The 55248-nt window shown below is 69.5% G+C and carries 51 protein-coding genes and 12 pseudogenes; 38 read left to right on the forward strand and 25 right to left on the reverse strand.

Annotated features, from left to right (window positions below; translation table 11 throughout):
• Positions 1 to 161 precede the first annotated feature (161 nt).
• Together CP980_RS36175 and CP980_RS33870 are read left to right on the forward strand one after the other, a co-directional pair.
• Positions 162 to 476 (forward strand): annotated as a pseudogene (locus tag CP980_RS36175) (IS110 family transposase); the annotation flags it as partial.
• A 171-nt stretch (positions 477 to 647) separates the two neighbouring features.
• Positions 648 to 1379: a DUF2625 family protein gene (locus CP980_RS33870; RefSeq protein WP_150529941.1), complete on the forward strand. Its 732-nt coding sequence runs from the start codon at positions 648 to 650 to the stop codon at positions 1377 to 1379.
• Between the two features lie 262 nt (positions 1380 to 1641).
• Here the strand turns inward: CP980_RS33870 and CP980_RS33875 are convergent, their stop codons facing one another.
• From CP980_RS33875 to CP980_RS33885, 3 genes are all read right to left on the reverse strand, one after another.
• Positions 1642 to 2166, reverse strand: a complete 525-nt coding sequence (locus CP980_RS33875; protein WP_229907122.1) for a peptidylprolyl isomerase — start codon at positions 2164 to 2166, stop codon at positions 1642 to 1644.
• Between the two features lie 1379 nt (positions 2167 to 3545).
• A complete protein-coding gene (locus CP980_RS33880) occupies positions 3546 to 5048 on the reverse strand; it encodes an NlpC/P60 family protein (RefSeq protein WP_229907123.1) in 1503 nt (500 codons plus the stop codon).
• Between the two features lie 464 nt (positions 5049 to 5512).
• Positions 5513 to 5839, reverse strand: coding sequence for a rhodanese-like domain-containing protein (locus CP980_RS33885; RefSeq protein ID WP_132760838.1), 327 nt, complete (start codon positions 5837 to 5839; stop codon positions 5513 to 5515).
• Positions 5840 to 5875: 36 nt separating this feature from the next.
• Between CP980_RS33885 and CP980_RS33890 the strand changes: the two genes are divergently transcribed.
• A complete protein-coding gene (locus CP980_RS33890) occupies positions 5876 to 6490 on the forward strand; it encodes a TetR/AcrR family transcriptional regulator (protein ID WP_189998864.1) in 615 nt (204 codons plus the stop codon).
• A gap of 340 nt (positions 6491 to 6830) precedes the next feature.
• Here the strand turns inward: CP980_RS33890 and CP980_RS33895 are convergent.
• A pseudogene (locus CP980_RS33895) lies at positions 6831 to 7689 on the reverse strand (alpha/beta hydrolase).
• A 101-nt stretch (positions 7690 to 7790) separates the two neighbouring features.
• Here CP980_RS33895 and CP980_RS33900 point away from each other — a divergent pair.
• The gene (locus CP980_RS33900; protein WP_132760840.1) at positions 7791 to 8201 is read left to right on the forward strand and encodes a winged helix-turn-helix transcriptional regulator; all 411 of its coding nucleotides are present in this window, start codon (positions 7791 to 7793) and stop codon (positions 8199 to 8201) included.
• A 547-nt stretch (positions 8202 to 8748) separates the two neighbouring features.
• Here CP980_RS33900 and CP980_RS33910 read toward each other — a convergent pair.
• A complete protein-coding gene (locus CP980_RS33910; RefSeq protein WP_123517868.1) occupies positions 8749 to 9156 on the reverse strand; it encodes a hypothetical protein in 408 nt (135 codons plus the stop codon).
• 504 nt (positions 9157 to 9660) lie between these two features.
• Here CP980_RS33910 and CP980_RS33915 point away from each other — a divergent pair.
• Entirely contained in the window at positions 9661 to 10068 is a 408-nt protein-coding gene (locus CP980_RS33915; protein ID WP_099896355.1) for a hypothetical protein, read from the forward strand.
• Positions 10069 to 10545: 477 nt separating this feature from the next.
• On the opposite strand, the pseudogene CP980_RS33920 reads toward CP980_RS33915, so the two are convergent.
• Positions 10546 to 10808, reverse strand: a pseudogene (locus tag CP980_RS33920) (transposase); the annotation flags it as partial.
• 627 nt (positions 10809 to 11435) lie between these two features.
• Here CP980_RS33920 and CP980_RS33925 point away from each other — a divergent pair.
• Entirely contained in the window at positions 11436 to 11876 is a 441-nt protein-coding gene (locus CP980_RS33925) for a helix-turn-helix domain-containing protein (protein WP_132760841.1), read from the forward strand.
• A gap of 85 nt (positions 11877 to 11961) precedes the next feature.
• On the opposite strand, the gene CP980_RS33930 is transcribed toward CP980_RS33925, so the two are convergent.
• Entirely contained in the window at positions 11962 to 12564 is a 603-nt protein-coding gene (locus CP980_RS33930; RefSeq protein WP_099894994.1) for a ClpP family protease, read from the reverse strand.
• A gap of 1 nt (position 12565) precedes the next feature.
• Positions 12566 to 13204, reverse strand: coding sequence for a ClpP family protease (locus tag CP980_RS33935; RefSeq protein ID WP_132760842.1), 639 nt, complete (start codon positions 13202 to 13204; stop codon positions 12566 to 12568).
• 355 nt (positions 13205 to 13559) lie between these two features.
• On the opposite strand from CP980_RS33935, the gene CP980_RS33940 reads away from it, so the two are divergent.
• On the forward strand, positions 13560 to 14810 hold the full coding sequence (locus CP980_RS33940) for an MFS transporter (protein WP_150529944.1): 1251 nt from the start codon (positions 13560 to 13562) through the stop codon (positions 14808 to 14810).
• A gap of 75 nt (positions 14811 to 14885) precedes the next feature.
• On the opposite strand, the gene CP980_RS33945 is transcribed toward CP980_RS33940, so the two are convergent.
• The gene (locus CP980_RS33945) at positions 14886 to 15152 is read right to left on the reverse strand and encodes an MFS transporter (RefSeq protein ID WP_150529945.1); all 267 of its coding nucleotides are present in this window, start codon (positions 15150 to 15152) and stop codon (positions 14886 to 14888) included.
• Between the two features lie 736 nt (positions 15153 to 15888).
• On the opposite strand from CP980_RS33945, the gene CP980_RS33950 reads away from it, so the two are divergent.
• The gene (locus CP980_RS33950; RefSeq protein WP_150529946.1) at positions 15889 to 17532 is read left to right on the forward strand and encodes an ABC-F family ATP-binding cassette domain-containing protein; all 1644 of its coding nucleotides are present in this window, start codon (positions 15889 to 15891) and stop codon (positions 17530 to 17532) included.
• A gap of 1016 nt (positions 17533 to 18548) precedes the next feature.
• Here the strand turns inward: CP980_RS33950 and CP980_RS33955 are convergent.
• Entirely contained in the window at positions 18549 to 18956 is a 408-nt protein-coding gene (locus CP980_RS33955) for a TipAS antibiotic-recognition domain-containing protein (protein WP_208834803.1), read from the reverse strand.
• A 1073-nt stretch (positions 18957 to 20029) separates the two neighbouring features.
• On the opposite strand from CP980_RS33955, the pseudogene CP980_RS33960 reads away from it, so the two are divergent.
• The 6 genes and pseudogenes from CP980_RS33960 to CP980_RS33985 form a co-directional block, all read left to right on the forward strand.
• Positions 20030 to 20242 (forward strand): annotated as a pseudogene (locus CP980_RS33960) (metallophosphoesterase family protein); the annotation flags it as partial.
• A gap of 1 nt (position 20243) precedes the next feature.
• Positions 20244 to 20795 (forward strand): annotated as a pseudogene (locus CP980_RS33965) (TipAS antibiotic-recognition domain-containing protein); the annotation flags it as partial.
• Complete coding sequence (locus CP980_RS33970; protein ID WP_150529948.1) at positions 20792 to 22006, forward strand: glycosyltransferase; 1215 nt, start codon at positions 20792 to 20794, stop codon at positions 22004 to 22006. The pseudogene CP980_RS33965 and the gene CP980_RS33970, both read left to right, overlap by 4 nt.
• 26 nt (positions 22007 to 22032) lie before the next feature.
• Positions 22033 to 22363, forward strand: a pseudogene (locus CP980_RS33975) (transposase family protein); the annotation flags it as partial.
• Between the two features lie 212 nt (positions 22364 to 22575).
• Positions 22576 to 23250: a helix-turn-helix domain-containing protein gene (locus CP980_RS36800; RefSeq protein WP_425281780.1), complete on the forward strand. Its 675-nt coding sequence runs from the start codon at positions 22576 to 22578 to the stop codon at positions 23248 to 23250.
• Between the two features lie 71 nt (positions 23251 to 23321).
• Positions 23322 to 24437: pseudogene (locus tag CP980_RS33985) on the forward strand (IS630 family transposase).
• 37 nt (positions 24438 to 24474) lie between these two features.
• On the opposite strand, the gene CP980_RS33990 reads toward CP980_RS33985, so the two are convergent.
• Both CP980_RS33990 and CP980_RS33995 read right to left on the reverse strand, forming a co-directional pair.
• Positions 24475 to 24825 carry a type II toxin-antitoxin system PemK/MazF family toxin gene (locus CP980_RS33990; RefSeq protein ID WP_150529949.1) on the reverse strand — a complete coding sequence of 117 codons (351 nt, stop codon included), beginning with the start codon at positions 24823 to 24825 and terminating at the stop codon, positions 24475 to 24477.
• A gap of 136 nt (positions 24826 to 24961) precedes the next feature.
• A complete protein-coding gene (locus tag CP980_RS33995; protein WP_150529950.1) occupies positions 24962 to 26089 on the reverse strand; it encodes an alkene reductase in 1128 nt (375 codons plus the stop codon).
• A 111-nt stretch (positions 26090 to 26200) separates the two neighbouring features.
• On the opposite strand from CP980_RS33995, the gene CP980_RS34000 reads away from it, so the two are divergent.
• The 4 genes and pseudogenes from CP980_RS34000 to CP980_RS36805 all read left to right on the forward strand — a co-directional run.
• Positions 26201 to 26572, forward strand: a complete 372-nt coding sequence (locus tag CP980_RS34000; protein WP_150529951.1) for a MerR family transcriptional regulator — start codon at positions 26201 to 26203, stop codon at positions 26570 to 26572.
• A 541-nt stretch (positions 26573 to 27113) separates the two neighbouring features.
• Positions 27114 to 27359 carry a hypothetical protein gene (locus CP980_RS36615; RefSeq protein ID WP_308439380.1) on the forward strand — a complete coding sequence of 82 codons (246 nt, stop codon included), beginning with the start codon at positions 27114 to 27116 and terminating at the stop codon, positions 27357 to 27359.
• A gap of 162 nt (positions 27360 to 27521) precedes the next feature.
• A complete protein-coding gene (locus tag CP980_RS34005) occupies positions 27522 to 28421 on the forward strand; it encodes a serpin family protein (protein ID WP_308439381.1) in 900 nt (299 codons plus the stop codon).
• 1133 nt (positions 28422 to 29554) lie between these two features.
• A pseudogene (locus CP980_RS36805) lies at positions 29555 to 29745 on the forward strand (HNH endonuclease); the annotation flags it as partial.
• 222 nt (positions 29746 to 29967) lie between these two features.
• Here CP980_RS36805 and CP980_RS34015 read toward each other — a convergent pair.
• Positions 29968 to 30294 (reverse strand): hypothetical protein, encoded by a 327-nt coding sequence (locus tag CP980_RS34015; RefSeq protein ID WP_132760848.1) that lies wholly within the window; start codon positions 30292 to 30294, stop codon positions 29968 to 29970.
• 314 nt (positions 30295 to 30608) lie between these two features.
• On the opposite strand from CP980_RS34015, the gene CP980_RS35370 reads away from it, so the two are divergent.
• The 3 genes from CP980_RS35370 (at position 30609) to CP980_RS34025 (ending at position 33241) form a co-directional block, all read left to right on the forward strand.
• On the forward strand, positions 30609 to 30779 hold the full coding sequence (locus tag CP980_RS35370; RefSeq protein ID WP_167535924.1) for a hypothetical protein: 171 nt from the start codon (positions 30609 to 30611) through the stop codon (positions 30777 to 30779).
• Between the two features lie 800 nt (positions 30780 to 31579).
• Positions 31580 to 32050 carry a hypothetical protein gene (locus CP980_RS34020; RefSeq protein ID WP_150529952.1) on the forward strand — a complete coding sequence of 157 codons (471 nt, stop codon included), beginning with the start codon at positions 31580 to 31582 and terminating at the stop codon, positions 32048 to 32050.
• A 774-nt stretch (positions 32051 to 32824) separates the two neighbouring features.
• On the forward strand, positions 32825 to 33241 hold the full coding sequence (locus tag CP980_RS34025) for a YybH family protein (protein ID WP_150529953.1): 417 nt from the start codon (positions 32825 to 32827) through the stop codon (positions 33239 to 33241).
• Between the two features lie 911 nt (positions 33242 to 34152).
• On the opposite strand, the gene CP980_RS34030 is transcribed toward CP980_RS34025, so the two are convergent.
• Positions 34153 to 35148, reverse strand: coding sequence for a nitronate monooxygenase (locus tag CP980_RS34030; protein WP_208834804.1), 996 nt, complete (start codon positions 35146 to 35148; stop codon positions 34153 to 34155).
• A gap of 697 nt (positions 35149 to 35845) precedes the next feature.
• Between CP980_RS34030 and CP980_RS34035 the strand changes: the two genes are divergently transcribed.
• Entirely contained in the window at positions 35846 to 37036 is a 1191-nt protein-coding gene (locus tag CP980_RS34035) for a hypothetical protein (RefSeq protein ID WP_150529954.1), read from the forward strand.
• A gap of 58 nt (positions 37037 to 37094) precedes the next feature.
• Here the strand turns inward: CP980_RS34035 and CP980_RS34040 are convergent.
• Positions 37095 to 37178 (reverse strand): annotated as a pseudogene (locus CP980_RS34040) (IS5/IS1182 family transposase); the annotation flags it as partial.
• Positions 37179 to 37336: 158 nt separating this feature from the next.
• Between CP980_RS34040 and CP980_RS34045 the strand changes: the two are divergent.
• The 3 genes from CP980_RS34045 to CP980_RS34050 all read left to right on the forward strand — a co-directional run bounded on the left by CP980_RS34045 (position 37337) and on the right by CP980_RS34050 (position 39160).
• On the forward strand, positions 37337 to 38074 hold the full coding sequence (locus CP980_RS34045) for a hypothetical protein (protein WP_150529955.1): 738 nt from the start codon (positions 37337 to 37339) through the stop codon (positions 38072 to 38074).
• Complete coding sequence (locus CP980_RS35375; RefSeq protein WP_167535925.1) at positions 38075 to 38245, forward strand: hypothetical protein; 171 nt, start codon at positions 38075 to 38077, stop codon at positions 38243 to 38245.
• A gap of 93 nt (positions 38246 to 38338) precedes the next feature.
• Positions 38339 to 39160 (forward strand): hypothetical protein, encoded by an 822-nt coding sequence (locus CP980_RS34050; RefSeq protein WP_150529956.1) that lies wholly within the window; start codon positions 38339 to 38341, stop codon positions 39158 to 39160.
• A 113-nt stretch (positions 39161 to 39273) separates the two neighbouring features.
• Here CP980_RS34050 and CP980_RS34055 read toward each other — a convergent pair whose 3' ends face one another.
• A complete protein-coding gene (locus tag CP980_RS34055; protein ID WP_132760855.1) occupies positions 39274 to 39546 on the reverse strand; it encodes a GlsB/YeaQ/YmgE family stress response membrane protein in 273 nt (90 codons plus the stop codon).
• A gap of 25 nt (positions 39547 to 39571) precedes the next feature.
• A complete protein-coding gene (locus CP980_RS34060) occupies positions 39572 to 40351 on the reverse strand; it encodes a VOC family protein (RefSeq protein ID WP_165937454.1) in 780 nt (259 codons plus the stop codon).
• A 271-nt stretch (positions 40352 to 40622) separates the two neighbouring features.
• Between CP980_RS34060 and CP980_RS34065 the strand changes: the two genes are divergently transcribed.
• Positions 40623 to 40796, forward strand: coding sequence for a CsbD family protein (locus CP980_RS34065; RefSeq protein ID WP_132760856.1), 174 nt, complete (start codon positions 40623 to 40625; stop codon positions 40794 to 40796).
• Positions 40797 to 40894: 98 nt separating this feature from the next.
• Here CP980_RS34065 and CP980_RS34070 read toward each other — a convergent pair.
• Together CP980_RS34070 and CP980_RS34075 are read right to left on the reverse strand one after the other, a co-directional pair.
• Positions 40895 to 41943: pseudogene (locus CP980_RS34070) on the reverse strand (SRPBCC family protein).
• 3 nt (positions 41944 to 41946) lie between these two features.
• A complete protein-coding gene (locus CP980_RS34075) occupies positions 41947 to 43377 on the reverse strand; it encodes a histone protein (protein WP_229907127.1) in 1431 nt (476 codons plus the stop codon).
• A 201-nt stretch (positions 43378 to 43578) separates the two neighbouring features.
• Here CP980_RS34075 and CP980_RS34080 point away from each other — a divergent pair, with 201 nt between their 5' ends.
• From CP980_RS34080 to CP980_RS34115, 8 genes and pseudogenes are all read left to right on the forward strand, one after another.
• The gene (locus tag CP980_RS34080; protein WP_150529957.1) at positions 43579 to 43953 is read left to right on the forward strand and encodes a gas vesicle protein GvpO; all 375 of its coding nucleotides are present in this window, start codon (positions 43579 to 43581) and stop codon (positions 43951 to 43953) included.
• A 30-nt stretch (positions 43954 to 43983) separates the two neighbouring features.
• A pseudogene (locus CP980_RS34085) lies at positions 43984 to 44456 on the forward strand (gas vesicle structural protein GvpA).
• Positions 44457 to 44459: 3 nt separating this feature from the next.
• Positions 44460 to 45179, forward strand: coding sequence for a GvpL/GvpF family gas vesicle protein (locus tag CP980_RS34090; protein ID WP_132760860.1), 720 nt, complete (start codon positions 44460 to 44462; stop codon positions 45177 to 45179).
• A 38-nt stretch (positions 45180 to 45217) separates the two neighbouring features.
• Entirely contained in the window at positions 45218 to 45463 is a 246-nt protein-coding gene (locus tag CP980_RS34095; protein WP_132760861.1) for a gas vesicle protein GvpG, read from the forward strand.
• Between the two features lie 21 nt (positions 45464 to 45484).
• Positions 45485 to 45907, forward strand: a complete 423-nt coding sequence (locus tag CP980_RS34100; protein ID WP_373312913.1) for a gas vesicle protein — start codon at positions 45485 to 45487, stop codon at positions 45905 to 45907.
• Positions 45904 to 46764 carry a GvpL/GvpF family gas vesicle protein gene (locus CP980_RS34105; RefSeq protein ID WP_150529958.1) on the forward strand — a complete coding sequence of 287 codons (861 nt, stop codon included), beginning with the start codon at positions 45904 to 45906 and terminating at the stop codon, positions 46762 to 46764. Before CP980_RS34100 ends, CP980_RS34105 begins: the two co-directional genes overlap by 4 nt.
• Positions 46761 to 46982, forward strand: a complete 222-nt coding sequence (locus tag CP980_RS34110; RefSeq protein WP_132760863.1) for a gas vesicle protein — start codon at positions 46761 to 46763, stop codon at positions 46980 to 46982. The genes CP980_RS34105 and CP980_RS34110 overlap by 4 nt, the downstream gene beginning before the upstream one ends.
• Positions 46972 to 47376 (forward strand): gas vesicle protein K, encoded by a 405-nt coding sequence (locus tag CP980_RS34115; protein WP_132760864.1) that lies wholly within the window; start codon positions 46972 to 46974, stop codon positions 47374 to 47376. Before CP980_RS34110 ends, CP980_RS34115 begins: the two co-directional genes overlap by 11 nt.
• Positions 47377 to 47450: 74 nt before the next feature.
• Here the strand turns inward: CP980_RS34115 and CP980_RS34120 are convergent, their stop codons facing one another.
• Both CP980_RS34120 and CP980_RS35380 read right to left on the reverse strand, forming a co-directional pair.
• Positions 47451 to 48089, reverse strand: coding sequence for a TetR/AcrR family transcriptional regulator (locus CP980_RS34120; protein WP_150529959.1), 639 nt, complete (start codon positions 48087 to 48089; stop codon positions 47451 to 47453).
• A gap of 122 nt (positions 48090 to 48211) precedes the next feature.
• A complete protein-coding gene (locus tag CP980_RS35380) occupies positions 48212 to 48385 on the reverse strand; it encodes a hypothetical protein (protein ID WP_167535926.1) in 174 nt (57 codons plus the stop codon).
• 179 nt (positions 48386 to 48564) lie between these two features.
• Between CP980_RS35380 and CP980_RS34125 the strand changes: the two genes are divergently transcribed.
• Positions 48565 to 49005, forward strand: coding sequence for a hypothetical protein (locus CP980_RS34125; protein WP_132760866.1), 441 nt, complete (start codon positions 48565 to 48567; stop codon positions 49003 to 49005).
• A gap of 164 nt (positions 49006 to 49169) precedes the next feature.
• On the opposite strand, the gene CP980_RS34130 is transcribed toward CP980_RS34125, so the two are convergent.
• On the reverse strand, positions 49170 to 50333 hold the full coding sequence (locus CP980_RS34130; protein WP_150529960.1) for an FAD-dependent monooxygenase: 1164 nt from the start codon (positions 50331 to 50333) through the stop codon (positions 49170 to 49172).
• Positions 50334 to 50420: 87 nt separating this feature from the next.
• On the opposite strand from CP980_RS34130, the gene CP980_RS34135 reads away from it, so the two are divergent.
• Entirely contained in the window at positions 50421 to 51083 is a 663-nt protein-coding gene (locus tag CP980_RS34135) for a TetR/AcrR family transcriptional regulator (protein ID WP_150529961.1), read from the forward strand.
• Between the two features lie 274 nt (positions 51084 to 51357).
• Positions 51358 to 51573 carry a hypothetical protein gene (locus CP980_RS34140; protein ID WP_150529962.1) on the forward strand — a complete coding sequence of 72 codons (216 nt, stop codon included), beginning with the start codon at positions 51358 to 51360 and terminating at the stop codon, positions 51571 to 51573.
• Between the two features lie 783 nt (positions 51574 to 52356).
• Here the strand turns inward: CP980_RS34140 and CP980_RS34145 are convergent.
• Positions 52357 to 52749, reverse strand: coding sequence for a hypothetical protein (locus CP980_RS34145; RefSeq protein WP_150529963.1), 393 nt, complete (start codon positions 52747 to 52749; stop codon positions 52357 to 52359).
• A gap of 62 nt (positions 52750 to 52811) precedes the next feature.
• Between CP980_RS34145 and CP980_RS34150 the strand changes: the two genes are divergently transcribed.
• Positions 52812 to 53614, forward strand: a protein-coding gene (locus CP980_RS34150) for an IS5 family transposase (RefSeq protein WP_150529964.1) whose coding sequence is annotated in 2 segments (ribosomal slippage) — positions 52812 to 53124 and positions 53124 to 53614 — 804 coding nt in all. Because the reading frame shifts where the segments join, the coding sequence is not laid out codon by codon here.
• A gap of 78 nt (positions 53615 to 53692) precedes the next feature.
• Here the strand turns inward: CP980_RS34150 and CP980_RS34155 are convergent.
• Together CP980_RS34155 and CP980_RS34160 are read right to left on the reverse strand one after the other, a co-directional pair.
• Positions 53693 to 54458: pseudogene (locus tag CP980_RS34155) on the reverse strand (transposase).
• Between the two features lie 43 nt (positions 54459 to 54501).
• Positions 54502 to 55203 carry a hypothetical protein gene (locus tag CP980_RS34160; RefSeq protein ID WP_150529965.1) on the reverse strand — a complete coding sequence of 234 codons (702 nt, stop codon included), beginning with the start codon at positions 55201 to 55203 and terminating at the stop codon, positions 54502 to 54504.
• Positions 55204 to 55248: the final 45 nt, after the last annotated feature.

Raw genomic sequence — 55248 nt, forward strand, 5'->3', positions numbered from 1 at the left:
GACACCACATGCCGCTACGGCAGGTGCAACTACGCACCCCCCGGCCCCTGACGGGCTACCGGGCGGTCCTGCCCCACGGGTGTCCCGTCCCAGGACGGGCCCGCAAGGGCTGGGGAGCACCGTAGAGCGGTCTGACGGCACCCCGAGCAGGGCTGGGGATCTTCCCAGAGATCGGCCCCCCCCCGGTCGGTGCCCGCATTCTGGGCGAGAGCGGCGACGACAGGAGCCGGTTCGCCACGGTCGGAGGGCTGAAGGCGTGAGCCGACTCGGCCCCGACCACGCGGGCCTCCGGCGGCAGACGCCGCTACGTCGGGCGCCGGTTCGTGAAGAACAACCGGCGCTGGGCGGGAGGGGCCCGGTAAACGCAAGCCCTGCGGCACCTGTTCAACCGGATGCTCGGCCAGCTCCACCACTGCCTCCTGGCGCGCACCCCGTTCGACGAATCGATCGCCTTCCCCGCGGAGCGCTACCAGTAGCAACAGGCGCTACGTGAACGGAACGGGACGGCTCGTTAAGGGGCGCCAGGAGCGACGATCCTTCCCATGAGGCCCAAGTGCCGACGATCGCTGCCGCATCGCCCCGGCCTCAGGGCGAGCGCCGTCGAGCCCACACGATGAGGTGACACCGGAAGGTGCGACCATCGTCGGATGCGAGGCATCGATGAGCTGGTCAATGTGGACGATCCGGCGTGGCCGGAGCTTCAGGGGACTCTCAGGGCGACCTCCGCGCCGGTTCAGGTGCTGCCCGGAGACGTCAACGAGGGCCGCCGATGCCTTCTGCAGATGCAGGTTACCGGGCGGTCGGTACTGGGTGCTCTGGCCTTGCACACCGGCGGACTGCTTATGGACCACGGGTGGCTGCGAGTGTTCGGCGGGGGTTCTGGTTCAGTCTCGAATGGGCGACTTCCGAGTCTGGCGCAGGTCAACCGCTTCCCCACGGACTTCGACTCCGGCTGGCATCCCGCGACAGGCCTTGTCGTCGGCCACGACATTGTCGGAGGGGTCTTCGCGTTGAACGGTGCCCATCCGGCAGCAGCGGGCCGCCCCGGGGCGCCTGGCCAGATGACGTATTTCGCTCCCGACACACTGGAGTGGGAGGCTATGGAGATGGGCCACTCCGGATGGGTCTCCTGGCTGCTCTCGGGCAGGTTGGAGACGTTCTATGACGGAATGCGCTGGCCCGGCTGGCGTGAGGAGGCCGCGGCCCTGGCTTTCGAGCAGGGCCTTTCCGTATACCCGTTCCTGTGGTCCGAGGAAGCTCACGCCGATCTCGCGGCCACGAGTCGGCAGCCTGTGCCGATGCGCGAGGTGCTCGGAGTCGCTGCGGACTTCGCCCGACAGATGGGGCCGTCCGATCCTGGGTTCCTGGGAGACGTGTAACGGCTTCGCAGTCCATCCTGGTGTGTCGGCGAAGGTCCGGGGTCGGGGGACTGGGCCGAGGTATTGCGGGCGTGATGGGACGGCGAACACCCCACGGCTTGCGAACCGATCGGCTGTTGCTGGTCCTCGCATCGAGGACCAGCTCCCCGGCCCCGTCCCCTTCCGTCAGCCCACGCTCCAGGTGCGGAGCAGGGATGACGGCGGCTGGACGGGGCGCGGCACCCCGGACAGAGGCCACCGCAGCGGGGCCGTCGCGAAGGCGTCAGTGCCGGCAGGACGGCCGGACGCGGAGCAGCTCGGTCCGCAGTACGGGCGTGCCGTCGACCGGTGCCGGGTTCTCCGCGGTCGGCTCGATGCCTCCGGCGGCGGTCTTGTCGAGTGTTGCCAGGCCGTCGGGGCCGACCGTGCCGAACACCGTGTAGTTCGGCCGCAGCGCGGAGTCGCCGTAGACGACGAAGAACTGTGAACCGTTCGTGTCCGGACCTGCGTTGGCCATCGCCAGCAGGCCGCGCCCGTACAGGCGGCGCGCGCCGGTCGGGTCGGTCGGTGCGGGCGGCAGGTCCACCGGCAGTTCGTCCTTGTACTTGTACCCGGGCCCGCCCTCACCGGTACCGGTCGGGTCGCCGCATTGCAGGACCTTGAGCGTCGGGTACGCCGTCAGACGGTGGCACACCGTACGGTCGTAGAACCCGTGCTGCGCCAGGTGCAGGAAACTCTGGACCGTGCACGGCGCCTTGGCCCGGTCCAAGTGCAGCGGGAGCGGGCCCTGGCTGGTCGGAACGGCCACGTCAACCGTGCCACGGCTGGGGGTGCGCCGCGGGTCGGGCGGCAGCGGAACAGGACGCGCGGGCGGTTCGTCCGGGGTTTGCGCGTACTGGCAAGGGCCGTGCGTCGTGCGCGGCGGTGCCCCGTCGGAAGCGTTGGCGGCACTCCCTCCGGACACGACTAACGCCACGGCCGCGAATGTGCTGATCAGTGCTCGTTTCATCTCGCACGCCCTCCGGATGATCGCCAGGTTTTGGAGCGGTCGCAGTTTAGGGCGTGATGGGCTCGGCGGGAATGGCCCACGACAGGAGCCCGGCGCGGCCCACGCCGAAATCCCTGCCCCCAGCGCCCTCGACGCTGGGCGGGGGTGAGGGAGCCGGTGCCGTATGAGGTCGAGCAGGCCGATGACCTGGTCCTGGGCATCGATGGCGGCCGCTCCCGCCTGCGCGCGGCGCTCGCGGTATCCGCCGGGGGACCGCCGTCGGCCATGGCCCGGGCAGGGGCCGCCCCCGCCCGGTCGGTACAGGCTCCCGTGTTGGAGGACCGCCTCGGGTCCGCCATCCGCCGTGTCCTGCACCGGGAGCGGGCGGCCCAGGTCCGCTCCGTGATCGCCGGGTTCGCAGGCCGGTGCGGCTGCCCTGCAGCCGGCGTCCTTCATGTGAACGCCGGTCTGCTGCTACCGCCTTGCCCACCCAAGACCCAAGCCGTACGAGCCCAGGCCGGCTGAGGGCTCCCGGGCGACCGCCCGGCCGGGGCACCTGCACGCCCCGCTCCCGGCAGTCGCCCGGCTCCACGCGTTCGATCACGACAGCGCAGGTTCCGCGTCAGTGGCAAGCCGGGCGTGACACTCGACGTCATATTGCGTCCCGTCTTACTCCGGTTCCCGCCGCTCGACTCCTTCCACCGCGAAACCCGCGGCCGGGGCCACCTGACAAGACGCCGGGTGGTGACCCGATGCCCCGACTCCAGCCGGAAGAGCACCGCCTCGTCGAAGGCCCAACGCACCGGAGCCCGGCAACCTTTGATACAACGCCCTGGCCCCGTGCACGCCGAGTCGTCCAGCGATGATGCTGCTGGCTTCGGCGGGGAGGACAGATCCCCCGTCACCCCGACGTCCTGGCCGCCGCCCGGTGCCGCGAACGAACCCACAGCCGTAGCGAGCAGGGCATACGCCGGAGCGGACGCCCCCCGCCGTAGCTTGGCCAAGCGGGCGATCCCGCAGCGGCCGGATGTGGAGATCGGGCAGCGGGCAGGCTCGTGGCCATGTCCCGCTCCCTGCCGACGCCATCGGGAAGGAGTTCGCCGGGCTCACCGTGTCCGTTCGGTGAACCCATCCGGTCGCGGCATCAGAACCCGACACAGCCATCGCGCCTGCCGGCTGCGTTCGGCGTGCGTTGGCCGTCAGATGCGGTGGACCGTGTGCAGCTTCGTGGCGTAGGTTCCGGCGCCGTCCAGGAGCGAGGGGCCGCCGAGGTCCGACATGGTGGGTCCGTTGCCGGTCTTGCGGCTGGAGACGAAGCGGCGCTTGCCCGCACTGTCGAGGCCGAGGTAGATGCCGACGTGGTCAACGGTGGCGGTCACGGTGTCGTCGCCGGAATCGGCGTTGAAGAGGAGTAGGTCGCCGGGCTGGAGTTGCTGCGCGGCCGGCGGGTTCTTCCCGTCCGCCGTCTGGTCGATCCGCGTGCCGGGGGCGTAGTCCACCATGTGGCGTGACTTGCGGGGGATCCGGGTCTTCGACGTGTCTTCGCCGGCGGCCATGGGGACACCCATGTGGTAGCCGTAGACCATGCGCGCGTAGCCCGAGCAGTCGAGGTTGCCGACCTGCTTGCTGGAGGGGCCGGTGTGGGTGCCGTCGGGGAAGGTCCAGCCGAGGCCCATGTACTCGTGGAAGTCCGCGCCCTCGTAGCGGTAGCCCTGCGGGTCCAGGTAGCCGTATCCGGCCTCCCCGAGCGTCTGCTTGCCCTCGGCCGGGCCCGTGCCCGCCGTCACGGCCTTTGCACCGGCGAGGAACATGGCCCCGTAGGCAAGGACGTCCGGCCCGACGGAGGTGGCCCAGCCGCGTACGGTCTGCTCCAGCGCCGGCGTCCAAGTCCCGGTGAACGGCTCGGGCAGCACCCGTACCCAGGTGTCATGGGTGACCGTCGGCGGCTGCTGCCAGGTCGCTGTGTCCACCTGGAAGCGGCTGACCGCCAACGTGACGGGAAGGTTCGTGCAGCCCTGGTTGGCCAGTGCCCGCAGGCCCACCCGCCCCTTGGCGAACGTCGTGTCCGTCACGTCGACACTCCATGCCGCGGGCTCGGCGGAGTCCGTGCGCCATGCCTTGACCCGGATGCGGGTGCCCTCGCGGAGCACGCGGGTCGTCCAGTTCGTCCCCGCGGGTACGGCGGTGGCGAGGGTGATGGCTGCGGCCAGCGGGGTAACCGTGTCGGCGACCTCCTTCTCGACGCGGAGCTCGACCGCGCCGGAGGTCAGGAAGGACAGCCTGGCCCGGTAGTTGTTGTGGGTGTCCTGATAGCCGAACGAGAGGGCGAACGAGCACGCCTGGCCGGTGGGTACCTTGTCGAACTTCGCCACCGCACGGACGTCGACGTCCGTGATCTCGTCGTCCCGGAGGGTGGCGTGACGGCTGGCGTAGTCGGTGGTGAGCGCGATGATGCCGGCACCGGGCACCACCGAGTAGTCGGTGTCGGCCGGTCCGAGCGTGGACCAGCTGCCGCCGCCCGGGGAAGTACCCCAGTACTTCCGATCCGCGGCTGGGAGTGACGTGTCCGGGAGCGTGCGCTGGAAGTCGTCCACGAAAGGCCGCTTGTTCTCCGTGAAGGTCCGCTCCGGGCCCGTGAGGACAACGGTGCGTGCTCCCTTGGTCAGGACCGCCACCCGCTTGGTGCCGGAGGTGACCTCCATGCGCTCCGGGGTTCCCGGTAGCACGGCCGTCGTGAGCGGGCCGAGGGAGACCTGGCTGAAGTAGGAGGGATCCAGCGGGGCGAGCGTGACCGAAGACCGGGGTGATGTGATCGACGCGGGAACAGCAACGCCGGCCGCTTGCGCTGCTGCGAGTGTGCCGGGCCGGGCGGAAAGTCTGGGAGAGGCCGCGGCCGTCAGGGTGCCGAGCGGAACGGAAGCCGTTGCTGTGGCGAGGACCGCCAGAATGCTTCGACGCGAGGTGTGGGTCATGCGGTCATGATCCAGTTCTGGTCCGTCGGTGTCCGACGTCGCCCCCCACCAGTACCCGAAATCTCAATTCCCAAGGCTAGTGTGCCCAGATGGCGGCAAATGACCGCATCATCCGAGATCAGTACGTCAGCGGCGCGGCCGGCGACCGAGCCCGGGGCGAAGGCTCCGTGCGGAGTCTTCGCCCCGGTGGAGGGTCAGGCGGCTTCGGTGGGGAGGCCGGCCTCGACCCAGTCCTGAATGCCTTCGCGGTACTTGCGGACGTCGGTGTATCCGAGGGCGCTGAGTCGATCGGCGACCTGTCCGCTGTTGGGGCACGCCGGGTTGGAGCAGTAGGTGACGATCGCGGCGTCGCGGTCGGGGAGCAGGGCGGGCGCCCGGGTGTCGACGTCGGCCGGGACCAGCGCGAGGGCGCCGGGCAGGTGCTGCTGGGTGTAGTACTCGCCGCCGAGCGTGTCCACGACGGTTACGGAGCCGGCCTCGATCGCTGCTGCCAGCTCGTCGCGGGTGATGAGTGCGGTCATGCCACTGCCTCCAAGGAATCGGACTACAGTCCTGTTATGACTCGCGACGATAGCGGACTGCGGTCCGTTTCTGCAATGCCGCTGGAACTGCTGCGCACGCCGCCGCCCAAGGAGCGTGCGGATGCGGCCCGAAACCGAGCCGCAGTGCTGGAGGCAGCCGCCAGGCTCTTCGCCGAACAGGGCGTCGAGGCGGTGTCCATGGATCAGGTGGCCGCGGCCGCGGGCGTCGGCAAAGGCACCCTGTTCCGCCGGTTCGGTGACAAGTCGGGGTTGGCTGCCGCTCTGCTGGACGCGCGCGAGCGCGTGCTGCAGGAGGCGGTCCTGCACGGGCCGCCCCCACTCGGCCCCGGGGCCCCGGCCGACGAGCGCCTGGACGCATTCCTCAACGCCTACCTTGACTACCTGCTGGAGCACCTGGCGCTGGTCCGGATGTCCGAGACCGCCACCCCCGGAGCCCGGTACAGGATCGGGGCCTACCGGTTCTGGCATCGCCATGTGGCGATCCTCCTCGCCACCGCACCCGACCCCGATCACACCGCCCACGCCCTGCTCGCCCCCCTGGCTGCCGATCACGTGGCCGCACTCCTGCCGGAAGTCGGCGAACAGCGGATGCGCAGCGGCCTGCTCCGCCTCGCCCACCGCGCGACCTGATCGGCCCGTTTCCTCGCCACGCCGCCACCCCGCCACGGCGGTTCACGGCCTCGACGTAGGGCGTCGGGGGAGAGCAGGGCGCTGTTTTCGATCGTTCAGGTCATCATCCGGACCGGCGCCGGCAACCGGGAAGCCCGGCCCGTGGGCCCCGGATCGAGCGACCTGCCCCCCGCTCTGGTGCCGTGTCGCCCTGTTCGACGGGCGACCGCCGCCCTGCGGCGGCCAGATCCTCGGTACCGGCGGTCCTGGACGACTCACCGCCGGGACGAACGCCCGAGCCGCCGACCGTGATCCTTCGGCCCCGCACCCGCACCCGCACCCGCCTCCGCCTCCGTCCCTGTCACTTCGGCAGATCGGCGGACAGGAAAGGCGCAAGGAGCGCGAACAGCGCGTGGGGGCGGTCCAGGGGGATGATGTGGCCGCAGTCCTGGAGATGGTGTCCGACCAGCTCATCGGCGATGGGGCGGAGTTGACGTTCGAGGCCGCGGCCTACGGGGTGAGAGCCGATGGCCATGGTGGGCATGGTCAGCCGAGCCGTCGCGGCCGCGTCCTGGACCTGCTGCGCGCTGGTCGGCAGCGCCCGGTAATAGGAGAACGCGCAGCGCAAGGCCTCACCCCCGGTGTACGCGTGCACGAAAGACGCGCGGATGTCGTCGGGTACTCCTCGCCCGAGCGTTCCCGAGTCGAGGAACCAATCGACGTACGGCGCCTCGTTGCCGGCCAGGACGGTCTCGGCGTAGGCCGGGAACGGCGTGGAAGCCGAACCACCACGGGGCACCGCCCGCGAAGACGTCCTCCGCTCCGGGCAGGCGGCCGAGCAATGCCTCCATCACGACCAGGCGCCGGACGAGGCCGGGCCGGCGCAGCGCGAGCAGGACGGCGGGGGCAGCGCCCGCATCGATGCCGACCACCGCTGCCGAGGGCTCGCCGACTGCGTCGAGCAGCCCTTCGACGTCGGCGGCGAGGGTGCCTGCGTCGTAGCCCTCGACGGGGCGGTCACTGGCGCCGAAACCTCGGAGGTCCGGGGCGATGACCCGGAACTGCCCGGCCAGTCGGCCCATGATGTCGCTCCAGAGTTGCCAGGTGTGGGGGAAGCCGTGCAGCAGGAGAACCGCAGGTCCCTCTCCGGCAATTGCGACATTGAGTTGTACGCCGTTCGTCGCGATGCGCTGCACGTGGTGCGTGGTGGTGACGGGCATGACGGCTCCTGCCAGGTGGTTACCATTGGTGACCACAGAACGGTAGGTAACTGACACACCGTCTTCCAGACGGCACTTTCAGGGAAGGTGGTGAGCCACAGGTGACCACCTCAGGAGCCCGGCCCGCCGGTCACGGAGTACTCGGTGATCTGTTCGATCCCCATTGCCCGACGCGGCAGTTGCTCGACCGCATCGGTACGAAGTGGACGTCCATGGCCGTCAAGACGCTCGCCGATGCCGCACCGGACGAGGTGCGCTTCGCGGAGCTGAAACGCCGGATGCCCGGCGTGTCGCAGAAGATGCTGTCCGTGACCCTGCGAAGTCTGACCCGCGACGGGCTGGTGTCGCGCCGGGTCGAACCCACTGTGCCGCCGCGGGTCTTCTACCGGCTCACCGGACTCGGGCTGTCCCTGGAAGCCGCGCTTGCGGGGCTGCGGACCTGGGCGGAGGAGCACATGGCCGAGATCGACCGCGCCAACGCAGCTGCCGCCCAAGAGGCCGAGGAAGGGTAGGCCGAAGCCGGCGACCACTCGACGTGCACCGCCGAGGTCGCCGACGGCATCCACCACACCGGCGCACCGGATTACCCCGCCGGAGCCGTGGCCGCCCACGATGCGAAGGCCGGTTTCGCCGATGGAGACCGTCAACGCGAGGAGTGAGATCGGGGGAGCGGTCCTCGTGCCAGGAGATGACGCGGGGACCGTTGCACCGCCCCGCACAGGGAGGGCAGCCGGATGCCCGGGCGCTGCGCTGCGTCCAGGGCCTTCGGGCGTACGCGTAGGCGGCAGGCCGCCCGCCGAGCCATGGGGCAGCTGCCGGAAGGCGTGGTCCTCCATGGCGCCCCATCGAGACCGGCACCGACTCCTACCACCTCGCCTGCCCGCGAGTCCGAGGCGTGGAACCGGTCAAGGCCGGCTGAACCCCCGAGTCTGCCCCGCCGCAGTCAGGGCAGACTCGGGTCGAGGTCGCCATCCCACTGTTCGGGCCACCGCACGAATGGGCCAGGAAGCGGTGTGACCTGCTCGCCCGGGTATATGAGTTCTATCCCCGAGGCCTTTTCTACTCCTGAATACTCATCCATGCGGAGCATGCAACGGGGGTTCTGTCCCCTGAGCCATCGACGGTGCACACCTGCGCCCGGTACTTATCGACCGAACGCAGGTCGCCGTCCGTCTTTCCGACGCCCGTACCTGCGCCCTTGCCGTTGTACCAAGTAGCCCAATCTTGCCATGCCCCGCTCCCGAAGGTTCTCACCTCCACAAAAGCCCGCACGCCGTGACCGTCGGCTTCAAGGTCGAAAAGACCCCAGTCGTCGCCGTCGTCATAGAAGTGCAATGACGCGACGAGCTTGCCGTTGGTGGTGAGGGTTACGTATTGGTCCGTGGCGGATGCCGGACTGCTGATGCCTATAACCATGGTGGGAACGGCCAGGACTGCCGCCAGCCTGGCGAGCCACTTCTTGGTCACGCGAAACTCCCGCTTTTTCTGTTCCTTCGGTGGACGAGAGGAGGCTACCTCGCCGTCAACTGTGACACCACTGAGTGATCGAAAAATCTGACATTCTCTCACGGCGTCGACTTGAAGCTCAAAGAAACCTCAAATACATATGTCGAGCCAGCGTGACTTTATTGCAGAATCTTGCAGAGATCGTAGGTATAGGCGTTTTTCTCCTCGTTGTGGCGATCTCGGCAGCGACCAGCAGTTCTTCATGGAACCCGCCCTCATGTGCCCCTACATACTGGGCTCTTGGGAGGCCGCAGTGCGCGCGCCCTCTCGTGCGGTCAGCCCATCTCGGCTATTTTTTTGAGGCCTGCTTGAGCTTTCGCCATGAAGATGATGTGGACTTGTCCCTTAATGCCCAGAGGGGGTGTGGAAGATTTCGGCGGCCTTCACTCATTCTGTGGCGTCGCAGTTGACGGCGAGGTAGCCTCCTCTCGTCCACCGAACGAACAGAAAAAGCGGGAGTTTCGCGTGACCAAGAAGTGGCTCGCCAGGCTGGCGGCAGTCCTGGCCGTTCCCACCATGGTTATAGGCATCAGCAGTCCGGCATCCGCCACGGACCAATACGTAACCCTCACCACCAACGGCAAGCTCGTCGCGTCATTGCACTTCTATGACGACGGCGACGACTGGGGTCTTTTCGACCTTGAAGCCGACGGTCACGGCGTGCGGGCATATATCCAGGTGGCTGCCACCGATAAGTGGTATGACTGGGACGGCGGCACTTGGTACAACGGCAAAGGTGCAGGTACGGGCGTTATGAAGACCGATGGGAATCTTCTGACCATCAACCGGTACAGGGCGCAAGTTTGCACGGTGGATGGCTCAGGGGATAAAACCCCCGTTGCTTGCTCCGCTTGGATGTACGTTCAAGAATGACTGATCTGCGCCCCGCTTCAGGCGGTTGTCAGTCCTGAGCTTCACCCGATCCCGGATCGACCGTGTCAGCGGCTGATGACACGACCGAGGGCTGCTGATCACGGGATATGACGCAGACGCGTTGGTGGCGGGCGAGCCACTGCTTGCCCGCCCGGGCTGCTGGTCGAACCACCTTCTGGCGATGTGTGGCGACGGGGGGTGCCCCTGTGCCTTTGGTCAAGGTGGATGGGTGCTGGTTCGGGCGTCTGGAACGATGTGCCTGTGCATGCTGAAGATCGTTCCTTCCGTCCGCGGCGGGTGTGGCGGGCGCGTGTGCGGGAGCGGGGGAGTTCGAGAGCGCAGTCGCGTTCTCCCTGGCCGACGACGGGTTGGTCCGCCGGGTGATTGTTGGGCGCGCTGCCAGAAGGACGGCGCGTTGTGGGTCCATGCCGACTGGAAGCTCGACTACGGCCCCACGGACCGCCTCCTGACCATGGTCTAGGTCTGCGGAGCGACGACCCGAACAGACTGTGGTTCGTAGGAGGTGCCGTCGTGGAGCATCGCGAAGGGGACATCGGCTCGCCGTCCGGCGAGACAGAGCAGGGCCGGAGTGGGGTGCTTCCCTTGCGCGCCTCCTATTCGAGGTAGGTCCGCGAGGCCGGGTCGCCCGAGCTGCGGGGCGCCGGGGCGAGGCCGGCGTAGGCAGCGCGGCGGCCTGCGGTCGGGAAGGTGCCGCCGTCACCGACCTCGATCAGGTGTCGGCGTACAAGTGAACGTGCACCACCGCACACGGATGAGAGTGCACCGTTCTCGATGCTGCGGGGTCGCCATCGCGCGTGAAGGAGACCGGACTGCACCGGCGCACGGTTGCCCAGTGGTGTGGGCGTTGGTGCCGTCCGGGGCGGCCGCCGGGGCGCCCGTCCTCCCCGAGCCGGGAGGCTGCACGCCATGCTGACGGTGGCCCGCAGTTCGGCGCGGGCGGCGCTCAGCAGCCCGGCAGGGCTGATGTGCTCGTCCGCGCCGTGGAAGAGGTCGGTCAGCACGTCGGCGACGATGCCGGCCCTCCAGCACCGGGCGCCGGCGTCACCTCACGCTGGTCGTAGTAGCTCCACCACAGGCCCCCGGTCAGGGTGCAGCCCGGAGCGACTCCGGCGCCTGGAGCACATCGGCGTTCAGCATCTCCAACCTCGTACGGCAGCCGCCGGAGGGGTGGTTCGCGCCGGTGCTCCAGTGTCGGAAGCTGGTCTGCAGATACAGCAGACACCCGGTCCGCTCCTCGGTGGCGAGCGGCCGCGTCCGGACCCGCGTCGCCCAGGCACCCACGCGGCTTCACCCAGGGCAGAAGGCCGCTCCCTTCCCCCCGCGCCCCGGATCCTTAGGGTGAGGGGATGAGCACTCATGCGCCGAACGAGTCCCGCGTCATCTCCCTGCGCCCGCAGGCCCCATCGCCTGGTTCCGGCGGAGCGGCCGGCGCCCCGCGGCGACCCGTGGGGGGTCCACAGCGACGCGCGCCGAGGGAGCCTCTGTGGCGTGACCTCGTCGGCGACGTGCTGCGGCGCGAGCGGCTCGCCCAGGAGCGCACGCTGAAGGACGTCTCGGAGGCGGCCCGGATCTCGATGCCGTATCTGTCCGAGGTGGAGCGCGGACGCAAGGAGGCATCCTCCGAGGTGCTCGCGGCCGCCGCCCAGGCCCTCGGCCTCGGCCTCGCCGACCTTCTCCTACTCGCCGGTGACGAGCTGGCCCGGCACGCCCGGAGCCGGGTGGTCCGGTCCCGCACGTCACCCACGTCACCCACGGCGCAGTACGACGGCTTCTGCCTCGCCGCCTGACCGGGCTGGGCCACGGTCGGTACGACAGGGCGCGCGCCCCGTCGTACCGACCGGCTCGCCGACCCTCGGCCTCGGCCGCGCGGGCTCAGACGAACGCGAACCGTCGGCTCAGTACCTCGTCAGCGAGCCCGTAGGCCACGGCCTCCTCGGCGGTGAACACCTTCTCCCGGTCCATGTCCGCGCGCAGCGTCGCCACGTCGTGGTGTGTGTGCCGGGACAGGACCTCCTCCACCTGTGAGCGGATGCGGACCATCTCCTTGGCCGCGAGGCTGAGGTCGGAGACCGTCCCCTGCCGGCCGCCGCTGGCCGGCTGGCCGAGCAGCACCCGCGCGTGCCGGAGCACGAACCGTCGCCCGGGATCTCCGCCCGCCAGCAGCACTGCCGCCGTCGACGCCGCCTGACCGACGCAGAAGGTGGAGATCGGCGCCTGCACGAACGTCATCGTGTCGTAGATCGCCATCAGCGAAGTGAACGATCCGCCGGGCGAGTTGAGATAGATCGAGATCTCCTGCTCCGGGCTCGCCGACTCCAGGTGAAGGAGCTGCGCGATGACCACGTTGGCGACCTGGTCGTCGATCTCGGTGCCGAGGAAGATGATCCGCTCGTTCAGCAGCCGGCTGAATACGTCGTAGGACCGTTCGCCCTGCGCGGTCCGCTCGATCACGTAGGGAACCGTGTACGACCCCATGTCACAGCCCCGTCCGTCGGCGCGGCGTTGCCGGGCGGATGTCGGCGAGCGACTCCACCACCCGGTCCACCATCCCGTAATCCCTGGCCTGTTCGGCCGTGAACCAGCGGTCCCGGTCGCCGTCCCGCGCGATCGTCTCCTCGCTCTGCCCGGTGTGCTGGGCGGTGATCCGCTCGACGGCCTTCTTGGTGAACTGGAGGTTCTCCGCCTGGATCTCGATGTCCGCGGCGGTGCCGCCGATGCCCGCCGAGGGCTGGTGCATCATGATCCGCGCGTTCGGCAGCGCGAACCGCTTGCCGGGCGACCCCACGGTGAGCAGGAACTGGCCCATGCTGGCGGCGAAACCCATCGCCAGCGTCGAGACGTCGTTCGGGATGAGCCGCATCGTGTCGTAGATGGCGAGACCCGCGGTGACCGACCCGCCGGGGCTGTTGACGTACAGGCTGATGTCGGAGCGCGGGTCCTGCGCCGACAGCAACAGCAGCTGCGCGCACACCCGGTTGGCCGACACCTCGTCGACCTGGGTGCCGAGGAGGACGATCCGCTGGTCGAGCAGCCTTGCCGCGAGGTGGTCGTCGAAGTGGCCGGGCGGTGTGCCGCCCTCCTCCGCGTGGGGCGCGAGCATGGTGAGGGGAGTCATCTCTTCTCCTTGTCGAGGCGGGATGCCGTCGACTCCACTCTTGACCTCGGGAACCCGCCGGACGCCGTTCCTCTGCCCCCGGCAGATCCGCCACGGGCGGACACGACGTCACGGCACTCGTCCCTGGAAGCGGCCGGCGCACCGCAGGACCCGCCCCCTGCCCGCCGTAGGGCCGCCCGGATGGCGCTCAGGAGGCGGTGCGAGGCTTCGGGTGGGGAGGGGCGGGGGATCAGCCGCCGGTGACGTGCGGTCAGAGCGCTGCCGAGTCCGAAAGGGGGTAGCGCCGAAGTAAGCCCAAAAGTCGGGGGCGCGTGCAGCTGCGGCGGGTTCTGCGACCGCTGCTAGCCTGCCGTCCATGATCAAGACCGGACTGGCATGCCGAATAGGCCGCATGGCGGGGGACAGTGGGCCGGAGCGCGTGCTGGTCGCCGCCAGTTTCGTCAACCGGGTCGGCAACGGTCTGTTCAACGCGGCGTCGGCGCTCTATTTCACCTTCGTCGTGGGCCTGCCCGCGGTGCAGGTCGGCGCCGCGCTCACCCTCGCCGGAGTGATGGGCCTGTGCGCGGGGATACCCGGAGGGCACCTCGCCGACCGGCGCGGGGCCCGCACGATCATGACGGTGGCCCTCGCGGTCCAGGCACTGTCGATGGCGGCCCTCGTCCTCGTCGAGAGCTGGACCGCGTTCACGATCATCGCGACGATCGACCAGATCGCCGCGGCGGCCGGTGGGGCGGCCTGGGGCGCGCTGGTGGTCCGGGTCGGGGGTGAACGCCCCGCCCTGTTCCGGGCGAGGTTGCGCACCTTCGTCAACCTGGGCGTCATCCTCGGAACGGTGGGTGCGGGGGCCGCGCTGGCTGCGGACACCCGTGGCGCCTACGTCATGCTGATCCTCGGCAACGCGGCGAGCTTCGCCCTGTGCGCGGCGCTCCTGCTCCTCCTGCCCCGCTATCCGGTGCTGCCGGCGCCGCCGCAGCAGCGACGTTGGATCGCCTTCGCGGACCGCCCGTTCCTGACGTTCACCGCCCTCTACGGGGCTATGGGACTGCAATATCCGGTGGTCTCCCTGCTCCTGCCGATCTGGATCTCCGAGCACACCGAAGCGCCGCGTTGGACGGTGGCCGCGCTGTTCGCAGTCAATTCCGCCTTCTGCGTAGTGATGCAGACCAGGATCGGCTCCCGTATCGAGTCCCCGTACGACGGCGGCAGGGCGTTTCGCATCGCGGGTCTGCTCTTCCTCGTCAGCTGCCCGATGATGGCGCTGGCGGCGTACGCCCCTGTCTGGGCGGCGGCAGGACTGGTCCTGGTGGCGATCTTCGTCCATAGCCTGGGAGAGGTCTGGGAGTCCTCGGCGTGCTTCGCCCTGGGCTTCGGCCTTGCCCCTGACCATGCCCAGGGCCAGTACCAAGGTGTCCTCGGCCTCGGCTTCAACGCGGGCCAGGCTCTTGCCCCCGCGATCCTGACCACGGTGGTGCTCGGCCTCGGCACGACGGGGTGGCTGCTGCTGGCGTTGTTCTTCGCGGCGCTGGGCGCTGCCGGCCCCTCTCTTGCCCGCTGGGGCATGCGGACCCGGCCGCAGCCGGGCGTTGCCGCGGAAGTGACGGGATGACCAAGGAGTAGGTGTGTCAGCCCGCTTGGCCGTAGCCGTCCGCGCCAGTCTCGTTCGTCTCGCGTGGGTGACGGATCAGGGGTGCCAGGGGCCCGTGGTGACCACGGTGACTTCCTGGTGTCGGGTCCGAATCTGGTGGATGTCGCGGTCGGTGCCGGCGATATTGGGGCACTTGGGCCGGCAGTCGTCGGTGTCGGGGGTGACCCGAGGGTCGCCCTCGGTGCCGCGGAGCTGACAGGCGGCCATCGCGGCGCTGGAGGCGCCGGAGTCCTGCTGGATCAGCGGGAGCGCGGTGGAGACGATGGAGGCGTCGAGCGCATTCATCAGCTCGGCGATCAGCACGACGACCAAGATGATCGTGCTGATGCGCCGACTGACGGCCGGACGGGGGGTGCGGGGTGAACATGGTGTGCTCCCTGTTCGCGTGCAGGTAGAGGGACGGGCCTGGGCAGGCCGCTGTCCGCGCGCAGCGCGACAGGGTGAAGCGGCGAGGGGTGCCACTGGCCCCGGCCGCGAGAGGGCCCCGTCATCGAGGCATGCGTCAGCGGTCCGCGGTTGGCGGACGGCTGGAATGGAGCCCCAAGGCGAGCGGCTACGGGGCCTGGCGGATCGGAGTCACCTCGGTAGGAAGTGGTCCACAACCCGAAAAGGGCAGAGTGGGCCTCGGGGTCCGCGCAATGGGCTTTGGTCCTCCACGAAGGCCAGCCCAGGGTGTTCCTGCGCGTCGGCGTGGAAAGAGATGGCGGTGCGCTGAGCACGGTGTGTACCGTGGTGGACGGTCCTGTTGTCACCGATTGAGGTGGATCTTGCGCATCTGAGGTACGTGCCCCTGTTGCCAGCGCGGCGTCCGCCCGTGCTGCCCTGCCGCGGTCGGCTGTGCCGACGGTGGTGGTCGTGCACTCCTCTGCGCAGGTGCGCAGGTTTCCGGACCCTCCCCTTGAGCCGGGTGAGTCCGCCCAGGTCCCGAATCTCACTGTTCGGACGCGGTGCACTTCCGCCTGTCGTTGCGATGCCGAGCGCGTACCTCCCTCGCACATTTGTCACCACAGGTGACCGACCCCTTTCGGTAGGCGACCGCATGACCGCAACCCTGACTGCCAAGAATCTCGCCGCAGGTCACGGCGACCTTCCCCTGTTCACCGGCCTCGACCTCGTCGTGCCACCGGGCGAGGTGATCGGCCTCGTCGGAACGAACGGGGCGGGCAAGTCCACCCTGCTCCGCCTCCTGGCAGGGTTCGACCGCCCCGAACAGGGCCGGGTCCACCTCGCTCCGGCGGGGGCGAGCGTCGGATACCTGCCCCAGGAGGCGGACCGGCGCCCGGGCGAGAGCGTCTACGCCTTCCTCGCCCGCCGCACCGGTGTCGCAGCGGCCCAGTGCGCCCTGGACACCGCCTCCCATGCGCTGGCCGACGGCGCCACAGGGGCCGAAGAGGCCTACGACACGAGCCTGCAACGCTGGCTCGGCCTGGGCGGGGCCGACCTGGAGGAGCGCGCCGAGCACGTCACCGCCACACTCGGCCTGGGCGTCGGGCTGGAGCAGGCCATGACGTCGCTGTCGGGCGGGCAGACCGCCCGTGCGCAGCTGGCCTCGCTGCTGCTGTCGCGCTTCGACATCTTCCTGCTGGACGAGCCCACCAGCGACCTCGACCTTGCCGGTCTGGAACAGCTGGAGCAGTTCGTGGGCGGGCTGCGCGCGGGCGCGGTCGTAGTCAGCCATGACCGCGAGTTCCTCGCCCGCGCCGTCACTCAGGTCCTCGAACTCGACCGTGCCCAGCAGCAGGTGCGCCACTTCGGCGGCGGCTACGCCGCCTACCTGGAGGAAGCCGAGAGCGCCCGCCAGCAGGCCCGTGCGCAGTACGAGGAGTACGCCGACCGCAAGGCCGCCCTGCAGGAGCGGGCGAACATGCACCGCTCCTGGGCTGAGAAGGGGGTTCGTACCGCGCAGCGCCGCAGCCGGGACAACAACAAGTTCGCCCGCAGCGCCCGGATGGAGAACAGCGAGAACCTGGCCGCCCGGGCCAAGCAGGCCGAACGGCTCATCGAGCGCCTGGAGAAAGTGGAAGAGCCGCGCAAGGAGTGGCGGCTGCGCATGCAGATCGCCGCCGCGCCTCGTTCCGGCGCCATCGTCGCCACGCTGGGCGAGGCCACCGTCCGGCGCGGCGAGTTCACCCTGGGACCTGTGACCTTGCAGATCGACTGGGCGGGCCGTGTCGCGATCACGGGGGCGAACGGCACCGGGAAGTCGACATTGCTGGGCGCCCTCCTGGGCCGTGTCCCGCTCGCCGCCGGCGGCCAAGCGCTCGGCTCAGGGGTGGTGATCGGCGAGATCGACCAGGCCCGGGCCCTGTTCCATGGAGCCGAAACCCTCCAGGACGCTTTCCGAACCGCTGTCCCGCAGACGGAACCTGCCGAAGTTCGCACCCTGCTGGCTAAATTCGGCTTGGGTGCCGAACACGTCCTGCGCCCCGTGGACACCCTGTCCCCCGGGGAAAGGACCCGGGCCGCACTCGCACTGTTGCAGGGCCGCGGGGTGAACCTGCTGGTGCTGGACGAGCCGACCAACCACCTCGACCTGCCGGCCATCGAACAACTCGAATCCGCCCTGGACTCCCACACCGGCACTCTGCTGCTGGTCTCCCATGACCGCCGACTGCTGGAATCGGTACGGATCACCCGACGCCTGCACCTGCACGACGGGACCCTCACCGAAACCACCGCATGATCCGCACGGTGCACGCTACGCCTGCCCCGGCCTACTCTGCGGCACTTTGGGTACCGCAACTACTCGCACCCAGGACCGGCTTGAGGTGTCCGTGGAGGAGGAGGGTGCGGCCTCGGTACCGGCGGCTGCGGCTGAACCACCTGGCGCCTTTCTCGTGCCGGACGAGCCGGTTCGCCGCGAGGCCGGGCAGGGTGCCGCGTACGCGGCCGGGTGTTTAGGTGGTCAGGGGTCGGCTGGGGGTCCGCCAGGAGTCGGCGAGGACCCAGTGGGCGATACGGTGTCGCCGCTGCGGTCGGGCGAGCTGTAGGGGTTGCTGACGCGGCCTGCGACCTTCGCGAGGAGGCGGGCCTGCTCGGCGTCGGTGCCGTCGGCCAGCCGACGCCAGCAGGGAGAGGCGGTCCACGGTGGGCGAATAGCCGCGGGGTGCTGTAGTCGACGTAGTCCTGCTTGTCTTGGTCGAAGGGATCAGGATGGGGAGGCAGTCGTCCCAGATGTCCCAGGAAACGAAGGGCGACGGGCGTCGTCCACGGACCAGATGTGCGCGCGACCATGAGGCCGGTCAGCACCGCGTCGTAGGCGGCGGCCCAGCCGTAGCGCCGCGGCAGGAGCAGGTGGCGCCGGTGTGCGTCGATGACGTCCGAGATCCGGGCGAGATCGACGGCGCGGCGCCCGGCTGGGGCGATGATCCGCTCGATGACGTCGACGAGCAGCTCGGCCATCCGCGGCTCGGTGCCGGCGAACTCGCAGGCGGCACAGATGTCACCGCCGGGACGGCCCCGAGGTTCGACTTATCCGCCGTGCGGCCGGCACCTCCTGCGCCCCGGGCGCGGATCGCCGTTGGCCCTGGCCGGCGGCGCACCGCCGGCCAGGGCCTCGTCCGGGCCGGTCATGCCCTGGCTGGCAGGCCGTCGGGCCTGAGGAAGAACCGGTGGGTCCAGGCGTTGAAGTTCGGGCTGTCGCAGTCCCCGGGCCTGAACCCCGGCCCGCCCCTGCATGTCCTGGCCCGTGTCGCACGACTACGCCGAAGTCTCGGCCCCTGCCCTGGGGGCGAACCCGTTCCCCTGCTCCGCGAACACCTTGATCGCGGCGCCCAGGAACTCCACCATCCCGGGGTGGTAGGAATCGTGGAACGCCCTCATGGCCTCGTCCTCGGCGTAGAAGAGCGACATGCCGACGTAAGCCTCCCTGGAGGGGAGGTAGAACCGGCTGACGATGTCGAAATGCCTGCGGACGAGCTCCTGGATCTGCTGGTCTCCGGGCAGGGAGCCGCCGGCCAGGAAAGCCGTGATCTCCCGGTACAGGACGTCCCAGTCCCGGTGGACCTGCTCCCTGTCCACATGTTCCCAGTCGTTGGTCGCGGCAAGGCTCTTCGCCTGCTCCTCGGCCAGCGACTGGCGACACTCGTCCTCGTAACTGTTTCCCACGGCACCGGTTCCCATCGTTTCGTCACCTCTCCGGTGGATCCAAAGAGGCCGCCGACATATAGACATCGACGGGCTGCCGATGATCAACTGCCGGTCCACGCCGAACGGTGACACACAGCCACCGGCTCGGCAAACCATTTCTCGGACCCTTCGGCGCTCCTGGTACCTGGAGGCGGCTTTCACGCCCGACGCTCACCTCGGAACGGTGTCACGACGATCCGACAACGCCCGTCGTCGTGACAAGAATCGAGGAGATCACCGCCTTGCGCCTCCCCGGCGGTCGACTTGTCGTCGACGCGCCGTGGCACGACCACGAACCCGGGGAATACAAGCGAGGGCTGCCGACGAGGACGGCGGGCCGGTACGAGTTCTTCGGCGAGCGCTTCGACGGCGTTGAGTGTGCCGGGACGCGCCTGTGCATCAGCAGCGATCCTGGATCTGGGAGATGGGACCCGCAGCCACAGCACCAGTGACTCGATCAGCGCGCCCGCGCGGTAGCGGGCGGCCAGCTTGTCGATCCGGGTGGCGACCGTCCGGAACCGCTTCAGCCGCGCGAAGCACCGTCGACCACGTTCCGGCCACGGTAGGCCTGGATGTCGAACGCGGGAGGTCGGCCGTCCTTCTGGCCTCGGCGATATGACCGCCGGCACCAGCCGCCGTCGTCAGGCCCGGATCTCCTTGACCTGCACGCGCGGGCTCCTGGCTCGTTTCGCATGAACAGGCCCCGCTTCGGCTGACCTGCTGGTGGGCGACCCGGTCGCCGGGCATGCCGGTCTCAGCCGATCTGGTGCTGGTTGCCGCCTGCCGTGGGCCCTACCGTTTGCCCGGGAACGGTGGGAGGGGGGCGCGCACGGCGAGGGCAGCGTGGGCACCGACGTCGAAGTCCATGGCAGTGCGACCGTGGTACGTCCCGCACGGTGAAATGGACACCGGACCGCCGCCCTGCGACAACTCGTCCTACACGCGACGCCGTCGATCGTCGCGAGCATGCTCACTCACCGCACCACCTCCATGGACTACGCGTCAGGCGAACGGTCCTCCAGCCACCTCAGCCCCCGCCCACAGTGGTGACCATGTTGAACCGAGTAGCCGTCCTGTCCGACATCCATGGAGTCCTGCCCGCCCTGGAGGCTGTGCTCGCCGAACCAGAAGTGCGTGCTGCCGACCGCATCGTGCTCACCGGCGACATCGCCGCCGGCCCACAACCGGCCCAGGTCCTCGACCTGCTGACCAGCCTCGGCGACCGCATCGTATGGATCAGCGGCAACGCCGACCGAGAACTCCTCGCAGCGCAAGCTGAGTGAGGAGATCGCCAGGCTGCAGCGGCTGGCCGAGGTGGCGGAACGGGCGATGGAGGTCCAGAAGACCGGGGTGTCTCTGACTCCTCAGGAACGCTTCGAGGTCTTCGGTGAGATCACCTTCGACCTGAGCTATGCCACCGAGGCAGAACTGAAGTGGGCGCACTCGGATGGACAGCGCGAGGCGATGGCGCGCGCGGCTGCTCACACCAAAGAGGACTGGCGTCAGCTCATGGGCGAGGCCGCCGCCTGGCGCGCGGAGCTGCTCGCGGCCTTCGACGAGGGGGAGCCGAGCAATGGCGAGCGGGCCATGGACCTCGCCGAGGAGCACCGCTTGCACATCTCACGATGGTTCACCTCCTGCCGGCCCGACATGCACCGGCGCATCGCGGACGACTTCGTGGCCGACCCGCGCGCATTCGCTCTGGTCGTACCGCCGTCGCAACAACGCCCGGGCCTGGCCGCCTATATGCGCAAGGCGGTTCACGCCAACGCGGCCCGCCACGCAGGTGGCCGAACCGATTCCGAGGAGGACCAATGAGGATACTGATCGCCGCAGCCGGATCGCGCGGCGACGTCGCGCCCTACACGGGTCTGGGCGCCGAACTGTGCCGGGCCGGATACGACGTCACCCTCGCCACCACCGACACCTTCGCACCCCTCGTACGCGGCGCGGGGCTGGAATTTCGCAGCCTCCCCGCCGACACACGGGTGCGTGGCAGCGTCACAGGCAAACGCGAACTTATGCGCACTGCTGCCGCGTTCATCACCGAACTGGGTCAGGGCTTCGCCGACGTGATGGACGAGGGCACGGACCTGCTCCTGCTGTCGACCACCACCGCTCCGCTCGGCTGGCACCTCGCCGAGGCCACGGGCACACCGAGCCTCGGCGTGTACCTCCAACCCACCGCACCGACCGGCGACTTCCCGCCCGTCATCACCGGCTCCCGCTCGCTGGGCCGTCTGGCCAACCGAGCCACCGGACGCCTCGCACTGCGCATGGCCGACCGCCTCTACGAACAGGCTGTCGCACAGCTGCGCCGCCGCCTCCAGCTACCTCCGGCCTCACCTTCCGAGATGCGTAGACGACAGGAACAGGCGAATTGGCCGATCTTGCACGGCTTCAGCACGGTCCTGGTGCCTCGTCCCTCCGACTGGCACTCTGGCCTGGAGGTCGTGGGCAACTGGTGGCCCCACCATGAGGCAGCCGAACAGTTGCCTACTGATCTGGAGGACTTCCTGCGTGCCGGACCCCGGCCCGCCCTCATCGGCCTCGGAAGCATGGCGGCCGGTGACGGGGAGCGGCTGAGCGAGATCGCTGTGCGAGCCCTGCGCCGCGCCGGGCTGCGCGGCATCCTCCAAGCTGGCAGTGCCGGGCTTGCCGCCGACGGAGACGACGTGCTCACGATCGGGGACGTACCGCACGCCTTGCTGTTTCCACGGCTGGCTGCGGTGGTGCACCACGGCGGGGCCGGCACCTCGGCCGCCGCGTTGCGTGCTGGAGTGCCCGCGGTCACCGTACCAGTGACTGCGGACCAGCCGTTCTGGGCGGGTCGGCTTGCCGCCATCGGCGCCGCCACCGCCCCGATCCCCTTCCGATCCCTCACCGCCGAACGGCTTGCCGACTCCCTTCACCAAGTAGTGAAGCAGCAGGCACACAGTCCAGCCGCCGCAAAAGCGGCGCACCATCTGATGACCGAGAACGGAGCGGGTCAGGCGCTCAAGGCCATCCAGCAGTTGACCGACGGATGACGCCGAACCGTTCCTCCTACGCCACTGCGGTCACCGACCTGCTCGCCGAGCGCGCTCCGGGTCTGCTCAAGACACTGCGTGAAGCGGACCCGGACCTCGTCCTGCTGGATGACACTCTCGCCGTATGCGACCGCGTCGGTGACGGGCGGGCGGACTGGTCGGCCAAACACCGCAGCCACGGCGTGAACATGCAGCTAGTCACCGCACCCTGGCGGCCGGCTGCTGTGGCTTTCCCGCGCTGCCGGGTCGCGTCCAGTCCATGATTTGACCGCCGCCGGTACCCACCGGATCATCCGTATCTGCGATCGCCAGGGAATCCCCGTCCTGGCCGACCTCGCTCACCAGGGAGGAGGTCCCTGAGGGCGCTGCCGGGCGCCGCGCTGCTGGAGGTGGTCACGGCCTCGACCATCCTCCCGGTGCTCACCTACGGCTCGATGATCGTGCTCTACCTGCGGTGCGCGGGCGCCTGAGCCGCAAGAAGGGTGCCTTCGGCCTAGGTGTATTGACCACGAGCGTTGTTACGGTGCCGGGTGTTGATCACGGCGAAGACCTCCGGTGTGGTGGTGGAGGTGTCTAGCAGCACCACACACGGAGGACTTCGTGTCCCGCCGCGTGCTCGGGGACGTCCGGTCGCGCACGTGGCGGCCGAGATGGGCATATCCAGGCCCACCGCCCACAAGTGGGTCCGCCGCTGGCGGGCCGAGGGCGAGCCGGCCTTCACGACCGCCCGAGCAGGCCGGCCACGACCCCGCTCCCCACCCCGGCCGGGATCGAGGCCCGCATCCGCCGCTGGCGGACCGGCCGCAAGCTCGGCCCCCCCGATCGGCCCGATCGTGGACCCTCCGGCTTCGATGGTCCACCGGATTCTGGTCAGGCACGGCCTAAACAGACTGGCGTGGCTCGACCGCCTCACCGGCCAGCCGGTCCGGCGATATGAGCGGGCCCGGCCCGGCGCGCTGGTCCACGTCGACATCAAGAAGCTCGGCAACATTCCCGACAACGGCTCCTGCTACAACTCGACACTGTTCACCCAGACTCTGGCCAGGGCCGGCCTCACCCACAAACGCACCATGGTCGTGCCTTCCGGATCTTGCCTCGCCCGCGGCGCCTGGCACCGCGCCTCGCGGCGTTACCGGAAAGCCCACTTACGGTCCGGTGGGTGGGCTTCCCGGCGCCCTGCGAGGCGCGGCACCAGACGCCAGGGGCTTGACCGGCAAGATCCGAAAGAAGGCCTAGTGCTGTGACCGGGAAGGTTTGCCGGGTTGCTCGTTGTGCTGGTCGGATGTGACGACTTCGACTTGCATGGGGAGGCGGTATGGCGTTACCGCTCAGGATCCGCAGGCTGACCGAGCAGGAGGGGCAGAAGCTGCAGCACATCGTTCGGCGGGGCAGCACGAACTCGGTGCGGTTCCGGCGGGCGATGATGCTGCTGGCCTCGGCCGGCGGCAACACCGTCCCGGTCATCGCCCGGCTGGTCCAGGCAGATGAGGACACCGTCCGTGATGTGATCCACCGGTTCAACGAGATCGGGCTCGCATGCCTGGACCTCAGTGGGCGGGAGGCCGTCCCCGCCTGCTGACTCGTGACGACGAGGACTTCGTCGTCCAGACGGCCACCACTCGCCCGACCATGCTGGGCAAGCCCTTCACCCGCTGGTCGATCCGCAAACTGGTCGATCACCTGCGCCGGAACATGGCCCGGCCCGTTCGGATCGGCCGGGAGGCCCTGCGCTGTTTGCTGGCCCGCCGGGCATAACCTTCCAGCGGACGAAAACCTGGAAGGAATCCCCGGACCCCGCCTTCGACGCCAAGCTGGCCCGGATCGAGTATGCGGTCAACGAGCGCCCGGACCGCACGTTCGCCTTCGACGAGTTCGGGCCGCTGGGCATCCGCCCCACCGCCGGCTCCTGCTGGGCCGAACAGAAACGCCCCGACCGGCTGCCCGCCACCTACCGCCGCACTCACGGCATCACCTACTTCCACGGCTGCTACTCGGTCGGCGACGACGAACTCTGGGGCATCAACCGCATACGCAAGGGCATCGACCACACCTGGACTGCCCTGCGATCTATCCGGGCGGCCCGCCCGGATAGCGCCCCGATCTACGTGATCCTCGACAACCTCTCCGCCCACCTGAACTGGAGAATCCGCAGGTGGGCGGCACGCAACAAGGTCGAGCTGTGCTTCACGCCGACCTACGCCTCTCGGGCGAACCCGATGGAGGCTCACTTCGGGCCCCTGAGGCAGTTCACCTTGGCCAACTCCCACCATCCGAACCACACGGTCCAGACCCGGGCCCTGCACGCCTACCTGCGCTGGCGCAACCAGAACGCCCGCCACCCCGACGTCCTCGCCGCCCAACGCGCGAACGCGCACGCATCCGCAGCGAGAAAGGCCTCCGATGGGGCGGTCGATCCCTCCTCGCCGCGTGACCGAGCAGATCGGCGCCCCTGCTCGGACGCCCTGTAGTTAACGCTCCGGCGTCACGATCTCAAGTCCGCCAAGACGGAGGGCGTCCTGAAGCTCACCAAGCTTCGCAGGCGGCAAGACTCCCGCCCGGTCGATCAGATCTTCCCTGGCCAGGGTGACCAGCCAAGTACACGGGACAAGGCCCGGACGTGGGAGTGCCACGCGCAGAACGCCTTCAAAGGGCAATCCCTCGGGGGCACCTACCGTCACCTCGACGGCCACGCCACTGATCTCGATGTCTGCGGGAGCCACGACCTGCATCGCCCAGACCCCGGACGCCTCTTCTCCCGACAGCAGCACGACCGGCCGCCGTTCATCGAAATCCGCCCACCAGACCTCGCCATGTTGCATATGTCCTCCCGAACACAGGGCAGCGAGCGATCACCTGCCCACCCCTGCACCAACCATCTCATCGTCGGCACCAACCTGGCAGTCCAGGCGTTGAAGCCCCCAGCCAGGAACCCGGTGAACCTTTCCGGTCACAGCACTAGACGGCGGCGAAGGACTCGCGGGTCAGCGCCGGGTAATCGGTATAGCCCTCCGGGCCGTGTACGTGCATCAGGAACTCTGGGCGGAGCTCGTTGAGGGGCGCGCCGGTTCGCAGCCGTTCCACGAGGTCGGGGTTGGCGATGAAGCCCCGGCCGAGGGCGACGAGGTCGGCGCCCGCCTCCAACAGGCGCTCGGCCCGCGCCGCGCCCGCGTCGGCGGCGAGTTCCTCGCGGGAGAGCCGGGGGTTGGCGATGAGGGTGCCGGGCCAGGCCGTGCGCAGCCGCGCGAAGCCGGGGTCGTCCGGATCGGCGTACTCCACGTGCAGGTAGCCCGGCTCCAGGGGTGCGAGGGCCGCCAGCAGTGCCGGGTAGAGCCGCTCGGTGTCGGGTTCCGTCACGCCGTTGACCTCCACACCGGGGGAGATGCGCACGCCCACCTTCTGCGGGCCGACGGCCTCGGTGACGGCCCGGACCACCTCGACGGTGAACCGGATGCGCCCGTCCAACGATCCGCCCCATGCGTCGGTGCGCAGGTTCGTGTTCGGGGCGAGGAACTGGTGGAGCAGCAGGCCGTTGGCCGCGTGTACCTCGACCCCCTCGAAGTCCGCGGCGACGGCGTTGCGGGCAGCGTCGGCGAAGTCGGCGATGGTGGACCGGATGTCCGCTTCTGTCATCGCGCGGGGGGTGACGGCGGCCTGGAGGCCGGTGGGGGTGTGCAGCGGTTCCGGGTGCAGGACGGCCGACGGAGCGAGCGGGAGGTGTCCGCTGGTGTCGGGGTGGCCGATCCTCCCGCCGTGCTGGAGCTGGAGGAACATTAGCCCACCGGCATCCCGCACGGCGTCGCGCACCCGACGCCACCCAGCGGTCTGCTCGGGCGTGTGGATGCCGGGGATGTGCGGATACGTCTGGCCGACGGCGTTCGGGGTGGTGGCCTCGGCGATGATCAGGCCGGCCGAGGCGCGCTGCGCGTAGTAGGTGGCCATCAGCTCGCCTGGGACCCCGTCGGCGTCCGCACGGTTGCGGGTCAGGGGCGCCATCACCAGGCGGTTGGGAAGGCTGAGGGGTCCCAGGCGGGCGGGGGAGAAGAGGCGGGATCCGGCGGTGGGGGACTGTCGTGTCTGCGTCATGGCGGTACGGTAGAACCTGACATCAGTGTCAGGTTCAAGGGTTCCAGGGCGCAAGGACTCAAGGGCGCGAGGACCCGATACGGACCGGACGGACTTACCCGTGAGGTGGCCATGCGGATCGGTGAACTGGCGGCGCGTACCGGGGTCGGTGAGCGTTCGCTGCGCTACTACGAGCAGCAGGGGCTGCTGGCCTCCGACCGGACGCCCGGCGGCCACCGGGACTTCCCCGAACGGGCCGTGGACCGGGTCATCCGCATCCAGGAGCTCTACGCGGCCGGGCTGAACAGTGCCAAGATCGGGCAGGTCCTGCCCTGCATGCGGGACGAGGACGGCGGCCCGTCGGTACGCGCCACCCCGGCCCTGGTGGCCGAACTGGCCGCCGAACGGGACCGGATCGACCGGATGATTGGCGACCTCGTCCGTTCCCGCGAGGTCCTGGAAGAGGTCATCGAGGCGGCCGCCGGCCGGACCACCACGGCCTAGGTGTATTGACCCGTAGCGTTGTTGATGCGGCTGATGGGCGGGCGTCCGCCCAGTGCGGTGTGGCAGCGGTGGTGGTTTGATGTGGCGGAGGGTGCCACACCGGACACCAGGCCGGGTCGATGTCCTCCAACTGCTCACGCCGCGCCCACGTCATCGCCCCGGACAACGACTTCCGAAGGCAACGCGGCAGAAGCCGAGGCTGGGTGGGGAGAGCCGGCTCAGTTGCTTGGTGTGCGCGCAGTACGACGTGGGGTGCCACCCAGCGGAACAGGGACGCAAGGGCCATTACCCCGCTGCGTTACCCAGGCCAGATCTTCCGTGGACACAGCCGTCATCCGTGGACGTGGACGATGACGTGAACGTGGGCCGACGCCTCGCGGCTGTCACCACTGCCGCCAGCCTGCTCACGCGGCGGTCCCGCCGCCGTTCAGTTCCCGCTGAACGGCGGCCTAGCGGACGACGTCGGCCACGGGAGCCTGCCTAGGGGCGACCGGGGAAATCGACGCCGGCCCGGCGGCGTTCGTCCCGTACGCTCCCGACCATGCGCAACTCGACGATCCGTGCGGTCAACCGGCTCACCGCACGCTGGGCCGAGCAAGCCGTCGCCGACGACACCGGCACGGTCCTCACGGCCGTGGGGGTCTGGCCCCTGCTCGCTCTCCTGGCCGATGGCGCGGCCGGCCCCGCCCGTGGGGAACTCTCCGAAGCCCTCGGCATATCCGCCGACTCGGCGGCCGCGGCCGCACGCGAACTCCTCGCCGACCTGTCCGGCGTACGGGGCCTCTAGACGGCCACGGGGCTGTGGGCCCTGCAGGAGCTGCCCCTGGAGCAGCGGTGGCTGGACGCGCTCCCGGAGGGCGCGCACAGGCTGCTGACCGGCGACCCCGAGACCGACGCCAAAACCCTCGACGCCTGGGCAGCCGAACGGACGGGCGGCCTGGTTGAGCGGATGCCGGTCGACTTCCCGCCGCCCCCTGCGCACACCCAGCTGGTACTCGCCTCGGCGCTGGCCCAGCGGCTGCGCTGGATCCAGCCGTTCCGCTCCGGGCCTGTCGAGCCGTCCGAAGGCTCCTGGGCCGGTCGGGTCCTCACCGCGCTGCGCCGCAGCACCACCCTCCTGGACCGGGTCCGCGTGGCGCAGACGCCGGTAGGTCCGGTCACGGTGCTCGAAGTGGTCGGTGACGGCGGCGTGGACGTCCACCTGGTGCTGGGCGCACCCGGTGCGTCGCCGCGCCGGGTGCTGTCCGCAGGGGTGGACGTGGTGGCCCGCGCGCTCGCGGCCACCGGCGCGAGCCTGCTGCCCGAGGGGAACCCGGGTCCCGGCCTGCGCATCGGGACAGTCCTGTCGCCTGAGCCGGAGCCGTATCTCCACATCCAGACGACGGCCTTCGACGTGACCGCGGAGCTCGATCTCCTCGACCATCGCGGCCTGTTCGGCCTCGCCTCCGCCTCGGACACCGGCGCCGGCCACTTCCCGGGGATCAGCCCTCGCCCCCTGGCCGTGGGCTCGGCACGCCAGACGGCGATGGCCCGCTTCCACGCCGAGGGCTTCGAGGCCGCGGCTCTGACGGCCGTCGCGGCGTGCGCCGGCGCGGCCGCACCGCCCCGGTTCCGCTACCGCACCCGGCAGGCCGAGGTCTGCTTCGACCGCCCCTTCGGCTTCCTCGCCGTCCACCGCACCTCCCGCCTGGTGCTCGCAGCGGGCTGGGTCACCGATCCCCTGCCGTACGAGGAGCCCGAGTACCCCGAGTACGAGGAGTGGCAGAAGCGGGCTGAGGAAGAGGCGGCCGACGCCGAGTGGGAGGCGGAGCAGCGGGCCTCGGCGGAGAGGGCGGAGCAAACGCAGTGAGCGTCGCCGAAGGCTCCGGCGCGGCGGAGGAGAGGCCGGGCCTGCGCATTTCGTCGTCCATGTCCATGCTGGGCTCAACGCCGTCCTGCGGCCACGGGTCCACGCGGCCGCACCTGCCTGCGGGAGCGGGACCGGGCTTCCCTCCGGGGCCTGCCTCAACGCCTCGCTGCCCGTCTCGTCATCCGCGGAGCGACGGCCCCGTCTCTGCCTCCGGGCCGGTGGTGGTGAGCACGCGTGGCCCCCGGCTTCGAGACGCGCGAACGCGACGATGCGAACCTATGCCGCTGCCACGACTTCGCTCACCGTTGTGAGAACCACAGTGCCCCCACCGGGCGGCCTGGCCCTCACGTGCCGCCTGGTGCAGAGCGCACCGGACGGCATCGAGCGCTGACCACCCCAGCCGTGGGGCAGTGTCGTTCACCAGCGTACGGTCGGCTCGATGGCCCCGTTGACGGTGCCGTGCCTTCTGCGGATCGCTGCCAACCCCTCAACGCATGGACGCGCAGGCGTACTCGGTCTGGCCGCCGCAACAGCGCGACAAGAGCACTGGGGTTACGGCACTCGCAGTACCTTCCTCAGGGTGGCCACGCAGGAACTGCGGTGTGACGGCAGCGGCTACTTGATGAACTGGTCCATCGAAGCGTCACGCAACGCCGTAACCGCCGATGTCGACCTGATCCTTCCGCTCCTCGACGATGCGGACCCCGACGCTCGTACCTCCGCCTGCTACGCCCTGGCCACCGCTTCGGGCGAGGCACGCCGCATCACGGACGCTCTCCTCGCCCGCTTGACCATCGAGAGGACTGCGCGGGTCCGGGCGAGCCTCGTGCTGGCCGCCGCAGAGCTGGGTCGCGAGCACGCTGTCGCCTGCGCCGGCGCCGGCGCCTGGGCCCGTGCCCTCTGGGCTGATCACTCACAGCCCGCAGATGTCCGAGCGCCTGCCGCACTGGCCTGGCTCTGCCTCGTGGACGATCCCGTGCCGGACGTACTGCGGAAGACGGGACACCACCGAAGCGGTCATCGGCGCCATCACGGGGGCCGTGACCCGCCCGCAGCTCCTGATCCTCGGTCGCCACGACCAAGATGGCCGGCTGCGCGCGTTCGGCCGCACCGTACCGCTACGCCTGGACGCCTCTCGGCAGAGTTCATGGACGGCGAAGCGGCGGGAGGCGTACGCCAACGACCAGGGTCAGTTTCTTCCCTGGCCGCGGTCACCAACCGTTCGAACAGGTCGAAGGCGGATCAGGATCCGGCCGAGTGGCTGCCGCCGGCGCCGGAGGCGCTGTGCCGGTACGGCGCGGAGTGGACCGCGACGAAGAGGCGGCGGACCGGCTGCTGGACATCGCTACCTGCTGCGGCGGTACCGACGTCGAGTTCACGCCTGCCCCATGGCCACGGGCTGGCCCGGTCTGGACGGCGCGGCGGCGCCGCGGCCCAGGACCGTACGGAGAGCGGAGAGCCGCCGCGGGCACGGGCTCCGCGGCGGCTGTCGAGACGGGTGCGGAGGTCAGGCTGATACCTGTTCAGGGTCTGCCGGTGACTGCGGTCATTGGAAGGCGACCGACCGGAACTTGGTCGTGGTCCCCAGCGTCACGCCCGGGTCCATCGTGACGTAGATGTCGCCGTCGCAGTCGAAGTCGAGGTAGACGGTGGCCACCGAGTTGGTGAGATTCCGCGGCGCCTGGGCCGGGAGAAGGTTGGTGGCCTGCGGGATGTTGATGCACTGCTGGCCGAGCGGGTCGCTGAGGAGGTGGGAGCCGAGGAGGGGACCCCGGTACTCGAAGTTGCCCACAGCCGCGGAAGCGGAGCTCGGCACCGACACGGTGATCAGTAGGGCACCGGCCGCTGCGGCCAGGGTGGAGCGAAGGCGCATGGGTTGTACCTCCAGTACGAAGGCGCCGGGACATCCGGCACGTCACTCGTTCCCGCTCTCGCGTTCCGCCGGATGCGGGGCTCACCCGAACCGGCGACGCGGATGACCTGAACTGGGCCATCCGCACCCCTGTCACCGCAGCACCCTTCCGCACCCGCCACACCCACGATGTCCGCGCGAGCACCGCGTTCACCGTCGCGAGCCCGTACCCGGACCCGCTGCACACCTCGTGCCAGCGGCTCTCCCGCGAGGGGAGGAAGGGCCGGCCGGCTACTGCTTCTTGGTCTTCGGTCGTCCAGTTGTGGGTGGCCAGCTTGAACCGTTTCACCGCGGTCGGCGACGCGGTGCTTGGTGTCGGCGAAGTCCACCAGTGCGCCGGTCGTCTGGCTGTCGACCAGCTCGAACAGTGCGTCGGCGTCGGTTGCGAAGAAGTCGGTGGCGTCGTCGCAAGTGTCCGCATCGCGGATGCCCAGTGCCGCGGCTAGTACGACCCGTGCGTCGTCCTTGAACAGGTGCAGCGCGGGCTCCTACGCCCAGGTAAGCCGGGGGCGTTAGCCGGGCCATCGTCCGGGTGAGGTAGATCAGGGCAAAGATTGTGCTCAGAGGCGCCGCGAGGCAGATGCGGGGGGCCTTGATCCGTGGTGTGTGCAGGCTCCATGCGGCGAGAGTGGTCTGAAGGGGCCCCACAGGTGGGCGGCCGTCACCGAGGCGTCTGTAGCCCGAGTTTCTCGGCTGCATCATTCCGACATTGACAGGAACCACTCCGGCTTCCACGGTTGCGTCAGATGCAACATCGTGGCGTTGAATCGCGTTCTCCCGAGGCGGAAGGCCCCTTCGTCACCTGGAACTGCGACAGCCACACCGCCCCGGCCAGGTCGGAAGCGGTCACCGAGCCAGGCTGAGTGGCCTGTACGAGGACCGCAATCCTCAACGAAGCGGTCGAAAGCGCCGGCCGCTCAGCCGGGTGCGTCTGTTGGGTATCACCGAGCGGAACGCCGTATTCGGCGCACTTGCGCCGGTTCTTGGTGCGGGTCTGGCGCGGAGTGTTGACGTTTGCAGGGGGTCGTTGATCGTCTGTGGCCGGAGTCACGGTCTTGGGGTGTGGACCCGCATTGACGAGGAGGAATCTTTAGGTAAGCCTTACCTAGCTTTCGTTTTGCGGAGGCAGCCCGTCCATTTCCCTTCGGAGCCATCTCACATGTCGTCCACCGCAGTCAGACCTTCCTCCCGCCCGATCCGTCTCTACGATTCGTGGTGGACGGTGGCGGCGGGAGCGCTCGTTGCGATGCTCGTGTTGACAGCGGGCCTGTGGTGTTCCCTCCATGTGCAGACGGACGCGACCATGCACACGGCCGCGCTCTTCGCGCATCTGGCCTCGCTCGTGCTCGGCTTCGGGGCCGTGCTGTCCGCCGACTACTACGGGCTGCTCTGGGCGACGCGGCGATGCACACTGGCCGAGGTGCTCGGCGCGACGTCCCGGCTCCACGTGCCGATCTGGGCCGGCCTAGGCGGGCTCGTCCTCAGTGGGTTGATGCTGCACCCCGACATGGACTCGCCGCTGACCTTGACGAAGCTCGGTCTCGTCGCCGCACTCACCCTCAACGGCCTTCAGGCGGGTCTCCTCGCCCGCCGCCTCGAAGCCGGCGCGGAGATGATCAACCCCAGACTCCTCCTCTGGGGAGGCGCCACCGCCCTCGTCTCACAGGCCTGCTGGTGGGGCGCTGTGGTCATCGGCTTCCTCAACAGCAACACCTGAGGCCGATAGCCCTCCACCGCTGCCCGCCTCGTCTCTGCAGCACCTGTCCTTCTGTGACTCCTCGGGCCGCAACGCCTCCCTGCCCGGGGCGCATCGTCGCCACTGTAAGCAGCCGGAGCCCCTACCTTGATCCGTCCCGGGAGCAGTTCACACGCTCGTTGAAGATCGCGGGCGCCGGGAATCTGTTCAGCATGGAGCCGGTCCCGCCGTCCTGACCCGTCCGTAGCGCGCGCCGCGGGCCCCTACCGCTACTCCTTCGCGCGGTCGGGGCGGCGCAGTGACGGTTGATCGCGCTGGTTGGCCGGGTGGGTGTGCCGGGCTGCTGCCGTCGGGTCCGTGCCCGGGGGCGACGGTATGAGCGCCGGTGCCGGGGGTTCGCCGGACGCCCCATGCTCTGGCCGGGGAGGGTGCCGGGGTCGGGGGTGTCCGGATGCCGTACGAACCCGGGCGGCAGCCCGTCGTGCGGGCGACCCTTCTGCATGAAGCCGAGGGGAAGGGCGGCATGCAGCGAGGCTGCTCCGGGAGCGCCCCATCCATGGCGGCGGCTTCCGTTATCACGCGTCTAACCCGGCCTCCCTCCTCCAAACGCCTTCCCACCCAAACTTTCTGAGATCATGTCAAGGGCCTGGTGGCTCTGGTGGTCGCGGTGCACTCCTTATGTCTGGCTCGCCGGGGTCTCCCGATGATGGACTGCTGGCCCCCCTGTGCGGGGTCCTCCGATCGCCTGCGTGTCCCTACGGGTGCGGCTGCCGCATTCCGGGGCATGGTGGTCGTATGACGGTCGAGGACTTCAGTGAGGTGACTCTGCGGCGGCAGCGGGTTGCCAATGACGCCATGTACGCAGGTGACCCTGAGCCGTTCATGGCGATGTGGTCCCGGTCGGAAGATGTCAGTCTCTTCGGTGCTTTCGGCCCGTGCAAGACGGGTTGGCCTGCTCTGAGCGAGGTCTTCCGGTGGGTGGGCGGCAGGTTCTCCAACGGTGCCATGCGTACAGAGTTCGAGGTGGTCCACGCCGGTACCGAGCTGGCGTACACCGTGGGGTACGAGCGTGGGGAGCTGTCTGTCGACGGGGGGCCTGTTGGGCCGGTGGCCATCCGGGTCACCCAGATGTATCGCGCGGAGGAAGGGCAGTGGCGGCTCATCCACCGTCACGGCGACTTCGCTCCGGTGGATGAGAGCCCAGGCCGCTGACCTGGAGACCCCTCATAAGGCCGGGCCCGAACGTACGTGACGGCCAAGGCCGCGGCGCCACCGTAGTGCGGTCGGCTCGGTTGGTCGCGGGTGTCAGCGTCGGGCGTCAACTGTCGCCTGCGGATGTCACGCGGGATGCCGAACGCGGTGCTTGTGACGCCGGCCGGCTGCTGGGCGTGGTTATGGTCGGTTCAGTCCGCGCCGATAGGGCTTGCGGTGGCGAGGCCCGGTGACCAGAGCGCTCTGGCGGCAGTAACCCCAGGCCGCCCCACCCCCCCCATGTTTCACGCCCGGACGCTTCGGTGTCCCAGTCCTGGCATGCCTGTGGTCCTGCGCTCACTGCGCCGGCCAGTGGGGCCGGTATCGGGGGTCTGTGCGGGTGGTTCCGGCGGGCGTGGGGCGGGTCGCGCGTGTGCATGAACGCCGGATCGGGTGGGATGGGGTAGGGCGAGGGGCCCGGCCTGCCGCACCGTCCTCTTCCCCTCGGGGTGATGTCGGCCGGGCGCCGGCCGCCCCCGTCGGCGGGGGTGGAAGTTTCTGCTGCGCCTGGCCCCCATTGGTTCGGTGGCTGGAGGGGGACCGCGGCAGGCTCCGATCAGGTGCTGGACCCTGCTCTCAGAAGAAGACGTAAGTGCGTCACTGGCCTCGTGTTTTCCTGGCCGACAGCTTCCCTCCTCGGTGTGTGCGGCCGCAGCGAGGGCGCTCGGGGGCCAGCGGGGGCCAGTAGAGGGGACCGAACGGGATTCGGGGCGACTTCGGGACTGGACTCGGCGTGGAGCACCGTGGCCAGGTGCTGGGCGTAGGCGGCGGCGTCGTGGACTCGAAGGTCAGCGAGCGCTGGCCGCCCAGGCGGGGCCGCGACTGAGCCGGTGAAGCGGATCAGTGGGTGGGTTCGAGTGGGGTTAGGGGTTTCAAGTCTCGGGGCTGAGGGCCGTCATGGCCCTGGGCTGATGGCGTGGGTCGCTGCCGCCAGCGCCGCCTCGGCTTCCTTTACGGTTCGTCGGACGATCTCGCCGGCCGCCAGGATCTCGTGCACGAGGGCGGTGGACTGGCCGGTGAAGGGGAGGTATTCCTCTCCGCTGCCGGCAAGGATGGCGGCCATCACGCGAGGCACGGTCTCTGCGGGGTCCACCTGTTCTGGGTGCTCGCGCAGGGCGTCCACCAGGGGGGGTGCGAAGGCAGCGCGGAACGCCAGTGCTGCCGGGGAGGTTGAAGGGGGGCAGGATTCGCTCACTGCCGTAGGCCTTCACGGTGTCCGAGGCGGCGGACTCGACGATCCGGGTCTTCCACGCCTGAGAGACGCTCATCTCCTGCGACGCGAGGAAGCGTGTCCCCATCAGCACACCCTGTGCGCCCAGCGCCAGCGCCGCAGCCAGGCCGCGGCCGTCGGCGATCCCGCCGGCCGCTAGGACGGGTACCTCGCCCGCCATGTCGACGACATCGGGGACCATCACCATGGTGGAGACGTCCCCGCCTTGCCCGCCGGCTTCGCCGCCCTGCGCGACGATCACATCCGCTCCGGCCCCCAGAGCCTCCTGGGCCTGACCGCGGCTGGAGACCTGCTGGATCCATAGGATGCCGGCATCGTGGGCACGGTTGATCAGGTCGGGCGGCACCGCCAAGTGGAAGGAGATCGCCGCTGGCCGCTCCTCCAGCGTGGCCTGGAACGCTTCCTCGTCGAAGGGGCGGCTCGTGTGGTTGATCGCGAACGGCCGGTCCGTCAGCCGCCGCAGCCGGGCCCACTGCTCCCTCAGTTCCGGGAGGGGACGCACCGCCGTGCCGAGGCTTCCCAGTCCACCGGCCTGGCACACTGCAGCCGCGAGATCGACCTCATCCCACGGGCCGAAGGGCGCGCAGATGATCGGGGCATCGATACCGAGAGAGCGGCAGACAGGGGTGGTCAGCATCACGACCTCCAGCGGGCTCGCGACATTCCTGCGGCGACCGGCTATGGCACATGCCTTCTCAGTCCCATCATTGCGCACGCGGTCGTCCGGGGCCTCGTGAAAGGGCCGGTCATAAGCGGCAGGACGAGACCCTGAGCGGACCGCACGCCCGCGCGCGGGGATGGTGGGAGCCCGAGGCGCAGTCCGGGCCCGCTGCGCGGCCTTGTCGGCCTGGGGCCATTCCATGCTCCGCCGGAATGGCGGCGGGGGAGGCCTTGGCGGGCCGGGTGGGGGTGGGGCGGACCGTGACGCATCCGGAGGCCGCGAGCAGTGCGGCGAGGTGCAGGGGCCAGCGGCGCGTGCCGTCACCGTGCCGCGGCCAGCCCGGGCACCGGTGCTGACGGCCCCGCCGAGCCCTCGGATGGTGGATGCGGAGGCCGCGTCGCCAGGCTGAAGTGGGCTGGTCTGGCCGACGCTGGAATGGGGCACGCCGTGAGGAGGAGGCTCCGGGATGCTGAGGCCGCCGGTCGAGTCGATGCTGGCGCAGGCCGCCGAGTCCGTGTCGGGCCCGGCCGCGGTGCGGGCGGGGGTGGCGTACGAGCAGAAGTTATGGTCAGGTTTCTGTGGTGTCCGGTGTCCGGCCGGTCTCGATGAGTGAACCCTCCGCTTTTGAGACCGTGCACGATCTGGTGTCAGCGGCGGCTGTTACGGTCCGGCCATGACACGCCCCGACCACGTACTTGCTGTCCTGCGCCGGAATCCTGATCTGGTGAGGCTGGCTGCGGGATCCTTTGATTTTGATCTTGATCGGGCCGAGCATGTGGAAGACGTCCGTCTGGCGAGCGGAGCGCCGCTGAAGGCCGTGGCGGGCGATGACACCGGCGGAACCTATTTCATATGTGCCGACGGGGCTGTGCTGTACGCCAGCTCCGAGGGCGAAGCCGGTCTCATCGGCGCCAGCATGGACGAGGCGCTGGAGATCCTCTTCGGTCTGCCGGGCTGGCACGACTACACCGAACTCGACCTCGCGGCCGATGACGAGGCACTGGAGGCGGTGTTCAACCGGACCGAAGACGAGATTCGGCACTCCTACGGCCCTGAGCTGGACGCCGATCGCAGCATGATGCTCAGCGGGTTGGGTCTGCGTGAGCTCTCCAGGAGGGAACTGCTGCACAGGCTCCAGGAGTCGCTTCTGCGGACAGAGCCGGAGTTCCTCCTGCTGAACGCGGACGAAGGCTGCGCGTACGCGTTGCTGGACCGTCTTCGGCGCCCGCCGCTCTGGCAGGCAGTCCTCGCTCCTGGCCGGACCGATCTGGCCCGGATGCGGGCGGACCGCACCTGTTGGGGCGCGATAGCGGGCGATCCGGTACGGCGAGCCACCGTTCTGCGCGCAGCCCAGTACGACCGGCAGCCGGCCGACCTGCAGCTTCTGCGCATACTCCTGCTGCAGGAAGTCCGCCGCGGCCCCACCGAAGAGCTCCGCCTCGCCGCGGTCCTGGTCGCCCTGCACGGCGAGTCGCAGGACCACGCTCTGCTGTGGTCCCTGCGGGAGACAGACCCCGATTTCCACTTCCTGCTCAGTGCTTTCCCTGATTCCCCACGAGCCCTCACCCAGTGGGCGGCCGACTTCGACGATTCGAGTTACGGCCAGGATCCCCACGACGAATCCGACCTCACCTGGACGGCGCTGGCCCGCCGCCAGGGGCAGACCGAAATGGCCCGCGCCGCGCTCATACGCATCCTCGACGACACAGGCCCGCGCGATGCGGCCCTGCTCGGGTCTCTCGCCAACGAACTCAAAGCCCTGGGGGACCTCGGGCAGGCGATCCGGGCGCGCCGCCTGCACGCCTCCCTGCAGGACGACGCCGACAAGCGCGGCGCGGCCCTGGTCGACCTCGCCTCTCTGTAACGCCGCCACGGCGAGGTAGAGGCAGCCTGGCACTCCCTTCGACGGGCGGTCACGCTGCCCCGCCGGTGAGCGTGAACGCGAGGGGACGGCCGCGGCCGTCGCAGGCTAGGGGGAACTTCGTACTCAGCCCGCCGCGGGACCGCTGCCCTCAGCGTGCGGTCATGACTGAGGTCCTGTCCGCCCGGAGGGGGCAACGCTCTTTGATCAATCGCAGCCCCCGCCGCGGCTCCGCCTTGCCCCACTCGGGCTGGAAGGCGAGCCGGGCCGAATTGCAACAGAAGCTGGCGATATGGTCGGCTGGTGCCTGCAACGCATCGGAAGTGGCTGAGGATCCTGTTGGCGACCGCCGTGACGATCGGGTTGTTCGCTGTACTCACGCTCTCTGTGAGGTCGGGCGGCGAGCTCCCCCTCTTGCCCGACTTCGACAGCGGATCGGACGGGAACCAGGTCATCTTCGAGAAGGAAGTCGCCGAGGACCGCAAATCCCTCTTCGATGGGGTCCTCTCCTACCAGCCTCCGGAAACAGTAGACGTGGGCGACACCCTTGAGTTTCCTGCGCGGCTCAGAGCGATTGGCGGAGACACATCGCGCGAGTCGGTGCCCGGGATCGTGGTAGCCCGACGCTCCCTGCGTGTGGGCGGCGTGGAGAAGGCGTACCTCTCAGAGCCTGGAAAGGATGTGGACATCGAGCCACTGGGTTCCCCCAGCGGCACAATTGCCGCGCCCGGTGACGAGGTGGAGTGGCGCTGGAACCTCACCCCGCGCAAACCCGGCGAGTACACCCTCAAGCTCGTGGTCGAGACTTACCGGGGCGACTCGGACGTCCTCCTCGCACGAACCTCCCCACCAATCGACATCACCATGAGTGCCCGCAACACCTGGTCCTTCCGGATCAAGTCGGCTCAGAATTGGCTCATCGGCCTTGCTGCCCTTCTCGCCGCGTTGACAACTCTGGGGGCGGTCTTCCGCCGACCCTTGGCCGCTATCTTCCGCCGGGTCCCGGGCCCCTGGCGGAAGAAGGACCACCAGCAGCGCTAAGTGGAGGACAGCACGTCCAGCCGTGAGCGGCATGGCACCTACCGAACCGCGACGATCAGCCATCGCGCCGGCCCCAGTGCCCTCGGCAGCGATTCGGTGTTGCTTCTGGACTGGCACGGCGACGGACACGGCTACCAGCGCCGCGACCACACCGCGTCCCCGACCGTCTGACCGGCGGGCAGGTGCGGACGCGGTCGTACCCAACCCTCTGAGCCCTCGGCCTGTCGAAGGGTGCGCCGGTGAGGCTGCCCGTAGCGTGCGGTCATGCCTGAGGCTCTGTCCCCCTGGAAGCGGTCAATGCTCTTCGACCGGTTGCGCAACGGGCAGGACGTTGCCACGGCCGCCCAGGCCGCCGGCCTCGGGGTGCGGCAGGTGTTCACCGCGGCCCGCACCGACACAGGGCTCGCCCTGCTCGTGGCCGGCGCCGATCCCGCGGACCCCGGCGCCACCCGGGTCATCAAGCGTGCCGAGTACCTACGGCTCCTCACCCTGGGCTGCACGCCGAGCCTTGCCGCGCAGATCCTTCTCGACGGTACGGGCAAGGCCAGTCACTGGCGGCGCGAGGACCCGGCGTTCGCGCGGGTCTGCGACGCGGCCGGGAACCTTGCCTCCGGCCAGCCGGCACCGTCACGGGCACCCCGCTTCAACCCCGAGCGCCGCCGCGTCTTCCTCGACCACCTGGAAGCCGGCCTGTCGGTCACTGCGGTCGCGGCAGAGGTCGGGATCACCACCGCGGTCATCTACCAGCGCCGGAAACGCAACCCCGCCTTCGCCGCCGCCCACCACACGCACCCCCGCACCCTGGACCGGGCACCCGGCGCTTCCGACTGGGATGCCTACATCCGCGCGCTGCGCCCCCGGCGTCGCGCTGCGCCAAGCTGCCCTGGCGGCCGGGATCTGGCCCGAGGTCGTCTACGACCGCCGCCGCGCCAACCACGCCTTCGCCCACCGAGTAGGAACGGCTGCGACCGCTCCTCCTGCTGGTCACCAGCAGGCGTTGTCGCCGGTGGGGGCATCGGCAGGGGACCCGTGGGCTCTGCACCGGATGCGGGGCTGGCGTGCAGTGGCGTGAGGTGTTTCCGGTGATCGCCTGGCAGGTCTTGGACGTCGCCCCCTTATGGGGTCTCTGGCCAGTCCACGCAGGAAGCGGCCCCCGGGGGGAGGGGCCGCTTCCCATCTGCCGCAGCTCGTGGAACGGGTCAGGAACGGTGGCGCTTGCCCCGGGTGAGGAGGCGGTAAAGGATCAGAAGGATGAGGGAGCCGACGATGGCCGCGATCCAGGTCGAGAGGTCGAAGAAGCCGTCGATCGAGTCCACGCCGAAGATGACCTTGCCCAGCCAGCCGCCGAGCAGGCCGCCGGCGATGCCGATGAGCGTGGTGACGATGATGCCGCCGGGGTCTTTGCCGGGAAGTAGCAACTTGGCGATGATGCCTGCGAGCAGTCCGATGAGAATCCAGGCGATTATGCCCACGAGAGCCTCCCACGTGTCGGTCGCGTCAGATGTGCCCAGAGGCGACGTCGAGGCGACTGATGACGGGGGCCGCTGCGGCGGCCCGGTCGAGGGTGAACAGGCCGCCGTCCGGGTCTCGGATCGTCAGGAGCTCACCAGAGCCTGCCGGTAGGGCGTCCGCGATGACCGTGCCGCCGTGTTCGAGCACCGCCCTTCTCGCCCCGTCGAGGTCGGCGACCTTGAAGTGGACGCCCCAGCGAGGGCGGAGCTGGGGTCTGGGCGAGCCGCTTTCGACCGGGCCGCTGTTCAGGCGCGCCACCGCTTGGCCGCCGTGCCTGAGGACGACCTGGTCCTGTTCGTAGGAGACCTCGCAGCCGTCCGGGTTGCCCCCGTCCCACTCCAGCACCCGGCCGTAGAACAGGGCGGCGTCGAACGCGTTCCTGGTGTGCAGTTCCAGCCACGCGGGCGCTTGGTCGTCGCCGACCCGCCACTGGGACAGGACGCGGCCCTCCCACACGCCGAAGGCCGCGCCTTCGAGGTCGGTCGCGAGGGCTGCGCGGCCCCCGGGGGGAAAGGCCACCGGGCCGATTCCCACGGTGCCGCCACATTCGCGGATACGTGCCACTGCGGCGTCCGCATCGTCGACCGCGAAGTATGCCGTCCAGGCGACGGGAACCGCGAAGTCCCCGGCCACCGCACCGATGCCGGCCACCGGCACGCCGCCCAGCTCGGCGACCGTGAATCCCTGTCCGAGGCTGGCGGCCCGGAAAGTCCAGCCGAGTACGGCCCCATAGAAGTCTTGGGCCGCCTGCAGGTCGCGTGCCATGAGACTGAGCCAGCACGGCACGCCCACCGCGTCCGCCGTCATCTGTACCACGATCGATCTCCAACAGTCCTGGGTCGTTGTGAAGGCGCCGGGCGCCGGCCGCCTAGGTGGAGATCCGCGGCCGGGCTCGGTCTGCTGGGCGCTTTCCCCGGGAGGACATGTCTATACCTGCCAGTGATTAATGATATTAGTCCGTTATGCGTAGATGGAGGAGGGTCGGGTAGAGGCCGTGCAGGCTCGTACGTCATGCGAGCCGGGCGAGGTGATTCGAATGGGTGCGGGCAAGAAGGCCAAGAACGTCACCAAGACGACCAAAGGAAAAATGAAGGAAGCCACTGGCAAGGCCGTAGGCAACGAGAGCTTGGAAGCCAAGGGGCGCAGCGAGCAAGCGCTCGGCGACGCCAAGCAGACCCTCCAGAAGGCCAAGGACACACTGAAGCACTGACGCTTTCGAGGTGGAATCCACTTGTGAGGAAATGCGGGGATGAGGGCCGGAGGAGTTGCTCCTCCGGCCCTCACTCATGACGTGGCCGGCTTTGGGTGTTAGGCGGGCTGCCGGTGTCGGCGTCGCCGGGGCGGCTCCTCCTCGTCCTCTTCGGGCTCGTCTTCCTCTGGTTCGTCCCCGGGTTCTTCGTCCTCGTACTGGCCGTTTTCGTCTTCGTCTTCCTCGGGCTCTTCCTCCTCGTCCGCGTACTCCTCCCCGTCCTCCTCGTCCTCGTACTCGCCTTCCTCGCCCTCGTCCTGCTCGTCCCCCTCGTCTTCCTGGGCTTGTTCCTCCTCAAGGGCTTCTTCGTGGGTCTGGACCACCTCGCCGTCGCGGATCTCGCCGCGCCATCCCTCGGGTTCGTCGTTGGTGAGCATGACGAAGCGCAGGAAGTTCTTGAGGTCCAGGCGCAGACGGCGGCCCTGGGCCCGCCACAGGTTGCCGGTCTTCTCGAACAGTCCCGAGGGGTAGTACTCGACGACGATGACGATGCGGGTCAGGGAGGGGGCGAGCTCGTGGAAGGTGACACAGCCGCGGGTGGTGCCCTTGGCTCCCTCGGACGTCCACACGATGCGGTCGTCGGGGACCTGTTCCTGGACGGTGGCCTTCCAGCTGCGGGTGGAGGGGCCCACCTTGACTTTCCAGTCGCTGGTGGTGTCGTCCCCCGAGAGACGCTGCGGACGCCCTTGGTGAACCCGCTGAAGTCCTCGTACTGCGTCCAGTGGTCGTAGACCGTACGCAGTGGCAGGCCGACGTCGAGCACCTCGACGATATTCATCAGCTTGCCGCCGCCACTCTTGCGGCCCTTGCCTTTGCCGCCGCCGATGGCTTCGGTGACCTTGTCCTTCAGATTGCCGAACTTCTGGCCGGCGAAGGCTTTGAGGGGGGAGTCGCCCTTCAGAACCCGACCCCCGATTCCGGCGATGTCGGAGAGAGATCCTCCGTTGTCGGCGACGTCGTAGAGCTGGTCGGTCAGGTCGGAGAGTTTGTCCGTGGCCTTGTCGGCGAGCTGGCTGGCCTGGGCGCCGAGGAACCCGGTCAGCTCCTTCATCAGCTGGTCCGTTGCGGAGGGGGACTCCGACGACTTGCTGCGGTCTGAGGTTGCCATGACCTACCTCCGCGTGGACGGCTTGCGGGCCGCCGTCTTCTTGGCGGCTGTCTTGCGGGCCGGGCTGCGGCCGGCTGTCTTCTTGGCGGGGGCCTTCGTGGCTGCGCTCTTGCGTGCCGGACTCTGACCGCCGGCCTTCTTGCGCGGCGGGCTGCTGCTCTTCTTCGCGGCCGCCTTGGACGGTGCGCTCCGGGAAGCGGCACTCTTCTTGGCAGGCGCCGTCGACTTGCCGCCGGCCGTCTTCTTCGCTGCCGTCCGCTTCGCGGGCGACGCTGCCTTCTTCGCCGGAGCCGCCTTCTTCGCTGCGGTCTTCTTCGCGGGAGCTGCCTTCTTTGCGGGAGCTGCCTTCTTCGCGGGGGCCGCCTTCTTTGCGGGAGCTGCCTTCTTCGCGGGGGCCGCCTTCTTTGCGGGAGCTGCCTTCTTCGCGGGGGCCGCCTTCTTCGCCGGCGCCTTCCTCGCGGGAGTCGACTTCTTCGTCGGCGGGGACGCCTTCTTCGCCGCGGCGGGACTGGGTGAGGACTTGCGGGCGCGGGCCGCGCTCCGACCGTCGGGGGTACGGGCCGAGGTCCGAGTCCGGCGCGGCGGCGGAGAAGGCTCGTCCTCCTCCTCGTCCTCTTCCTCCTCAGGCTCCTCCGCTTCCCTCTTGCGGGCGGGGGCTGCGCTTCGGCGGCTGCGCGCGCGGGCCGACGTGCGAGTCCGGCGCGGTGGCGGGGGAGGCTCTTCCTCCTCGTTCGGTTCTTCCTCGTCCGGTTCGTCGTCTTCCGGCTCTTCCTCTTCCGGTTCCTCGGACTTGCGGGCGGGAGCTGCGCTTCGGCGGCTGCGCGCGCGGGCCGACGTGCGAGTCCGGCGCGGCGGTGGGGGAGGCTCTTCCTCCTCCTCCTCTTCCTCTTCCTCTTCCTCTTCCTCCTCAGGCTCCTCCTCCTCGGGCTCCTCCTCCGGCTCCTCTTCGTCGGGTTCTTCCTCGTCGTCTGTCGGCTCGGGCCCCTCTTGCTCTTCCTCGTCCTCGGGCGCGTAGCCGTCCTCGTCCTCTTCCGCGTAATCCTCGGCTTCCTCGTCCTCGTAGGGCTCCTGGTCCTCGTCCTGCTCCTCCTCGTCGTCCTCTCGCCCCCGGTCCGTGTTGCTGCGGGAGAGCTCGAGGGTGCGTTCGTGCAGGTTGCCCGCGAGGTCGGCCAGCTTGCGGTTAGCCGCCGTAGCCAGCGCTTGGCGGCCGGCGTCCAGGGCTTCGCCCCGCAGCTGCTCGGCGAGATCGGCGAACTGGGGCATCTCCTTCAGCCGGGATGCACCTTCCTTGAGGAGCTGTCCGGGTTCGAGCCCGAACCGTCGGCCTGCGAGGTAGGTCGCCACGCTGAACGCCAGGCGGCCCTTCTTGGTCCGGCCGAGTACGTAACCTCCGGCCACCGCGGCGGCCAGAGCGATCTTGGTGGTGTCCTCCATGATCATCCCCTTTACAGGGCGCGTGCGGAGTTGTTGTTGGTCGCCCGGGCGAACAGACGATGCGCGACGATCTCGCTGCCCTCCAAGAGGAGGGGGGCCTGCTGGGCCGCCTCGAAAAGCTCCTGCCCCCACCACAGGACTAATGCCTGTATTTAGTGACATTCTAGTTTCTGTGAGGCGGTCTCCCCAAGGGAGTGGTATATGGCCGCAGCGGAACCTGCACGCCGTCGGCGGGCCCCTTCGAGGCGTGCCGGTGAGAGCGCAGAGCAGGACACGAACGCGCGTCGTCGCGGTGCGCCCCCACGCCGCTCCGGGAGACCGGGCGCGGCGGCTGCGATGCGGGCCGCGGCCGAGCAGCTCGCCGAACTTCTTGGTCGCTTTCCCGAGTCGGTGTCCTCCCTCAAGCCCACCGAAGACGGCTGGGTGGCGCAGGTGGAGGTGGTGGAGCTGGAGCGCATTCCTGATACGACCAGCGTGATGGCCAGCTACCGGGTCGCCCTGGACGAGGAGGGTGAGCTGATTTCCTACGAACGCACCCGCCGCTACAGCCGCGGCATGATCGACCGGCTGACCTGAGAGAGGCCTGGCCGGCAGAAGGAGGGCGCCATGACCATGGTGCCGCAGGGCGGCAGCCCCGTCGTGCGCGGGCAGGGGGGCGGCTCGACGAGCAGCCTCTACGACGTCCTGGAGCTCATTCTTGACCGCGGACTGGTCATCGACGTCTTCGTGCGCGTCTCCCTGGTGGGCATCGAACTCATCAAGATCGACGCCAGGATCGTGGTGGCCAGTGTCGACACGTACCTGCGTTTCGCCGAGGCCTGTAACCGCCTCGACCTCGAAGCCGGTCGCAAAGCCCCTGCCCAGCTTCCTGACGTCATGGGCAAGATGGTGGAGGGAGGAGCCCACGGCAAGAGCAAGGGAGCCCTCAGCGGGGCCGTAGAGGCCGTGACCGAGTCCCTGACCGGCAAGGCCTCCGCCTCCGCGAGTCGGACGAGGACGACGAAGACGAAGAGGTGGAGGAGACACCCCGGCGGCGGCGCCCCGCCCCCAGGCGCAGCGCACGGCGGGAGAAGGAGTGACCGATGCCGCTCTACGTGTACTCGATCACCGCCAAGGACCACCCCCGCCGCCTGGACGGACTCCACGGCGTCGGCGCGGAGCCTTCCCCGCTGCGCACCGTCACCGCCGGGCCGCTGTGCGCGGTGGTCAGCGACGTCGACGAGGAGATCCGGCCCAAACGCCGCGACCTCACCGCGCACCAGGCAGTCCAGGAGCAGCTCATGGCCGACGGCGCCGTTCTGCCCCTGCAGTTCGGCTACATCGCCGCCGACGACCTCTCGGTCCGCGAGGCCCTGGCGGCCGACGCCGACGGGTACCTGTCCACTCTGGCACGCCTGGAGGGATGCGCCGAGTACCACGTACGGGCATCACAGACCGACGACGCGCCCCTTCTGCAGCAGATCCTTGCGGACTCGCCCGAGGCGAGGGACCTCAACGAACGGATCCGTGGCGGCGACCGCGATCCGGCCCTGCCGCTCGCCCTGGGCGAGATGGTCGCCCACGAAGTTCAGGCGCGGCAGGAGGCGCTGGCGGCCGGACTGACCGAGACCCTCATCTCCTTCTCGCGCGAGTACCTCGCCCGCCCGCCCTCGGGAAGCGACTTCCTCAACCTCTCCCTGCTGGTGCCCGACGAGCAGAAGGAAAACCTGCGCGTCGCGGAAGCCAACATGGCCCGTGAGATCGGCAGCGGGATCGACTTGCGCTTCTCCGGTCCCCTGCCCCCGTACAGCTTCGTCCAGTGAGCGACACCGCCCACGGAGCGGGAAGGGAGGACAGCCCCATGGGACTGCTGACCTACTTGCTGACGCTTCCCGTAGCCCCGGTACGCGCCGTCACCTGGGTCGCCCAGCGCGTCGTCGACAAGGCAGAAGAGGAGTACTACGACCCCGCTCCCGTCTGGCGCCGCCTCGCCGAGCTGGAGCAGCAGCTTCTGAGCGGCGAAATCGACCAGGACGCCTTCGACCGGGAGGAGGACGAACTGCTCGACCGGCTGGAGGAGATCACCGAGTACCAGCAGCGTCCCTGACTGCCAGGAGGGAGCGCCACCGTGACCGAACCTGTGCCCGGCCGGCCGGGCTCCTTCGCCTCCCGCGCCCCGATGCCCTACGGGCCCACCTCCACCTCCAGCCTCGCCGACATCCTCGAACGAGTGCTGGACAAAGGCATCGTCATCGCCGGCGACATCCGCATCAACCTCCTCGACATCGAGCTGTTGACCATCAAACTCCGCATCCTGATCGCCTCGGTCGACAAGGCCAAGGAGATGGGAATCGACTGGTGGGAACACGACCCCTCCCTGTCCTCCCGGCACACCGGCAGCCCCCTCGAACAGGAAAACCGGCGCCTGCGCGCCGAACTGGAGGCTCTCCGCGGTGAACTCGGACAGACCGGGCCCGGGGAGGAAGCCGACGAGGAGCCGCAGAAGCCCGCCCGGCCGCCTGGCCGGCGTCGGCCGGGGAGCACACCATGACCGCGCCCGCGCTCACCTACGTGTACGCCGTCACCCAGCCGACCAGCGCCCTCGACGCGGCGCTCCCCACCCTGCACGGCATCGGCCAGGAGCTTCTCCGTCTGCTGCCCTCGGACGGCGAGGGCATGCCGCTCGTCTTCGTCGTGTCGGATGTGCCAGAAGCCGACTTCAACGAAACCGCCCTCAAGAACCACTTCGAAGACCTCGAATGGCTGGAATACGTCGCCCGCACCCACCACGGCGTGGTCCAGGCCGTAGCCACCTGCGCCCCTGTGCTGCCCTTGCGCATGGCCACCGTGTACCAGGACGACCACCGTGCCCGGCAAGCCTTGACCGTCCAGCACCGCGCGTTCAGCGCGCGCCTCGACCTGCTCCGCGCCCACACCGAGTACGGCGTCAAGATCTACCTGACGCCGTCCACCACCCTCGAACCCGACCAGGAGGCGACAGTCGGTTCCAGCCAGCCGACCAGTCCCGGCAAGGCCTACCTGCGAGCCCGCAGGGCTCAGCAGCACACACGCGAATCCGTCTACCAGCAGGCCCAGGTCGCTGCGCAGGCCATCGAAGCCATCGCCGCCCACCTCACCACGCAGCGTGTGCGTCACGCGCCTCAGCGCGGCGCCCTGACCGCCACCCAGGAGAACGTCCTCAACGACGCCTACCTCGTCCCCGACGAACAAGCCGAGGAGTTCCAGGCCGCCATCGCCGAGGTCGCCCGCCGCTTCCCCGACCTCCGCATCGAGGTCACAGGCCCGTGGGCCCCGTACTCCTTCGCCACACCACCACCCGAAACGCCGGACCCGGCTGCCCCCTCCCACCATTCCGGAGCCCCGACCGCCCACCGCGAGCCGCCATGAGCCTCATCGCAAACGACGGGCCGCTGCCCGACCGCCAGGTTGCCCTCGTCGACCTCCTCGACCGGCTCCTGAGCGGCGGAGTAGTCCTGACCGGCGACATCGTCTTGTCCATCGCTGACATCGACCTCGTGCGGATCTCGCTGCGTGCCCTGATCGTCTCCGTCAGTTCCGAGACCACTGCATCCCTGGCCGCCGGCGGAGGAAGCGATGAATCGTGAACCGGCCCCGCCCCCGCCGCACCGCCCGGGCCGCCTCGATGACGTGGGCGACAGCCTTTCCGAGGCCTTCCGTCTCGTCCAGGCACCCCCCACCCCCGACGGGCAGGCTCCCCGCCCCGTCCGGCGCCTTCACACTGACGCGGAAACCGTCGGGGAAGACCTCCTCAAGCTCGTTCTCACGCTGGTAGAGCTCCTGCGCCAGCTCATCGAGCGCCAAGCGCTGCGCCGCGTCGACGCCGGCGATCTCACCGACGACCAGGAAGAAGAGCTCGGCGCGACGCTCCTGGCACTCCACGACACCCTCACAGACCTGTGCGCGGAGCACGGTTACGCCCTTGAGGACCTCAATCTCGACCTCGGCCCCCTCGGGCCGCTGCTCCCGCGGCGCGACTGACGGCAGGCGGCGCGCCCCACGGCGGACGAGGCTCCGTACGACCGGGCGATACGACCGGCGATCAGTGAAGGTGCTCAGCCGGCCGACAGCAGATCCAGCTCGTTCTCGTAGAGCTGGGCGGGATCAAACCCCATACCGAGGAAATGCCCGCTGAGTTCCAACGACAGGATGCCGTGCAGCCGCGTCCAGAAAGCAAGGGCCAACCGTGTCGACGAAGCCGGCGCTCGATCCTCCCCGGCAGACAGGGAGGCAGGGGGCGAAGCCCCGGGGGAGGAGGCGGGATCGGCATCGGAGGCGCTGATGATCAGGCTCATGATCTCCGCCATCTTCAGGGACAGGTCCACGGGGGCCCGGTAGCCGGGCACCGGTGGCCCGTACACGAGGAAGTAGCGCTGGGGATCGTCGAGTGCCCACGCGCGCAGAGCGTGCGCAAGGCCATGGAGACCGCCCTCGTCCCGGCCGGCCGCTGCCCGGAAAGCGTCGACCAGACTCTGATAGGCATCGCGTACCAACTCAGCGAGCAACTCGTCCCGGCCCGTGAAATACCGGTACAGCCCCGCCCCGCTGAGGCCCATCTGCTTTGCGATCTTGTTGAGCGAGAGCGCCGATGTCCCCGCAGCGGCGATCTGCTCCCGCGCCCGCTGCTTGATCTCTTCACGCACCTGTCGGCGGTAGCGCTCGCGGGGGGTTGTCGTAGCAGTCGGCTCACTCATGGCAGCCTCCTCCTCGCGTGTTACACCCTATCGCTCGCGAGGAACCGCCGTTTTCCGAGACCGTACCGTCGCCAGGCGAGGCGCTCTACCGGCCGGTCCGAGGCGTGCCGCGCTGCACGGGCTCAGAAGCCGAATCTGCCCTTGGCCTTCTCCTTGAGAGCCCTTGCCTTTCCACGAGTCTGCAGGGCGGCGCCTTTCGCCGCTGTGGTCCTCTGCCCCATGGCGTGGGCCACGGTGCGGACGAGGCGGCCCACGATCTGCTCGGCTCTCGCTTTCAGCTTCTCTTTGGCACTCATCTCAGGATTCCTTCCTCCCACCCCTCTCCTACCCGGACCCCTGCGAACGGCACGGGCTGGCGCCATGCATCACCTGCTGGTCCACACTGGAAGCAGGCCCCAGGTCACCCCGGCCGCGCAGGAGGGAAGCGGTTTGTGCTGTTCGTGGGGACGAACTTGAGCCCCTCTCGGAGGCAAACGTGCCCCAGGACTCCGAACCCCGGATCACGGCCACCCTGTACGAAGCGCCGGGCTACCAGGGCACCGCCGTCTCCGTCCCGCCCGACAGATGGGACGAGGGCGAGGACGCGATCGTCTATTCGCTCGCCCACCTCGGGCTCGGGCGCCTGAGCTCGCTGCGGGCCCCGGCCGGACCCCCCGACTCGGATAGCCCCTTTCGGCAGCACGGAACCGGCATCACGCACGTCACCGTCTGGTCCTCGAAGCCGGTTGGCTGGCCCCTGTCCACCGAGGGGCGGGGAACGACCTGGCAACAGTTCAGCGCCGACACCGCTGATCTTGGGGCATGGGCTCACCGCTCCAGATATGTGCGGGTCTGGCATCAGCAGGACGGCGCTGCCATGGACACCGAACTCTCTGCCTCGTGCGGCCCCGATCGCCCCATCAGGGTGATGGAGTAGCGCGGCGGGGTCTCGGTGACCTCCGGCTTGCGGATCAGCGGCGCGCCCACACGACAACCCCTCCTTGCGGCGCCGACACCCCAAGCAGGCGGGGCGCGAGGCACCGAACCCCGGCTGGCCTTTCCATGCGTGTAGCGGTAGCCCACGCGCTCGGAGGGCTCTGGCTACGCGGGGAGCGTGAATCCGTCGTAGAGGTCGTCCAGTGCCCGGAGGGCGAGCCGGCCGGGAGTGGCGCGGACGGCGAGGTTCCGCACGCCGACGGCGAGTGGGTTGCGCAGGCCTGCCACCTGGCCCGCGCGACGGGACCTCACCCGGATTGCATCGGTCCGCTCGCGCCGGGCCGTGCTGTACGCGGCGAGGGCAGCAGGGACCGCTCCGGGGCCGGCCCGGTGCAGCAGGTGGGCCAGGACCACGGCGTCCTCGATCGCCTGGCAGCCGCCTTGGCCCAGGTTGGGCGTCATGGCGTGGGCGGCGTCGCCGATCCAGGCGATGCGGCCTTGGTGCAGGCGGGGCAGCGGCGCGGCGAGGTCGTAGAGGTCGTGCTGGAGCATGGCGGCGGGCTCCATGTATTCCAGCAGGGCGGGTACGGGCGCGTGCCACCGGCCGAACCGCCGCGCCAGCTCGGCCCGCCCGTCGGCCGACCGGCTGCCCGGCGGCACGAAGGCGGTGGCATAGACGTACACGCGCCCGTCGGCCAGCGGCACGATGCCGAAGCGCTCGCCGCGCCCCCAGGTCTCGGAGGTCGTGAGGCCGGGCATGTCCTCGATGGTGACGACCGTCCGCCAGGCCGTTTCGCCGCTGTGGTGCAGGCCGGGGTGGCCCGGGAAGAACCGCCGACGCAGGGGGCTGTTGATGCCGTCGGCGGCTATCACGACATCGGCCTGCACCTCCCCGGCCCCGGTCCGCACGCGGGCGGTGTCTTCCTCGGCGCCCTCGATCCCCTCGACGGCGGTGGTGTACCGCAGCGCCCCTTCGGGTAGTTCCGCGGCCAGACCGCCGGTGAGGGCGGCCCGGTGCACGGCGAGCGGGGGGCGACCGTAGCGCCGGACCAGTGCGGCGGTGTCGGCCCGGTTCAGCCAGACGCCGTCGGGGCGACGCACGCCCATGGCGGCCGACGCGGCGCTGCCGGTCGCCCGTTCGACGTCGAATCCGATGGCCTCGAAGGCACGCAGGGCGTTGGGCGCGAGCACGATCCCGGCGCCGGTGCTGGCGGCCGCCCGAGCCGCCTGCTCGTGGACGGTGACCTCCCAGCCGAGGCGGTGGAGGGCCACGGCCGCCGTGAGTCCGCCGATCCCGGCTCCGACCACGACCACTCGACGTCCGCACATGGGTGTACCCCTCCTCGGTAACAACACCCGCGACCTCTACATCCGTAGAGGCTTCAGTCGATCACTCTACAGCTGTAGAGTGAGCTCATGTCCACCCCTGACCGCAGGACGCTCATTGCCGACACCGCCATCGCCACCGTGGCCGCCTCAGGCTTGCGCGGCCTGACCCATCGGGCGGTCGACGCCGCCGCCGGCCTGCCGACGGGCAGCACCTCGTACTACTTCCGCACCCGGACGGCGTTGATCGAGGCCTGCTACCGGCGCCTGGCCGAGAGCGACCTGGCCGACCTGCAGCAGGACGCGCCGGTGCTCTCCCTCCCGCAGACGGGAGGGAGAGCACCGGCTGAGCATGGGGAAGGCGGCGGCCACGGGCAGAGGGCCGGCAGGCACGAGGCGGCGGCCGCACTCGCGAGCGTGATCCACCGCTGGTTGACGACGGGGCGCGAACGCCAGCTGGCCCGCTTCGAACTCTCGCTGGAGGCCGCCCGTAATCCGGAGCTGCGTTCGGGACTGCACCGAGCGGGCCTCGGCGCCCGCGCCCGCGCCGCCGGAATCCTCACCGCCCTGGGCGCCGCCCACCCCGAACGCTCCGCCGAGATCCTGGTCGCCTGGACCGACGGCATCCTCTACGACCACCTGGCCGGGGCCCTCGCCGCCTCGCGCCCCGTGCCGACCGTCCCGGAACTGACCGCGACGGTCCGGCGGATGCTGGACGCGGCACTGGCTGCGGAGGTGCCGGAGCGCCCCTGACCCGCCGGAGCGCGCCCGGGCGCTGCCCGCCGCCGCGGCCCACGAGGGGAGCGGCACCGCGGAGCACCGGCCTGGGCGCCTTCTCGTTGCCGGGGTGCGACCCCCGTCGCAGCCTCGGTGGCCAGGGCCGCACCCCGTACTTCCGAACGTACCCTGCCGTCGAAACCACGGGTGCGGCGGTCCGTAAGCGGTCACGACCTGCTTCCAGGGGCGTCCGTCACCCGTTCGCGCGCGGCCGGATGCCGGGGAGCAGGGTGGGGAAGAGGCTGGGCGCATGTCCGCCAAGCTGATCGTCTACCCGCCCGATGAGCGGGGATGGCGGCGGGTGCGCTACGACGGCGTCGCCATCGGGGTCGCACACCGCCCGTCCGACATCCGTGTCTTCCTCGCCGACGCCGGGCTGGAGAACGCCGAGGGCGTCGACCTCACCGACCCCGACTTCGTGGAATGGCGAGGTGCCGGCCCCGAGGCCTGGGAACCCTCCTCCTGACACACTTTCCACACCGGCGGCTGCTCCGAGCCGAGCCGCAGCCACGCAAAGGGCTGCCGCCACTGCAGCGGTCCCCGCCCGGAAGCCGAAGCGGTACTCGCCGTCGTCGAACGCCCCGCAGGCCTCGACTGATCGCCCGCACTCTTCGCTGTGGCTCCACGGCGGCTTCCCCGTCAGTCGGCGGCCCGGGGCCCTGCCCCGCCGGCGGTACGCGTACGGCAAGAGCTGCGGCGGGCGTTTGGCGGCCGCGTCCTCGACCCAGCGACCAACAGCAGTGGGCCGTAGGGTCCTCGTTGTCGAACCACTGGCGCATCAGTAGCCGCGAGAGCCGCACCAGCAGGCGCATTTTGCCCTGGGCACGCATTCCGTGCTCACCGTTGCTCCGGACGAGACCTCGGTTCGTGCCTTCGGTACCGACTCGAGCGGTCTCGCGGCATGGACTCCTGCCTTACAGGCGGGATTAGGGCAGGCAGCTGACGAGACATCAAGGGGCGCAAGGCCGGAGCGGCCCAGCGGGCGAGCGCGAAACCCGGCCGGTATGGCGCTCATGTTCCCCATCAACTTCCTGGCCTCACCGAAGGCTCTTCGACGTGCCCCGCTAGCCCTACCCGGCTGCGCTGTGGGATCCCCTGGCCGTGTACCCGGAAGGGCGCGGCGCCGACCTCCGTACCGGAAGCTCCGTCGAGTACGTAGCACCCGCGCGAGGTGGCGGGTTCGAGGTGGCTGGCGACGGCGAAGAGCACCTACGACGCCGTGGTGGAACTCCACGCCTAACTGATCGTTTCAGAATGGGGGCGCGGGCTCTTCGTCATCGAGTCGCAGAAGAACCTGCGTGAAGTCACCGGCGTCGAGCAGGCCAGCGAGTACCTGGGTCATGTTGTCGATGCCAGCGTCCCGGACTATCAGTCCGTCAGAACACCAGAAGTAGCGGCCGCCCAACTCCTCGCCTGTTTGGGACGACCTCTTCATCAGGCGCTCGACCTCGGCGAGCGTGAACACGGCCGCGCTCCAGCGGGAGCCGTCCGCTGCCAGCCTCACCTCTACGTCGACGTTGCAGACGGCGTCTAGATCCTCGCCGGCGCTGGGTAGGAATGACGCCTCGAACCGATCTGTGCGGACGCGGTACCAGGGTTCATCCCAACCCTGCTCAGTGGTTTTGTCCTCGGTGCTGGTCATCCGGGGAGTATGTCGATCCGGCTCGACTTGCTCAACCGGGTTCTCTGGCAAGCTCCAGCCTCGTGAACGTGAACCTTGTCCCCGACGATCTCTGGGACCGGATAGCCCCGCTGTTGCCGGCGCGCCCACGCCGACACCGCCACCCCGGACGACTCCCAGTGCCGGACCGGGTCGCACTGCCGGGCATCATTTACGTCCCGCGTAAGGGCGTGGTCTGGCGCGACGTGCCAAGTGAAGTAGTGGGCTGCTCCGGGGTGACGGCCTGGCGCCGTCTGCGGGACTGGACCGAGGCCGGAGTCGGGCCCCGTCTGCATGCTGCCCTGCCTACCGAGATGCGTCGCTCCGACCTGCTGGAACTGGACGACTGCTCTGTAGCGGATCGCACGTCCGGGCCCTCAAAGGGGGGGACCATGTCGGCGCCTCTCCGGTCGACCGCGCCCGCCCCGGCTCCAAGCACCACCTGATCGACCGCCATGGAACCCCGCTCGCCGTCTCGGTCACCGGCAGGAACCGCCACGACGTCACCCAACTCCTTCCCTTGTTGGACGCGGTCCCTCCAATCCGCGGACGGCGGGGACGTCCCCGCCGCAAGCCGCGGCGCGTGTACGCCGATAGGGGCTACGACTTCGACAAGTACCTCCGCCTGCTCTGGAAACGCGGCATCAAGCCGATCATCGCCCGCCGCGGTGTCGCACACGGCTCCGGTCTCGGCAAGGTGCGCTGGGTAGTCGAGCGTGCCTTCGCCTGGCTGCACCAGTTCAAGCGACTCCGAATCCGCTACGAGCGCCGAGCCGACCTCCATCAGGGCCTGCTCGAACTCGCCTGCAGCATCATCTGCCTCCGACGCCTCCGTAGATCATTCTGAAACGATCAGTAAGGGCTGTCCCGTAAATGATCTTTGAGCCGCCTCAGGCGAGGTCGGCCGTCGTGCGAGTCCGCTGGCCTATCCGGCGAGGGCGAGGTTGTGCATCCGTGCGATGCCGAGCATGGCGTGGTGGACGCCGTCGCCCTTGAGGCGGCAGTCGCGGAGGATCTTCCAGGTATTCATTCGGGCGAAGACGTGCTCAACGCGTGCTCGGACCTGCTTGTGGGACCGGCTGTGTTCCTCCTTCCAGTCGGGGAGTTCGGCCTGGCCCTTCGCCTTTCGGTGCGGGATGACCAGTCCGGTGCCCTGGTAGCCGCCGACGGCAATCGTGGTGGTGTTGCCGACGGCGGCCTTGGCGCCAGACTCCTCGCAGCCGCGGGAGTCGTGCCGATTGCCCGGCAGCGGCCGGCCGACCACCACGACCAGGCAGGTGTCCGCGTCGATGACGACCTGATGGGTGGTGCAGTACCAGTAATTCTTGGACTGCTCGGCCACGGTGTGGTCGCGGGTGGGCACCAGAGTGCCGTCCCCGATGAGTGTCCTTGGCGAACCGTTGGCGGGGCCGGAGCGCGAGCATCGGCGCGAGATGGTCAATGATGCGGTCCGCCGCCGACTTCGATACCCCGAACAGCGGAGCGAGCTGCCGCATCGTCAGGTTCGTGCGCCAGTGGGCTGCGACCAGCAAGGCCCGGTCCTCCAGCGGCAGGCTCCACGGTCGGCCCTTGCGGACCGCGTCCGCTCGCTCACGCCGCAGAACCGTCACCAGCTTCCCGAAGGCACGCGGGCTCAGCCCGGTGAACGGGGCTATCCAGGACGGCTCGGACGTCGTGATCACACCACTCACACCAAGATCATCTCACCCGTGACCAGCCGCTACGGGACAGCCCTTAGTGGCGCAGGAGCCACCAGAGGCCTCCGGCGATGAGCGTCACCGAAATCAGCGCGACTGCTGGCCGGAGGAACCCGACACGTTGCCGTACCGGCGGCAAGGCCGGGGCGGAGGCCGGGCCCAAGACGGTGGGGGGTTCCGGCTCCCCCCATGCGCCTGGGGCGTCCGGGTCGCCGGCGCCTGGCTGTGCACGTCGCAGGAGACCGTAGCCATCGCGGCGCCAGCGGATCCCGGCAACGTCGGTGAAGTCCACCGTGACGTGACGCAGCTTGTGGGAGGTCCTCGCAGCTTGGACGGGTGCCAGCTGGAAGGCGTCCTGGCCGGTGTCGAGAGTCGTCGATTCGCCGATCACATCGCCGAGGAAGGCAACGCGCACGTCCCGCACCGGTTGGTCGGACCGGTTCTCGACCACAACCTCAGGGACGATCCAGCCGTTGTGCAGAGAGGACGGGCGCAGTTCGAAACGGGCCTTGACCAAGGATGCCTGATGCCGCTCCAGCCCTCGTTGGGACCTCTGTTCCCGCTCGATCCACTGCAGCTGCTGCTCCAAGTCACGCTCGTGCCTCTGCCGTGCCTCCTCCGCACGAAGGGCGGATTCCTGCGCTTCCTGCCGGATCTTCCGCCGGTGGTCCATGAAACTCAGTGTTAGACCCCCCAGGCCGATGAGCAGGCTGAACACGGCAACAAGGTTCTGCACCATGTACGGACTCTGGCCGACCAAACCCCGCCATGTCAGCGCGCAACA

Source organism: Streptomyces vinaceus, from assembly GCF_008704935.1.
GTDB classification, from domain to species: Bacteria; Actinomycetota; Actinomycetes; order Streptomycetales; family Streptomycetaceae; genus Streptomyces; species Streptomyces vinaceus.

What these genes read in the sequence shown, in the direction of transcription:
- CP980_RS33870 (WP_150529941.1), top strand. Translation starts at nt 648, where the DNA reads ATGCGAGGCATCGATGAGCTGGTCAATGTGGACGATCCGGCGTGGCCG.
- CP980_RS33880 (WP_229907123.1), bottom strand. Translation starts at nt 5,048, where the DNA reads ATGGAGGTCACCTCCGGCACCAAGCGGGTGGCGGTCCTGACCAAGGGA.
- CP980_RS33885 (WP_132760838.1), bottom strand. Translation starts at nt 5,839, where the DNA reads ATGACCGCACTCATCACCCGCGACGAGCTGGCAGCAGCGATCGAGGCC.
- CP980_RS33890 (WP_189998864.1), top strand. Translation starts at nt 5,876, where the DNA reads ATGACTCGCGACGATAGCGGACTGCGGTCCGTTTCTGCAATGCCGCTG.
- CP980_RS33925 (WP_132760841.1), top strand. Translation starts at nt 11,436, where the DNA reads ATGAGCACTCATGCGCCGAACGAGTCCCGCGTCATCTCCCTGCGCCCG.
- CP980_RS33930 (WP_099894994.1), bottom strand. Translation starts at nt 12,564, where the DNA reads ATGGGGTCGTACACGGTTCCCTACGTGATCGAGCGGACCGCGCAGGGC.
- CP980_RS33935 (WP_132760842.1), bottom strand. Translation starts at nt 13,204, where the DNA reads ATGACTCCCCTCACCATGCTCGCGCCCCACGCGGAGGAGGGCGGCACA.
- CP980_RS33940 (WP_150529944.1), top strand. Translation starts at nt 13,560, where the DNA reads ATGATCAAGACCGGACTGGCATGCCGAATAGGCCGCATGGCGGGGGAC.
- CP980_RS33950 (WP_150529946.1), top strand. Translation starts at nt 15,889, where the DNA reads ATGACCGCAACCCTGACTGCCAAGAATCTCGCCGCAGGTCACGGCGAC.
- CP980_RS33970 (WP_150529948.1), top strand. Translation starts at nt 20,792, where the DNA reads ATGAGGATACTGATCGCCGCAGCCGGATCGCGCGGCGACGTCGCGCCC.
- CP980_RS33990 (WP_150529949.1), bottom strand. Translation starts at nt 24,825, where the DNA reads ATGCAACATGGCGAGGTCTGGTGGGCGGATTTCGATGAACGGCGGCCG.
- CP980_RS33995 (WP_150529950.1), bottom strand. Translation starts at nt 26,089, where the DNA reads ATGACGCAGACACGACAGTCCCCCACCGCCGGATCCCGCCTCTTCTCC.
- CP980_RS34000 (WP_150529951.1), top strand. Translation starts at nt 26,201, where the DNA reads ATGCGGATCGGTGAACTGGCGGCGCGTACCGGGGTCGGTGAGCGTTCG.
- CP980_RS36615 (WP_308439380.1), top strand. Translation starts at nt 27,114, where the DNA reads ATGCGCAACTCGACGATCCGTGCGGTCAACCGGCTCACCGCACGCTGG.
- CP980_RS34005 (WP_308439381.1), top strand. Translation starts at nt 27,522, where the DNA reads ATGCCGGTCGACTTCCCGCCGCCCCCTGCGCACACCCAGCTGGTACTC.
- CP980_RS34015 (WP_132760848.1), bottom strand. Translation starts at nt 30,294, where the DNA reads ATGCGCCTTCGCTCCACCCTGGCCGCAGCGGCCGGTGCCCTACTGATC.
- CP980_RS34020 (WP_150529952.1), top strand. Translation starts at nt 31,580, where the DNA reads ATGCTCGTGTTGACAGCGGGCCTGTGGTGTTCCCTCCATGTGCAGACG.
- CP980_RS34025 (WP_150529953.1), top strand. Translation starts at nt 32,825, where the DNA reads ATGACGGTCGAGGACTTCAGTGAGGTGACTCTGCGGCGGCAGCGGGTT.
- CP980_RS34030 (WP_208834804.1), bottom strand. Translation starts at nt 35,148, where the DNA reads ATGCTGACCACCCCTGTCTGCCGCTCTCTCGGTATCGATGCCCCGATC.
- CP980_RS34035 (WP_150529954.1), top strand. Translation starts at nt 35,846, where the DNA reads ATGACACGCCCCGACCACGTACTTGCTGTCCTGCGCCGGAATCCTGAT.
- CP980_RS34050 (WP_150529956.1), top strand. Translation starts at nt 38,339, where the DNA reads ATGCCTGAGGCTCTGTCCCCCTGGAAGCGGTCAATGCTCTTCGACCGG.
- CP980_RS34060 (WP_165937454.1), bottom strand. Translation starts at nt 40,351, where the DNA reads ATGGCACGCGACCTGCAGGCGGCCCAAGACTTCTATGGGGCCGTACTC.
- CP980_RS34065 (WP_132760856.1), top strand. Translation starts at nt 40,623, where the DNA reads ATGGGTGCGGGCAAGAAGGCCAAGAACGTCACCAAGACGACCAAAGGA.
- CP980_RS34075 (WP_229907127.1), bottom strand. Translation starts at nt 43,377, where the DNA reads ATGGAGGACACCACCAAGATCGCTCTGGCCGCCGCGGTGGCCGGAGGT.
- CP980_RS34080 (WP_150529957.1), top strand. Translation starts at nt 43,579, where the DNA reads ATGGCCGCAGCGGAACCTGCACGCCGTCGGCGGGCCCCTTCGAGGCGT.
- CP980_RS34090 (WP_132760860.1), top strand. Translation starts at nt 44,460, where the DNA reads ATGCCGCTCTACGTGTACTCGATCACCGCCAAGGACCACCCCCGCCGC.
- CP980_RS34095 (WP_132760861.1), top strand. Translation starts at nt 45,218, where the DNA reads ATGGGACTGCTGACCTACTTGCTGACGCTTCCCGTAGCCCCGGTACGC.
- CP980_RS34105 (WP_150529958.1), top strand. Translation starts at nt 45,904, where the DNA reads ATGACCGCGCCCGCGCTCACCTACGTGTACGCCGTCACCCAGCCGACC.
- CP980_RS34110 (WP_132760863.1), top strand. Translation starts at nt 46,761, where the DNA reads ATGAGCCTCATCGCAAACGACGGGCCGCTGCCCGACCGCCAGGTTGCC.
- CP980_RS34115 (WP_132760864.1), top strand. Translation starts at nt 46,972, where the DNA reads ATGAATCGTGAACCGGCCCCGCCCCCGCCGCACCGCCCGGGCCGCCTC.
- CP980_RS34120 (WP_150529959.1), bottom strand. Translation starts at nt 48,089, where the DNA reads ATGAGTGAGCCGACTGCTACGACAACCCCCCGCGAGCGCTACCGCCGA.
- CP980_RS35380 (WP_167535926.1), bottom strand. Translation starts at nt 48,385, where the DNA reads ATGAGTGCCAAAGAGAAGCTGAAAGCGAGAGCCGAGCAGATCGTGGGC.
- CP980_RS34130 (WP_150529960.1), bottom strand. Translation starts at nt 50,333, where the DNA reads ATGTGCGGACGTCGAGTGGTCGTGGTCGGAGCCGGGATCGGCGGACTC.
- CP980_RS34135 (WP_150529961.1), top strand. Translation starts at nt 50,421, where the DNA reads ATGTCCACCCCTGACCGCAGGACGCTCATTGCCGACACCGCCATCGCC.
- CP980_RS34140 (WP_150529962.1), top strand. Translation starts at nt 51,358, where the DNA reads ATGTCCGCCAAGCTGATCGTCTACCCGCCCGATGAGCGGGGATGGCGG.
- CP980_RS34145 (WP_150529963.1), bottom strand. Translation starts at nt 52,749, where the DNA reads ATGACCAGCACCGAGGACAAAACCACTGAGCAGGGTTGGGATGAACCC.
- CP980_RS34160 (WP_150529965.1), bottom strand. Translation starts at nt 55,203, where the DNA reads ATGGTGCAGAACCTTGTTGCCGTGTTCAGCCTGCTCATCGGCCTGGGG.